Source organism: Saccharicrinis sp. GN24d3 (assembly GCF_052400645.1).
In the GTDB taxonomy this organism is placed as follows: Bacteria; Bacteroidota; Bacteroidia; order Bacteroidales; family Marinilabiliaceae; genus Saccharicrinis.
This window is the reverse complement of the sequence record NZ_JBQTGI010000012.1, coordinates 33,567-91,237: the sequence shown is the minus strand read 5'-3', so window position 1 is coordinate 91,237 and position 57,671 is coordinate 33,567. Positions and strand designations below refer to the sequence as shown.

Annotated in this window: 46 protein-coding genes and 1 tRNA gene (1 of these 47 only partly in view); 16 read left to right on the top strand and 31 right to left on the bottom strand. The window is 40.3% G+C overall.

Annotation, left to right across the window (positions count from 1 at the left end):
- From ACT29I_RS15275 to ACT29I_RS15260, 4 genes are all read right to left on the bottom strand, one after another.
- On the bottom strand, positions 1 to 741 hold the 5' portion of the coding sequence (locus tag ACT29I_RS15275; RefSeq protein ID WP_444793875.1) for an SDR family NAD(P)-dependent oxidoreductase. The gene continues 57 nt to the left of window position 1, outside the view; 741 of the gene's 798 nt are visible here — the first part of the coding sequence; it begins with the start codon at positions 739 to 741; the stop codon falls past the left edge of the window.
- A gap of 41 nt (positions 742 to 782) precedes the next feature.
- Positions 783 to 1,073, bottom strand: a complete 291-nt coding sequence (locus tag ACT29I_RS15270; RefSeq protein ID WP_444793874.1) for a putative quinol monooxygenase — start codon at positions 1,071 to 1,073, stop codon at positions 783 to 785.
- Between the two features lie 420 nt (positions 1,074 to 1,493).
- Complete coding sequence (locus tag ACT29I_RS15265; RefSeq protein WP_444793873.1) at positions 1,494 to 2,375, bottom strand: DUF4437 domain-containing protein; 882 nt, start codon at positions 2,373 to 2,375, stop codon at positions 1,494 to 1,496.
- A gap of 319 nt (positions 2,376 to 2,694) precedes the next feature.
- Positions 2,695 to 2,841 (bottom strand): hypothetical protein, encoded by a 147-nt coding sequence (locus ACT29I_RS15260; protein WP_444793872.1) that lies wholly within the window; start codon positions 2,839 to 2,841, stop codon positions 2,695 to 2,697.
- Positions 2,842 to 3,193: 352 nt separating this feature from the next.
- Here ACT29I_RS15260 and ACT29I_RS15255 point away from each other — a divergent pair, with 352 nt between their 5' ends.
- Entirely contained in the window at positions 3,194 to 4,048 is an 855-nt protein-coding gene (locus tag ACT29I_RS15255; RefSeq protein WP_444793871.1) for an AraC family transcriptional regulator, read from the top strand.
- Positions 4,049 to 4,131: 83 nt separating this feature from the next.
- Here the strand turns inward: ACT29I_RS15255 and ACT29I_RS15250 are convergent, their stop codons facing one another.
- Positions 4,132 to 5,763 carry an ATP-binding protein gene (locus tag ACT29I_RS15250; protein WP_444793870.1) on the bottom strand — a complete coding sequence of 544 codons (1,632 nt, stop codon included), beginning with the start codon at positions 5,761 to 5,763 and terminating at the stop codon, positions 4,132 to 4,134.
- A gap of 243 nt (positions 5,764 to 6,006) precedes the next feature.
- Between ACT29I_RS15250 and ACT29I_RS15245 the strand changes: the two genes are divergently transcribed.
- The 4 genes from ACT29I_RS15245 (at position 6,007) to folE (ending at position 8,995) form a co-directional block, all read left to right on the top strand.
- Entirely contained in the window at positions 6,007 to 6,582 is a 576-nt protein-coding gene (locus tag ACT29I_RS15245; protein WP_430933775.1) for a superoxide dismutase, read from the top strand.
- 260 nt (positions 6,583 to 6,842) lie between these two features.
- Positions 6,843 to 7,409 (top strand): nitroreductase family protein, encoded by a 567-nt coding sequence (locus ACT29I_RS15240; protein WP_444793869.1) that lies wholly within the window; start codon positions 6,843 to 6,845, stop codon positions 7,407 to 7,409.
- A gap of 182 nt (positions 7,410 to 7,591) precedes the next feature.
- A complete protein-coding gene (locus ACT29I_RS15235; RefSeq protein WP_430933773.1) occupies positions 7,592 to 8,299 on the top strand; it encodes a hypothetical protein in 708 nt (235 codons plus the stop codon).
- 72 nt (positions 8,300 to 8,371) lie between these two features.
- Positions 8,372 to 8,995, top strand: coding sequence for a GTP cyclohydrolase I FolE (gene folE, locus ACT29I_RS15230; protein WP_430933772.1), 624 nt, complete (start codon positions 8,372 to 8,374; stop codon positions 8,993 to 8,995).
- A gap of 302 nt (positions 8,996 to 9,297) precedes the next feature.
- On the opposite strand, the gene ACT29I_RS15225 is transcribed toward folE, so the two are convergent.
- The 11 genes from ACT29I_RS15225 to ACT29I_RS15175 form a co-directional block, all read right to left on the bottom strand.
- Entirely contained in the window at positions 9,298 to 10,515 is a 1,218-nt protein-coding gene (locus ACT29I_RS15225) for a T9SS type A sorting domain-containing protein (RefSeq protein WP_444793868.1), read from the bottom strand.
- A gap of 427 nt (positions 10,516 to 10,942) precedes the next feature.
- Positions 10,943 to 13,474 (bottom strand): glycoside hydrolase family 2 TIM barrel-domain containing protein, encoded by a 2,532-nt coding sequence (locus ACT29I_RS15220; RefSeq protein WP_444793867.1) that lies wholly within the window; start codon positions 13,472 to 13,474, stop codon positions 10,943 to 10,945.
- Between the two features lie 452 nt (positions 13,475 to 13,926).
- Entirely contained in the window at positions 13,927 to 14,820 is an 894-nt protein-coding gene (locus ACT29I_RS15215; RefSeq protein ID WP_430933769.1) for a DUF4249 family protein, read from the bottom strand.
- Between the two features lie 3 nt (positions 14,821 to 14,823).
- Entirely contained in the window at positions 14,824 to 17,178 is a 2,355-nt protein-coding gene (locus ACT29I_RS15210) for a TonB-dependent receptor (RefSeq protein WP_444793866.1), read from the bottom strand.
- A 114-nt stretch (positions 17,179 to 17,292) separates the two neighbouring features.
- Positions 17,293 to 17,886, bottom strand: a complete 594-nt coding sequence (locus tag ACT29I_RS15205; RefSeq protein ID WP_444793865.1) for a hypothetical protein — start codon at positions 17,884 to 17,886, stop codon at positions 17,293 to 17,295.
- Positions 17,887 to 18,036: 150 nt separating this feature from the next.
- Complete coding sequence (locus ACT29I_RS15200) at positions 18,037 to 18,480, bottom strand: hypothetical protein (protein ID WP_430933766.1); 444 nt, start codon at positions 18,478 to 18,480, stop codon at positions 18,037 to 18,039.
- Between the two features lie 192 nt (positions 18,481 to 18,672).
- Positions 18,673 to 20,607, bottom strand: coding sequence for a YfbK domain-containing protein (locus ACT29I_RS15195; RefSeq protein WP_444793864.1), 1,935 nt, complete (start codon positions 20,605 to 20,607; stop codon positions 18,673 to 18,675).
- Between the two features lie 119 nt (positions 20,608 to 20,726).
- The gene (gene lpxA / locus ACT29I_RS15190; protein ID WP_430933826.1) at positions 20,727 to 21,518 is read right to left on the bottom strand and encodes an acyl-ACP--UDP-N-acetylglucosamine O-acyltransferase; all 792 of its coding nucleotides are present in this window, start codon (positions 21,516 to 21,518) and stop codon (positions 20,727 to 20,729) included.
- A 271-nt stretch (positions 21,519 to 21,789) separates the two neighbouring features.
- Positions 21,790 to 23,190 (bottom strand): bifunctional UDP-3-O-[3-hydroxymyristoyl] N-acetylglucosamine deacetylase/3-hydroxyacyl-ACP dehydratase, encoded by a 1,401-nt coding sequence (locus tag ACT29I_RS15185; RefSeq protein ID WP_430933764.1) that lies wholly within the window; start codon positions 23,188 to 23,190, stop codon positions 21,790 to 21,792.
- A 43-nt stretch (positions 23,191 to 23,233) separates the two neighbouring features.
- Positions 23,234 to 24,274: a UDP-3-O-(3-hydroxymyristoyl)glucosamine N-acyltransferase gene (lpxD, locus tag ACT29I_RS15180; RefSeq protein ID WP_430933763.1), complete on the bottom strand. Its 1,041-nt coding sequence runs from the start codon at positions 24,272 to 24,274 to the stop codon at positions 23,234 to 23,236.
- A 120-nt stretch (positions 24,275 to 24,394) separates the two neighbouring features.
- On the bottom strand, positions 24,395 to 25,657 hold the full coding sequence (locus ACT29I_RS15175; protein ID WP_444793863.1) for an HD domain-containing protein: 1,263 nt from the start codon (positions 25,655 to 25,657) through the stop codon (positions 24,395 to 24,397).
- A gap of 236 nt (positions 25,658 to 25,893) precedes the next feature.
- On the opposite strand from ACT29I_RS15175, the gene rimP reads away from it, so the two are divergent.
- The 4 genes from rimP to ACT29I_RS15155 all read left to right on the top strand — a co-directional run bounded on the left by rimP (position 25,894) and on the right by ACT29I_RS15155 (position 31,264).
- Entirely contained in the window at positions 25,894 to 26,358 is a 465-nt protein-coding gene (gene rimP / locus ACT29I_RS15170) for a ribosome assembly cofactor RimP (protein ID WP_444793862.1), read from the top strand.
- A gap of 21 nt (positions 26,359 to 26,379) precedes the next feature.
- A complete protein-coding gene (nusA, locus tag ACT29I_RS15165) occupies positions 26,380 to 27,615 on the top strand; it encodes a transcription termination factor NusA (protein WP_430933760.1) in 1,236 nt (411 codons plus the stop codon).
- Positions 27,616 to 27,680: 65 nt separating this feature from the next.
- On the top strand, positions 27,681 to 30,800 hold the full coding sequence (gene infB / locus ACT29I_RS15160) for a translation initiation factor IF-2 (RefSeq protein ID WP_430933758.1): 3,120 nt from the start codon (positions 27,681 to 27,683) through the stop codon (positions 30,798 to 30,800).
- 275 nt (positions 30,801 to 31,075) lie between these two features.
- The gene (locus tag ACT29I_RS15155; RefSeq protein WP_430933757.1) at positions 31,076 to 31,264 is read left to right on the top strand and encodes a T9SS type A sorting domain-containing protein; all 189 of its coding nucleotides are present in this window, start codon (positions 31,076 to 31,078) and stop codon (positions 31,262 to 31,264) included.
- A gap of 218 nt (positions 31,265 to 31,482) precedes the next feature.
- Here the strand turns inward: ACT29I_RS15155 and gcvH are convergent, their stop codons facing one another.
- The 4 genes from gcvH to rnr form a co-directional block, all read right to left on the bottom strand.
- Positions 31,483 to 31,860, bottom strand: a complete 378-nt coding sequence (gene gcvH, locus ACT29I_RS15150; RefSeq protein WP_430933756.1) for a glycine cleavage system protein GcvH — start codon at positions 31,858 to 31,860, stop codon at positions 31,483 to 31,485.
- 235 nt (positions 31,861 to 32,095) lie between these two features.
- Positions 32,096 to 33,013 carry a homoserine O-acetyltransferase MetA gene (gene metA, locus ACT29I_RS15145; RefSeq protein WP_430933755.1) on the bottom strand — a complete coding sequence of 306 codons (918 nt, stop codon included), beginning with the start codon at positions 33,011 to 33,013 and terminating at the stop codon, positions 32,096 to 32,098.
- A gap of 66 nt (positions 33,014 to 33,079) precedes the next feature.
- Positions 33,080 to 33,679 (bottom strand): TetR/AcrR family transcriptional regulator, encoded by a 600-nt coding sequence (locus tag ACT29I_RS15140; protein ID WP_430933754.1) that lies wholly within the window; start codon positions 33,677 to 33,679, stop codon positions 33,080 to 33,082.
- A 321-nt stretch (positions 33,680 to 34,000) separates the two neighbouring features.
- Positions 34,001 to 36,163, bottom strand: a complete 2,163-nt coding sequence (rnr, locus tag ACT29I_RS15135) for a ribonuclease R (RefSeq protein WP_444793861.1) — start codon at positions 36,161 to 36,163, stop codon at positions 34,001 to 34,003.
- Between the two features lie 345 nt (positions 36,164 to 36,508).
- On the opposite strand from rnr, the gene ACT29I_RS15130 reads away from it, so the two are divergent.
- Positions 36,509 to 37,222: a toxin-antitoxin system YwqK family antitoxin gene (locus tag ACT29I_RS15130; RefSeq protein ID WP_444793860.1), complete on the top strand. Its 714-nt coding sequence runs from the start codon at positions 36,509 to 36,511 to the stop codon at positions 37,220 to 37,222.
- 35 nt (positions 37,223 to 37,257) lie between these two features.
- Here ACT29I_RS15130 and ACT29I_RS15125 read toward each other — a convergent pair whose 3' ends face one another.
- From ACT29I_RS15125 to ACT29I_RS15100, 6 genes are all read right to left on the bottom strand, one after another.
- A complete protein-coding gene (locus ACT29I_RS15125; RefSeq protein ID WP_444793859.1) occupies positions 37,258 to 37,689 on the bottom strand; it encodes a universal stress protein in 432 nt (143 codons plus the stop codon).
- A 131-nt stretch (positions 37,690 to 37,820) separates the two neighbouring features.
- Positions 37,821 to 38,030, bottom strand: coding sequence for a Sec-independent protein translocase subunit TatA/TatB (locus ACT29I_RS15120; RefSeq protein ID WP_430933749.1), 210 nt, complete (start codon positions 38,028 to 38,030; stop codon positions 37,821 to 37,823).
- A gap of 40 nt (positions 38,031 to 38,070) precedes the next feature.
- Positions 38,071 to 39,390 (bottom strand): RIP metalloprotease RseP, encoded by a 1,320-nt coding sequence (gene rseP, locus ACT29I_RS15115; protein ID WP_430933748.1) that lies wholly within the window; start codon positions 39,388 to 39,390, stop codon positions 38,071 to 38,073.
- A 144-nt stretch (positions 39,391 to 39,534) separates the two neighbouring features.
- Positions 39,535 to 40,689 (bottom strand): 1-deoxy-D-xylulose-5-phosphate reductoisomerase, encoded by a 1,155-nt coding sequence (locus ACT29I_RS15110; protein WP_430933747.1) that lies wholly within the window; start codon positions 40,687 to 40,689, stop codon positions 39,535 to 39,537.
- A 16-nt stretch (positions 40,690 to 40,705) separates the two neighbouring features.
- Positions 40,706 to 41,581 (bottom strand): M23 family metallopeptidase, encoded by an 876-nt coding sequence (locus ACT29I_RS15105; protein ID WP_430933746.1) that lies wholly within the window; start codon positions 41,579 to 41,581, stop codon positions 40,706 to 40,708.
- A 78-nt stretch (positions 41,582 to 41,659) separates the two neighbouring features.
- A tRNA-Met gene (locus tag ACT29I_RS15100) sits at positions 41,660 to 41,732 on the bottom strand.
- Positions 41,733 to 42,262: 530 nt separating this feature from the next.
- On the opposite strand from ACT29I_RS15100, the gene ACT29I_RS15095 reads away from it, so the two are divergent.
- Positions 42,263 to 43,579 carry a DEAD/DEAH box helicase gene (locus ACT29I_RS15095; RefSeq protein WP_444793858.1) on the top strand — a complete coding sequence of 439 codons (1,317 nt, stop codon included), beginning with the start codon at positions 42,263 to 42,265 and terminating at the stop codon, positions 43,577 to 43,579.
- A 232-nt stretch (positions 43,580 to 43,811) separates the two neighbouring features.
- Here ACT29I_RS15095 and ACT29I_RS15090 read toward each other — a convergent pair whose 3' ends face one another.
- A complete protein-coding gene (locus ACT29I_RS15090) occupies positions 43,812 to 44,123 on the bottom strand; it encodes a hypothetical protein (RefSeq protein WP_444793857.1) in 312 nt (103 codons plus the stop codon).
- Positions 44,124 to 44,545: 422 nt separating this feature from the next.
- Here ACT29I_RS15090 and ACT29I_RS15085 point away from each other — a divergent pair, with 422 nt between their 5' ends.
- The 5 genes from ACT29I_RS15085 to ACT29I_RS15065 all read left to right on the top strand — a co-directional run bounded on the left by ACT29I_RS15085 (position 44,546) and on the right by ACT29I_RS15065 (position 52,148).
- Positions 44,546 to 45,877, top strand: coding sequence for a 4Fe-4S dicluster domain-containing protein (locus ACT29I_RS15085; RefSeq protein WP_444793856.1), 1,332 nt, complete (start codon positions 44,546 to 44,548; stop codon positions 45,875 to 45,877).
- Positions 45,878 to 46,882: 1,005 nt separating this feature from the next.
- Positions 46,883 to 47,800 (top strand): cysteine synthase A, encoded by a 918-nt coding sequence (cysK, locus tag ACT29I_RS15080; RefSeq protein WP_430933742.1) that lies wholly within the window; start codon positions 46,883 to 46,885, stop codon positions 47,798 to 47,800.
- 322 nt (positions 47,801 to 48,122) lie between these two features.
- Positions 48,123 to 49,922: an assimilatory sulfite reductase (NADPH) flavoprotein subunit gene (locus tag ACT29I_RS15075; protein WP_444793855.1), complete on the top strand. Its 1,800-nt coding sequence runs from the start codon at positions 48,123 to 48,125 to the stop codon at positions 49,920 to 49,922.
- Between the two features lie 30 nt (positions 49,923 to 49,952).
- Entirely contained in the window at positions 49,953 to 51,668 is a 1,716-nt protein-coding gene (locus ACT29I_RS15070) for an NADPH-dependent assimilatory sulfite reductase hemoprotein subunit (RefSeq protein WP_430933740.1), read from the top strand.
- Between the two features lie 249 nt (positions 51,669 to 51,917).
- Positions 51,918 to 52,148: a DUF2061 domain-containing protein gene (locus ACT29I_RS15065; protein ID WP_430933739.1), complete on the top strand. Its 231-nt coding sequence runs from the start codon at positions 51,918 to 51,920 to the stop codon at positions 52,146 to 52,148.
- A 94-nt stretch (positions 52,149 to 52,242) separates the two neighbouring features.
- Here ACT29I_RS15065 and ACT29I_RS15060 read toward each other — a convergent pair whose 3' ends face one another.
- The 4 genes from ACT29I_RS15060 to ACT29I_RS15045 form a co-directional block, all read right to left on the bottom strand.
- Positions 52,243 to 52,929 (bottom strand): T9SS type A sorting domain-containing protein, encoded by a 687-nt coding sequence (locus tag ACT29I_RS15060; protein WP_444793854.1) that lies wholly within the window; start codon positions 52,927 to 52,929, stop codon positions 52,243 to 52,245.
- A gap of 170 nt (positions 52,930 to 53,099) precedes the next feature.
- Positions 53,100 to 55,292, bottom strand: coding sequence for an OmpA family protein (locus tag ACT29I_RS15055; RefSeq protein ID WP_444793853.1), 2,193 nt, complete (start codon positions 55,290 to 55,292; stop codon positions 53,100 to 53,102).
- Positions 55,293 to 55,435: 143 nt separating this feature from the next.
- Positions 55,436 to 56,386, bottom strand: a complete 951-nt coding sequence (locus ACT29I_RS15050; protein ID WP_444793852.1) for a PorP/SprF family type IX secretion system membrane protein — start codon at positions 56,384 to 56,386, stop codon at positions 55,436 to 55,438.
- 75 nt (positions 56,387 to 56,461) lie between these two features.
- Positions 56,462 to 57,671 (bottom strand): tandem-95 repeat protein (locus ACT29I_RS15045; RefSeq protein ID WP_444793851.1); only part of this gene is annotated, 1,210 nt, incomplete at its 5' end.

Here is a 57,671-nt window from a genome sequence, read left to right as displayed (position 1 = left end):
GTAGGCATCTTGGTGTGCATTGGCATACCCTCCCCTGTCATTATCAAAATATTTCCCTGTTACACCCTTATGGGCCTCATCAACTGCCAAGTCGTATTGAATATCTGCACCTTTTTCGGCAGGCGACCAATGTTGACCGTAAGCTTCGTTAGCCATTTTTGTATTCAGTAACGAACCGGGGTTCACTGCAATTACCGCGACCTTTTCCAATTCTTTGGCCAAACGAAAACTCCACATGGTCAGTGCCAGTTTGCTCATGGCATACGAAGCGTTTAACGAGACACGCTGCTTACCAATCATAGCGGCATAGGAAATATCCGACTGTGCTGCAGAACTTAAGTTAATGATACGTGCATCAGTTCCTTTTTCGAGCAACGGCAGTAATTCTTTGGTTAGCATATAAGGAGCAACATAGTTAACCACAAACCTCAGATCCAATCCGTCTTTACTTAATATTTCAGCAGTTTTGAAAATACCTGCATTGTTAATTAAAATATCAATATGTGATAATTTTGCATTCACTTCTTCCGCCATCCTTTTCACGGCATCTAATTCAGACAGGTCAGCCACAAAACCATCTACATTTTCGTTTTTAGTCGAAAATTTTATTTCTGCAACTGTTTTTTCGACTTTGCCTTCGTTTCTGCCATGCACATAAACCGAATGACCTTCACTTGCCAGTTTAATGGCAACCAGCTTACCAATACCGTCGGTACTTCCTGTGATTAATATATTTTTCATTGGATTATTTTGTTAATGTATACCATAAAATGCGGACATAATTAAGCAATATGCGTCATCTCGTTTACAATAAATTCTTCAATTGCACCTTTTGTTGCTTCCTGAAAGGCAACAAAGTGTGTATTACTGGCATGTTTTTCCAAAGAATCACGGTTTTCCCAGTTTTCGAAAAACAGGAATAAATTTTCATTTTCATTGTCCCGATGCAAGTCGTAATTGATACATCCCTCTTCGGCCCTGGTGATATCGATAAGTTTTAGCAGTTCTTGTTTTACTAATTCTTGTTTTTCCGGTTTGGCTAAAATTCTTGCTACAATAGTTAATTTACTCATAACAGTATTTTTATTTTTTTCAAGTTCTCGCAAATTAACACCGATGAATTCGCTGAGTTCCGCTGGTTAATTTACCATACAAATTTACTTTGCTTACCACTATCAACCGTTGTATGCGAAAGGGTTATAATTGTACATTTATTGGATAAACAACAAATACCTTTTTAACTGCTTACCCAGGCTGAATTAGCACCTGCATTAAAACCGTCAACAAACCGTGCCTCTATCAAAAAGAAAGAAAAAGCACCAGGATCTCCTGATGCTTTTTAGCTCTGTACTTTTTTTCTTAATCCCATACTTTCAATTTCCAGTAGGATGTTTTCTGTTAACACAAGGACTCCAAGCCTGTAAAAACCAAAAAACTAAATGATACTTTGCGCGCTCAGTGACTTCGTGGTTCAATTTTAAAAATTAAACTGACTACTTTGCAGGAATAATTTCGTACGCTCCATTCGCACGTACATAAAATACACATTCACTTGTAGCGCTTGAAGTAATTTGGTGAACCCCTCCTCCCGTAGATGCAAAATAACTACCTAGTTCAAGTATCTTAACGTCGTTTTTTCCGCCAACCTGATATTGCGGCTCACCTTTAATCAATACTGAGCGAAAACTCGAACCATGGCTTACTATCTTACCGCTAAATCCGGCAGGTAATTTTATAAGCGTTCCATTCAACTCATCGACTTGCGGCTTACCCCATAGAAAAGCAACTTTTGGCCCATTAGACATGGCAGCTGTTTCTGGTTGGTCGATCCATTTAACATCCGATGCATCTAACCAAACCATGTTTGACCTGTCCACGTTAACCGGTCTCTCCCCACTATCGAAATGTTCATCGGCAGGAAGTACCAAATAAGGTCCTTCCTCAATCTCGATATAGGCCAATGAAGTAGTCCCTTTTGCAGAAGTAATATGTACCTCGCCCTTAGGCTGTGTCCAGAAAGAACCAGCAGGCATCCACATATTTGCAGCTCCCGGATCGTCGTTATGAATTAAGCCTTCAATTACAATTCCCCGGTAAGAAATATTGTGAATATGTGGCGGTGACGAAAAACCATCTGTTGGTTTCAATAGAAAGCCGGTTGGCTCATTCCCTTTTCTATCTCCCCAAAGTGTGCCTGCTTTTGGAGCTAAATCACCTCGTTTAGGGTTCAGGTGGTCCCACTTTACTTCCGATGCCAGTACAAGTTCATAGCTTGCTTTTGTATTTTGTTGAGCGGTTTTCTTTCCCGTTGCTACTTTTGAGTTTGTGCATGAGGCCATAAGGCTAACACATGCAAGTAATAATAATGTTCTCATATTTTTATGTTTTTTTTGTTTTTTGTAACTATCAGTTATGAAATTGAATTGGATGTATTAGATGCATGTAAATCAGCTCTAAATTCTATCACATAACAATCTAACGATCTATTTGTTACCACTTTCCCCAATGGATGTTATTGGCATCGAACTTATCCTTTGGCTGTTCAATTCCTGTTGGGGTTCCCATACACGCCTTTAAAATCGTAGTTCAATCCTCCTTGGAAACTGCTTATCGGTATAACTCCCTACGCTTTTACGACTGTGAATTACCGAGAGTATAGCTTCTTTTTTTGTAGTTGTTGATAAAGAAATATCCTTAACCTTCTGTTTGGTTTCCCTCCGTTTTATCGGCAAAAAATTCAATCCCAAAAACCTTTTCGTTTTGCATTGCCAAAACACCCACTAATAACACAATAACCAAGGTGGCATAAACCTTTTGAATTATTCCTTTGCTTGTCCTCATCTTCTTTATTTTGTCAGTAATAAAATGATGACAACTGCCGCCAGAATAATATTAATTACATCACTTACAGTTAACTTCTTCATATTCCCCCTTTTTGATATTAGTTCCTAAATTGTCTTTATATCTTATCTGCGTCAGCAAAATTACATGAAGATGATACTTCAGTATTGTACTTTACATGGAAAAAATTGTATCTATAGCTGTTTTATGTTTAAATAACAATGTTGTATTTAACTTTCAGGCCATTGTATTAATATTGGTATAAATCAGGATTAAGCTTCCTTAACATCACAATAACATCATATTTGTCATCTATTACCTATATTCGCACAATAAAACCAATTATAGTACCATGTTTACAGAATTCTCCAAAAAATTATTTGAAATTCATATCGAAGAACTATCCTCATGGGAGAAAAGACCTCATAAGCATAATTTCTTTGAAATAGTATATGTTGATAAAGGTTCAGGTTTTCAATGCATCAATCAGCATGAGTTTGAATATAAAGAAGGAAATATCTTTTTACTTCCTCCCTTAGATTGCCACTCGTTTAAAATCAATGAGCCTTCAAGATTTTACTTTGTACGTTTTACCGATAATTTCTTTTTAAAAGATGATGGGTTGACGAATTACAATGAGTGGTTCGATAAAATTGCATACATCACAGCAAACTACAATAAGGTACCCGGAGATATTATCCCTACCGAAAGGGAACGGAATTTCATTATTGACAATATAAAATCCATTTATCAGGAATATCTGGCTTCCGATAATTATTCGGATTCGATAATTGCCGGCTCCGTAGCATCCATCCTTAATATACTGGCGCGTAGTATAGAAAAAAGATATGTGGACCAGGCTAACGAAACAGATAACCGTTTTGGTGAAATTTTGAGGTTCATCAACACCAACATCTTTAACAGCGACAAACTTAGGGTACCCTTTTTGGCTGACAAATTTGGTATCTCAAAATCGTATTTCTCGCAGTACTTTAAAAAACAGGCCGGTGTGAGCTTAGCAGATTACATCATAAAGTCGAAGCTAAGGATTGTTGAGACCAAGGTTTTACATACGGACCTTTCTTTGAAAGAAATAGCATTCCAACTCAATTTTACCGATAGCAGTCACTTGTCCAAATCGTTTAAGAAGGTTTATGGCATGACAGTGAAACAGTTTAAAAACAGCGGTCAGGTAAGTTGTGCCTAGTGTCATGTCTCAGCAACGCAATGTGGCGACAAACACGACGCAAGGGCAGAACAGCGTGTATCGCGCAGTAATATTTGAGTACCTTACAACTTATGATTGGGAATACGAACGTAAAAAGTTGTTCCTTTTTTAGGTTCGGATTCTATGGTTATTTCACCACCCAACAAGTTGACGTATCCTTTAGTAATAGACAACCCCAAGCCTGAACCTTCAAAATTTCTGGAATAGGAAGTGTCCGCTTGCACAAACTGATCAAAAATATCGGCTTGTTGGCTTAACGCTATTCCTATACCGGTATCTTCCACCCAAAATTCGGCACATTCCTGATTTACCGAATATGTGACTGCAACGTATCCTTGTCTGGTAAACTTAATACCATTTTTTATTAGATTGGTGAGTATTGAATTAAGTTTATATTCATCGGTAACAAAGCCTTTGGTTGAAATCACCCCCTTTTCTGCTACGTTTAGCTTTATTCCCTTGACTTTTGTTTCCTGTGTAAAAAAAGACTGAAGCTGCATTAATATCCCTTTGATATTAACCGCATTGTAACTCGGTTCTTCAACACCTGATTCTAGTTTTGAAACGTCGATGATATTATTGATCGTCCCCAGCATCCGGTTGCCACTTTGCTCTATCACATTAATAAAATGCAATTGTTCCTCTGACAAATATTCCTCTGTTTTTAAAAGCTCGGTAAATCCGAGAATACCGTTCATTGGTGTTCTTATTTCGTGACTCATATTCGCCAGGAATGCCGTCTTCATTTTTTCACTTTCCTCAGCTCTGATCTTTTGCCGCTTTAACTCTTTCATTATTTGAGAATTCAGATCCAGTTGATACTGCAGGTCCTTGGTCCTGCTTCGGACCCTTGCTTTTAAAATCCGGTTTACAATTAGCAAAAGCAGAAAAAGGATTAAAATGATGGTACTGGCAATCACGGTGTATTTATAATATTTCTGCCATTCGTTATGGCTTTGATCATATTCCGTGATCCACTTGTCATAAATCTTTTGATATTCCCCGTTTGCCAATATAACCTCTAATCCATTATTCAAAAGCGCAGCTAATTCAGGAGCTGTCTTTAAAACTTTAAATCCCATGCCACGTTCCAAAATGTGATGATCCAAGGCACTTACGTAATCTTTAGCCTGTATTTTGGCCTGGTAAATACCCGCTACCCTTTGTGCAAAGGCACAAGTAACATCGGCTCTATCGAGGGCGGCACTCAATTGTTCATAATCCGTTACAAATAAAAATTTAACCGATGGATTGATGGATCGTACGTAATGAATCAACACGTCATGTTCCCACAAAGCCACAAGCGGTTCTTTCAATGATCTGAATCGTTCAAGTGAGAATCTGCTATGAAATTGAGTATTATATAAAAAACTGTGAGAAGTATTTATCGTAGACCTCGTATATATGTAGTCATTATCCGGACTCCCAGGGTAGTTAACACCACCAACGGCCTGCGTCCCGCTATTTTCAAGTGCCTGATTGATAGCCTCCCATGCTCCTCCGGAAATATGAATATCTGACTTATAAAGATCTTTAATGGCGTTTAAAATATCGATATTAAACCCAACCAACTCTCCTTCTTCATTCATAAATTGATAGGGAGGGTAACTATTGCTAAATGCGACTTCGTACTGAGCATTGGCACTAATGAAAGTAAGCACCACGAATGCGATGACGGCAAAGGTTTTATGCATAGTGAGGATTCATTTCGGAACAAATGTAAAAATTTTATGATTTGTATAGAAACATACTCGTAAATTATTCCAACGTTCATTTTTTTACTATTAGAAAGAGGCAAAGCTTTAATTCTTCAATTTCCTACAATATCCTTAGGATTTCATATTGGTTTTTATAAATTTGTTAATGGTGTTTTGCTAAACCTTTTTTCGGGTTAAAACACATTTTTACTAAAGACAAATTACATAAAACAAACGGTCATGAAATTTGAATTACCTACACTACCTTACAGCGCAGACGCTCTTGAGCCAACCATTAGCAGAAAAACCATTGAATTCCATTATGGAAAACACCACCAGGCCTACGTAAACAACCTTAACAATCTAATTGGCGGTACTGCTTTTGAAAACGCCGACCTGGAAACTATCATCAAAAAAGCTGATGGCGGGATTTTCAACAATGCCGCTCAGGTATGGAACCACACATTTTATTTTACTTCATTTTCGCCCAACGGAGGAGGAGTACCTTCCGGCCCCCTGTCAACAGCTATCATCAAAACATTCGGAAGTTTCGATGCTTTTAAAGTTGCCTTCGGAAAGGCTGCTGCCACCTTATTTGGTTCGGGATGGGCATGGCTGGTAAAAGATGCGAACGGAGAACTAAAAATAGTTCAAACAAGTAACGCAGGCAACCCTATGACTGAAGGTTTAACACCAATATTAACCTGCGATGTCTGGGAACATGCCTATTATCTAGACTACCAGAACAAACGTCCGGATTACATTGCCAATTTTTGGGAATTAATTGACTGGGACGTTGTTGGAGCAAGACTCTAGTGTCAAGTCATGTATAGAACTTCGGGTTAGTTACATTTATTATTGCATTTTTCAAAAGGAGAAAAAGTAAGTATAGCCGTCCTTTCAGACATGACGCAACACTAACATAAAGTTAGATTCTATATATCTTAAAGAACGGTTCTGGATAACATGATGTTTATTCAGAACCGTTCTGCGTTTTTTTTAAAATAAATTATTACATTAGGCTAAACTCTATACTGAAAAATAAATCTGGATTAATTCACAAAAATATCCTTAATATGTTAAAAGATCTAATACTAAAAAACCGAAGCTACCGACGATTTTATCAGGACAAAAGTATAAGTGAAGAAATACTTAGCGAACTTGTTGATTTAGCTCGCCTATCGCCTTCGGCCAGAAATGCCCAACCGCTTAAATACGTTTTGTCCAATACCCATGAAAAAAACAGCATTATTTTCAAGCATTTGTCGTGGGCCGGGTATTTAACGGAATGGCATGGACCTGAAGAAGGAGAGCGCCCGTCGGCGTACATTATCATGGTGAACGACACCGCTATATCATCCAACTTCTTTAGCGACAATGGTATTGCATCCCAAAGTATTTTACTGGGAGCTGTTGAAAAAGGATATGGCGGGTGCATCATCGGATCTGTTGAGCGCCTTCAATTGCAACGAGAACTGGAGATACCTGCCCACTTAAAGATTGTACAGGTTATTGCATTAGGGGTTCCTAAGGAAGAAGTCGTAATCGAGGAGTTTAACAAGGATCATAAGTATTGGCGCGATATGAAAGAAGTGCATCACGTACCTAAACGCAGCCTCCAAGATATTATAGTAAAACTATAATTATGATTCCTTTTAAATAGGTAAAGTATATTATACGTGTCGTCAGTTTTTTTAGCATTACCAAACGATCAATTTAAAGGAACCTATTGACTTTTATACCTATTCTTGAGTAAAACATTTTCCCGTTTATTTGTTTTACAAGATAGATGTACTGATTTTAAGAACAACAAAATTTGTCCGCCATGAGTCCTAAAAGAAAATTGACCTTTATTTTTTTGGTATTTACTATGTTGGCCGGAGCACAAGTCAACCTTGATTCGTTGTTGTTTAGGGGTGTTATAATGGAAGGTGACAGTTTGTTCTCGCTTCCCTATGCCAAATACACCGTGAACAAAAAAATCAGATATACGGCCAATGAATCCGGTCAATTCTCTTTTTGGGCCAAAGCGGGGGACATTGTCCATTTTTCGTATGTAGGATTTAAACCGCTTAACGTTCAGGTAAATGACTCTCTGGCAAACGAGAATTACTTAATGGGGATTTTCTTGAGTCGCGATACCATTAAATTATCGGAGGTAGTGATTATTCCCCAAATCATCAACCCTAATGCGGCGGCACGCAATATGCCTTTGTTAAGTACGGCAGACGATGTGGCGGCGCAAAACAATGTGGCCATGTCAACCTATCAGGCCAAAACACAACCTGTTACCAAATGGGACGCAGAAATGAACCAGAAGAACTTTATACAGGCCCGATCAAACGATATCGCCTACCAAACACAGGTGCAACCCGGTCATATGGCAGGAGTGAGCAACACGGCTCTATCTAAGCAAATTGACCGCTCCAAACTCAAAAACCTGCAAAAACCAAGGCGGCCTTACATCACCCAGGCAGAATGGGAATATCTGATATCCAGCTATAACGAAAAGATGAAAAAGAAATTTGAATAAACCAGATGTATTCCTGATTTTTTTTATGAATTTTGCCTTCTGGTTAAATTAGCGCATAACAAAGTACTACACATGGAATTTACTTTAAATGGAGAGGGTGGATATAGCAAGGTTGAAAGCTACGACGATGGCACTACAGAAAGCTTATCTTCTCATTATAGCGAGATTTTAAAATTATTGGGTGAAGATGTAAACCGCGAAGGTCTGGAAAAAACCCCCTTAAGAGTAGCCAAGGCCATGCAATTTTTGACTCAGGGCTACCAAATGGATCCTGAAGAAATTATTAAGTCGGCCATGTTCAAGGAGGATTACCAGCAGATGGTTGTGGTAAAAGATATAGAGATATACTCCATGTGCGAACACCATATGCTACCTTTTTTTGGAAAAGCGCACATAGCCTATATACCCCGCCACCACATTACCGGATTGAGTAAGATAGCCCGGGTGGCCGAAGCCTTTGCCCGCCGGTTGCAGGTTCAGGAAAGGTTGACCACCCAAATCAAGGATGCCATCCAAAACACCCTAAAACCGTTAGGGGTAGCTGTTGTTATTGAGGCGCAACATATGTGTATGCAGATGAGAGGGGTGCAAAAGCAACATTCGGTTACGACAACATCGGATTTTACCGGTGCATTCCTAAAAAATATTGCTACACGGGAGGAGTTCTTTAATATTATCTCGGGTAAGTTGCATTAACCGTGTGACGACAGAATTAACTGCTATATAATCATCATACCCCCATCCCGACATCGGCGAAACAGTGCTTCCCCTGTCTTATAACCAGTTAAAGCAACAGAGTGGGTTAAACCCGCAATATGCATTAGAAATTCTATTACACATTGAAATTACTTTAAAACAAGGCACTTCGTTGCATCACTTCAACTGACCAGAACGATGTTATGCCTCGTTTCAGTAATGCCTTGTTTTATTGTACTTGCAATGCTCATGACGAACCTCCAATACATAATCCGGGTTAAATAGCATTGATAAATTTGTGTTTATCTGCTTACCACTAGCTTAATCACTTTTCTGTTGCCATTCACCTCAATATTACAAAAATAAATACCCGAAGGCAGTTTTTCCGTATTCATCTGTGCCAGGTGCACACCTGCAGGTTGCCTTTTGTTGATCAACACTGTAACTTCTTTGCCTGAAATGTTGTATACCGACACTTTTACATCGGAAGGATTAACGAGAGTATATTCTATTATTGCATTTGACGTTACAGGATTAGGGTAACATCGTGCCTTAATTCTGATTGTTGTGTTTAATTCTTCGACAGACACTGTTCCTTCCGGGTTTGCGACTAAACCCGCCAGCGTAAAGATGCCCGTTGTAATCACATCAACATTACTGCTACCATCCAGGTTAGCTTGCACTATTTTGCTGCTTCCTGCGGTAATGTTCTCTGTCCAATAAATTTTTGATTCCTCGGTATCGACAGCGATATCCCGGGCAGTAACTCCTGTGGCAATTTGTACCGGACTGGTTTTGTCGATATTTATTCGGTAAATAACATCTGATCCCGAGTCTGTCCAGTATACATATCCGCTGCCTACAGCCATGTCGTAGGGATTTGACATGCTGATACCCGGAGTCATTGTCCAAACAAAAATGTTGTGATCAGTACCGTCGGTATTGCAATAGTAAATATTGTCGAAATTAATATTATTACTTCTTATATAATACAGTTTGTTTCCATAATAAGTGATTGAACGTAAATCCTCATTGGTGGATTCAAAACTAACATATTGTTTTATCATCACGATGGATTGGTTCGTTCCATCCATATCTGCCTCATATATCCGATCATCCTTGCCACTGTTAATCGTAAAATAAACCTTACGGTTCGCAGCATCAATGGTTAAACTGGTTGTAACGAAAAGATCTGGAATGCTTGTGAGTCCTGCAATATCCGTAATCACATCCTGAATGTTACCTCCATCTAAATTGGCCGACCTGATGCGGTTAGCGCCGTTTTCGATATAATATATTCTTTGGGGATTTACCGAATAGTCCACGGCTATATCCGTTAGATGGTCAACCCCATTAAAGCAAACCTCTTGATTTGTTCCATCACTCAAACAAGAATAAATCGTTCCACTATTAGGTAGGTAATCATACCCATTCATATAAAATAATTTCACCTGGCCCAATAAGCTAACATTTAGCAACATGGCACCAAACATTAAAAGAAATGATGTAAACAATTTCATGGCATAATTTTTTCAGCTGAATAACGTTTATCCTATTAAAGTTAAAGCTTTTTCAAACGTAATTCAAGCTAAAATCGCTCCGCTTCGCACCTCATTTATTTCCACGTCTTCCTTAGCCATTGCAGCATCTTCTTCATGTACCACTCACTACCTATTTAAAAAACAACATATTTGACGCATTGATGTAAACATTCTTGTCTTTTTATGTCGTTCAGATTAATCACGGGGAGGAGTTTTTCTTAATGCCTGGGGCAGGTTGCATTTGCAGGAAATTTAAAAAGTTATAAACCATAAATTTTATTAGTGAATTAATCATTGAAATACACTATAAACTACGACAAGTAAGTATCGAGATAATAATTAAAAAGCCAGATGAACAATAAGATCCATCTGGCTTTTCTTTGTCGCTTATGCCGTATAATAAAGTTTACCGAATATTTATCACTACTGCCCGTGTTTCAAAGCCATTTGCTTTAGCCTTTACTGTTACATTACCTTTTGTTTTATTCGATTGAACAATCGCCAAACACCTACCTTTATTGGTTACAATAGTGTTCGATTGAAAATCCTGAATATTATCGTCGGCTCCGGTATCCACACCTAATAAACGCACATCTCCCTCAATTTCAAAATCTACCTTTACATTTTCTGTTTTTATTGCACGTCCTTCTGCATCCACCAACTGAACAACTAAATGCGCTACGTCGTAGGCATCGGCCTGCAAGTTAGTTTTGTCGGCAGTTAATGTTATGCCAACAGGCTCAGAAGTCGTATGAAGTTCTGCAATAATCTCTTCTCCGTCAAAACCGGCTTTTGCCGTTAGTGTACCTTCTTCAAACGGAACGGTCCAACGATATATGCGGTCAGGGCACTCGGACATACTCTTGCGCCCCAAGGTGCGACCATTTATTAATAGCTCAACAATAGAATGGTTAGAACAAACTTCCACCATTACCTTTTCCCCCTTTTTGTAATTCCAATGCATTCTTGAATCCCTCCAACGGTACGATCCATTGTTATTAGGAAGCTGTTGTGCCGAGAACCCCGAAATTTTAAATCCCGACTCCTTTAATGGCAGGGTGCCAATAGAAATATGTGGCTTATTGATCCATATACTCTTAAAATAGTTCCATCCCTGAACTTTAAAACCTGCGATATCCAACAGATCGGACCATCCACTTTTCGAAGGCCAGTCGCCATGACGCTCTCCGATATAACCAATACCCGTCCACATAAAATTACTGAATACCCCCGGGTTTTCCAGCACTTGTTTCCAATCGTCCCAGGTACCCGGATTTTCGTTAATAGTAACCTGCTTATTCGGAAAGTGCTTTTGAGCCCAGGCGATATCCTTGTTCCTGTAGCTAAAACCTACTACGTCCACAGCATCGGCATATCCGCTGACCATACTGGTTTGCGGCACCACTAAATTAGCCGTGGTTGTCCGACTTGGATCCAGCTCTTTTACCCACTTATTGAGTCTCTCGGCTGTTTCGGTCAAAATATATTCTCCCTTTTCCGATTCATCGTAACGTTTCTTCATTTCTTCCGGGGAAAACATTGGTTCGCTTCCCCAGTATGCACCTGAGTTCTGCGGATCGTTTGGATCTTTCCAAAAACCGGTAACATAGCGATAGTGTAAATAAGTCCACTCAATCTCGTTGCCTATGCTCCACATAAATACACTGGGGTGATTACGGTCGCGAAGTACCTGACGCGTCAAATCGCTCTTGGCCCATTTCTGAAAATGCTCCACATAACCTCGGGTTATATAGTCGTCGTGACGATCGTGGTAGTTCTGACGTTTATCTTTGGCATAATCAAATTCATCGAAGATTTCATTTTGCACCAAAAAACCCATTTCATCACATAAATCCAAAAACTCCTTAGAATATGGATTATGCGCGGTACGGATGGCATTAACGCCACACGCTTTGAGTTCTTTCAGCCGGCGAACCCACACTCCCCGGGGAACGGCTGCCCCAACCAATCCTCCATCGTGGTGAAGACAAACCCCTTTCACATCTGTAAATTTTCCATTTAGGAAGAAACCTTTCTTCGCTTCGAAACGAACACTTCTGATTCCGAATGGGGTGTCATATTCATCTACAACAGCACCATCTTTTATCACTTTGGTAATGGCTTTATACATGTAAGGTGTTTCCGGTGACCACAGGGCAGGATTTTTTACCACGAAATTTTGAATGAAAGCATTTTTGTTGCTTCCTTTTAGGCTGCAATCCGTATTGGCACTGGCAACAGCGGCACCACTTGCATCCACCAACGAGGTGGAAAGAATAAATGCGCTTTCTTTATCCAAATCGTTTTCAACGGTCACCTCCAGCCTTACCGTTGCTTTATCGGCTGCCACTTCCGGCGTAGTTAAGTAAGTACCCCAAACAGGAATGTGCAGTTTATCCAGGGCCAATAACTTTACATGACGATAGATGCCGCTTCCTGTGTACCAACGGCTATCGGCATAACGTGAATGATCAACATGTACTGTAAGTACATTATCTTTTCCATCGGTAGTTAGGTGGTCGGTTAAATCGAAATATACCGGGGAGTAACCGTAAGGATTTTCTCCAAGACGCTTTCCATTCAACCAAAAAGTGGCGTTGTTATACACACCATCAAATAAAACAAAGGTGCTTTTCTCATCCTTATGGCCGGGAGTGGCAAAATGTTTTTGATAAACCCCCACCCCTCCGGGCAGATAACCGGTACAGCCTTCAAGTGTTGAATCAAAGGAGGCTTCCACACTCCAATCGTGCGGCAAACGCACCTCTCTCCAATCCGCATCGGCCATTGGAATCTGGGAAGGTATAGCAGTATCGTTTTGTAAGGCGAACTTCCACCCAAAATTAAAGTCTGTTTCTCTCTCGAATTTGTTGTGTTGATTCTGGCAAGCCATAAAAGCAACTGTTAGAACCAAAAACAAGTAGTGTAGTTTTTTCATTCTGTCTTGATTTAAAAATATTCAATGTTGTTATGAATACAAGTATAGGCAAATCAAGGATTTCAATTAACCTGAGCTGTTGAATAAAAACACGACAGGCCTATTTTTGCACCCAACATAAACTAGACATAAACCACAAAAAAATAAACTATATTGATTTTTAGACCTAAGGGTAGGCGTTTTGAAAGATTTCCTTATCAAACACCCCTCGCATTTAATAAAGCCGTGCAATTGTGATTAATCCCGCAATATGCATTAGAAATTCTATTACGAACACAATTTACTGTGATAAAAGATAAATGCTGAATTTATAGTTCTCGAAATAGATCACTATTACTGCGAACTAAAAATTTACGCTTCATTTTTTCTCTATGCATTTTGCGTTCCCATCACGAAAACTTAGAAATTAATCTGGTTAAACTAATTTAACAGCCAAAGTAGTTTTCTTATTATCATTTTCTTCTGGCCAATATGTCCTCGGTAACCCGAATAGAGTCCTGTACCAACGAATACACCCTAAAAAAACCTCTGCCATCGTTGCTCACATTGGTAGGGACATTTGCTGGCGGCCCACTAAACAATGGCACCTGTATCCCTGTTTCTTCATCCACAGCCAGTAAAAAATCGTAGTAATCCTTGTTGATGCTCTGCATCTCCAGTTTTACCCAATCACCTTCCTTCAGGAAATTACCGGTTAGGTCGCCGTCATTATCTTCCTCTACAACGCTCTGTACCCATACGCCATTCACATCATTCCCGTTAAAAAACTTATCGTCGGCATACTCTATTTCCGATAATTGAGGTGTGATCAGTTCATTATTCAAATAAGCCGTAAAAGCATAGTACTCTTTTGTTTCTTCAGGTTCCTGAGTAAACAAGAGTATTTGCCATTGCTTTTGCCCTTGCGTGGTGGTCCAATCCAGAAATATAGAATCAATTGGGGCAATGGGGTTCATCGCGTTACTGGCCTCATATTCTTCTGTAACACCATCATTGTTCACATCCACATTTGAAATATTCAGGGTGTAAGTTTTGCCATAAACCCCAATGTAATATCTGGGAATTACATAAGTCCCCTGCACCCCTGAAAGCTCGCTTAAGGTAATTTCGTTTTGCCCATCCGTTAAAGTAACCACAGCCCCTGATACCGGCGGGCTCGGCTTATCGCGTTGAAACTCGGAAGTAATCGACAGTTTAACAAAGTGCTCCTGCGCCTGATCGGTAAAAAAACCATCTACCACCAACTGCGGCCTATCCGTTTTAAAATCCATCTCAATTTCTTCGGTACAGGACCCAAGCATGGATATTACCAGGAATATAACTGTAAGATAAAGTATCTTGCTCATGACTTAAAATTTGAAGTTATAGGTAACAGATGGAACATATTGAAAAAGATAGGTTTTCTGCGCCTTGATTTCATAAAGATTGTCATCATCCTGCTCATAGTAAATAGACCAGGCGTTTTTACGCCCATATACGTTGTACAGAGAAAAATTCCATTCCCCCTGCCATTTTCTGTTCTTTTTGTTTTTGGCTTTAAGCGTATACGAAATATCCATCCGGTGATAATCGGGCATATTTTCTTCGTTTCGTGACGAATAAATGGGGATAATATCGCCCCCCACAAACATTCTACCTGTTGGTGCTGTCATTGGAGAACCGCTGGTATATATCCAGTTCATCCCCAGATGACCCCGTTTACCTACCTTTCGGTTAAGCACAACCGAGATATCATGGTTTCGGCTATATGGTGAAAGATATTTGTTGCCTTCGTTTATTTCCGGAATCTCCCTCCACGACCTACTCCAGGTATAGCCAATCCAACCATTATACTTTTCCTTTTTTACCTTTACCAACAGCTCGGCTCCATAAGCCCATGACTTACCAATCCTTAATTCTCCTTCCATTTTTTCGTTCAGGAGCAAGTCCGGATGATCCTTAAAATCGATGGTATTTTGCATGTCCTTATAAAAGAGCTCAACCGATGTTTCAATAGTATTGCCCGACAGGTTTTTAAAATACCCTACCGAGAACTGATCACTTATCTGCGGCTCAATGTTTGGTGACGACATAAACCAAACGTCCAGCGGGGTTCCGGAAGTGGAATTACTGGCCAGGTGCAGGTATTGACGGGTGCGGGCATAGCTTCCTTTTAACGAAGTAACGTGATTGAGCATATACGACAATCCAAACCGCGGCTCCAATCCCCAGTAACTGTTATAAACATCGCCTGATTCGTATTCTTTTTTGTCGATCTCCTCGTAGTTTTCGTCAAATGCATAGACGGTACCACGACCAATATTCTGCAAGCCTGAAAATCGCAATCCGTATCTTAAGCCCCATCGCCCTATACTCTGCGAATTGCCGATGTACAAAGCATGTTCCAGCGCATTGGCATCCGGAACTTCAATTCTGTTCATCAAGGCATTATCTCCTGTTCCCATGGCCGTTGCCGGTTCCATCCCATGATAAATGCTCTGCCCCCCGAAACTAAGGGTATTGTTGGGATTCAGATAATAGTTAAAATCAATCTTCAAACTATAATCGGTCAGTTTACTGTCCCACCTAAAACCGGAAGTCTCGTCATTGGCTTCCAGGTGATAATCGTAGTTGCTGTTTACCAGCGTTATATTCGAAAACAACTTAGGGTTGTAAACGTGGTTCCACCTAAGTGTAAAAGTTTGGTTACCGTAATCGATACTGGAGCGTGTTTCTTTGAATACATCGCGCCCGGTGTAAAAGCTCAGATACACCCGATTATTGTTGTTGATCACATGTTTTATCTTGGCATTGATATCGTAAAAAAATATTTTGTTGTCCCTATTGTCCTCGTTTCCGAACAATGGCAAAAACATATCGGCATAGGTACGTCGTGCGCTTAAAATAACCGATGTTTTATCTTTAACAACAGGCCCTTGAAGCGTTAACCTGGATGAAATGACACCAATACCTCCGTTGCCTTCCCAATATTTATTATTGCCATCGTTCATCCGCACATCCACCAACGAAGACAAACGTCCGCCATACCGTGCAGGAATATCTCCTTTGTAAAGTTGCACATCCTTGATGGCATCGTTATTAAAAACCGAGAAAAACCCTAACATATGACCTGCATTGTAAACAATAGCTTCATCCAGCAATATCAGGTTTTGATCGGGATTACCTCCCCGCACACTAAAACCGCTCGAGCCTTCACTGGTTGCCTGAACCCCGGGCATCAACTGCAGCACTTTTATTACATCTACCTCGCCCATCAAGGCAGGTACCGCCCTTATATCTTTGTTTTGCAATTTCTGAACACTCATTTGCGGATCGCGCACATGGGCATCGGCCTTTTTTGAGGTCACCACCACTTCTTCAATGGTCTCCGTATCTGCAAAAAGCTCGATATCTAAGGTGGTATTACCGGTTATTTCTATGGTCTTGGCAACCGCTTTATATCCCAGATATATAAATTCAACTTCATATGTTCCGGCAGATACGCTAAACGAGTAAAAACCGTAAAGATTAGATACGGTACCCGTTTTCAGGTTTTTGAAATATACGGTGGCCGCAATCAGCAACTCACCAGTGGCTCCATCTTTTATATGTCCGCTCAACACAACCAAGTCTTTGTCGGTAGGCGATTCGTTATCACCCCTTGCTTTATTCTCAAAAAGAAATGTGATACCTATTAAGAGGATAAGTATTTTTATAGTGTCCATCTTTTCTCTGGTTCAAAAGATTAAATTCAATTATCAGTTTTATTACGGTTCAATGACAACTAAAAATAAAGATGGTTGCAAATTAGTTTAAATTAATTGGGATTGCTTTTATTTTCAAAAAACTACCCCAAATCTAAATCCCGACTCATTAATTCTTTTTCGGTTATTATCCAGACCAAATCCCAACAAGGCATGGAATTTTGTATAAGGATTGACAAAAACTCCTAACCCATTATTAAAATCATATTTTGCTCCCAATCCAAATAAAGCACCAATACCACCTTGCGAATCAATTGGACTATTATCGCTTATATCCATTCCTAATAGCATACCTCCATTTACATAAAAGTACTTTAAAAAAATGGCTCTTAGGGCAACAGGAACATGAATTAAATACATTTCTCTTCGAGAGTTATATACTTTCCCGGGCATTGGAGCATTACTAACAGAAATCTTGTGTTCAGAATAATCTATTCCAGTTTCTAAATCCAACCAATTGCTTAAAGGCTTAAGGTAGCTAATTCCTATAGTAAAAAACCCATCCCCATCGTAGCTAGGTCCACCTATTAATGCGTCACCCGAAACAACATTGTCTCCTAACGAAGAGTAGATGAAACCGATCTGGGACTTTCTTGATTTTGTTATAGCCTCTTGAGCTTGCAACGCAAAGCCTACAAATAATAGCGCTAGAAGAATGATTGTCTTCATGATTATGGAAAATTTGATGATTTGTTATGTCGTAGACGCAGAATAATTATAAAGGTTGCTTGATTCTTACAACTTAAACTATACATGCCATTCTTACAACTCTCCTCCTCTTAAAAAACGTTGTGTAATGTAGCTATTTACGGTTCTTTATTAGTAAAAACAATACCTCACCCCTATCATACTTCTTAAGTTTGTTTCACCATCAGTATAAAATAAAGGTGCGGCTTCTATTAAAAATGATACTTTCTTAAATCCCTGAAACGGAAAAACCTCGACAGAACCAGGAAAGACAAATCCAAAATCGGAATCGTATTTGGTGAATGGCTCTATCAAAAAACCCATGCCTACTGAAAATCGGTGATATTCTTTTTCTTCGAACCTTAAAAAGCAATCCAACTCTGCGGTAATATCTTCAAACTCCCTGTTGGTTCCGATCTTTATTTCCCCCGTTAAATCGTTGGTTTTAATCTTCGTAAGATAGGTGTGAAATGATAAGTTGTGAAAGGAGTAATAAGTGATTCCGTACTGACCATAGATGCTGGTTCCAAATAGCAATATAACAGCAGTTATAAACACTTTAGTTGATGAGTTCATGGTTTTAAAAGTTTGGTTCGATTAAAAATTTTGGTTCAAGTTAATTATCAACAATTTACTTAAGCTCGAAATTTAAGGCTATTTTTTTAATTAGTCAATTGCTTACATAACCTTTACCAAAGTTTAAAACTTTGGTAAAGGTTATTAATATACATCAAATTTTAAGTCATCTACCCATATAATAGCGGTAATCTATCGTAAACTTACGGCGTCAGCGAGTACCTGCGCCGATTCCATTAACCTGATCATTTCGGCCCGATATCCTTCTTTATCCTCCGAACGGGAAGCTTTGGCCCACTTTATTATATCATCATAATTTACGTTTTCAATGTAGTCGGAATTGCGGAGTTTCATTCCCCAGGCAGCAACCGAAGCCGTAAATTTAAAATCGGAACTAGATTTTTGGTACGAAAGCACTTTGTTTTTAACGGTTTCAACCAACAGCGTACTTTTTGGGGCATCGGGTTGCTTATAGCGCAACTTTAAGGTGAGCAATTCATCGGAATATGTATTATTTCCCTGGATTTCCTTTTTCTTATAGGCCTGATACTTCAAGGCATCCACACCGGGCACATAATCCTTGATATCCTCCGCTCCTAAAGGAATAATTTCGTATAACGCAGTCACTGTGTGGCCTGCTCCGATTTCGCCAGCATCTTTCTTGTCGTCGTTAAAGTCCTCTTTGTTTAACAAGCGGTTTTCGTAACCAATTAAACGATAGCCTGCCACATGCCTTGGGTTGAATTCAAGTTGAAATTTCACATCCTTGGCAATCGTATACAAAGTACCGCCAAACTCTTCTACCAATGCTTTACGGGCTTCCTGAATATTATCGATATAAAAATAATTTCCGTTTCCTTTATCGGCAATAATCTCCATTTTACTGTCTTTATAATTGCCCATTCCAAATCCGGCAACCGTTATAAATATTCCATTATCACGCTCACCTTCAATCAGTTTTTCCATTTCGGAGTTACTGCTCACGCCTACGTTAAAATCACCATCGGTCGCCAGAATTATTCTGTTGTTGCTCTCTTCCAATAAATTTTTGTGCGCCATTTTGTAAGCCAGTTTAAGTCCGGCTCCACCTGCCGTTGAGCCACCTGCATTTAATTTATCCAGTGCTTCAATAATCTTTCTTTTTTCGTTACCGGATGTTGGCTCCAAAACTACGCCTGCAGCTCCGGCATAAACCACTATCGACACCTTATCTTCGTCTCTGAGTTCGTTGACCAACATTTTGAGGGCGGATTTTAACAATGGCAATTTATTGGCCGCCCGCATGGAGCCGGACACATCCAATAAAAATACCAGGTTCGAAGGTGGTAGGTTTTCTTTCTCCATGCGCTTGCCCTGAAGTGCCACTTTCATTAGGTAGTGCTGCTCGTTCCAAGGACACGCAGCAACTTCTTGATGAATGGCAAATGGGTGATTATCTTTAGGGCCGGCATAGTTGTAGTTAAAGTAGTTGATCATCTCCTCAATACGCACCGCATCGACTGGCGGCAACGAACCTTGATTAATAAACCTGCGTACATTTGAATATGATGCCCGGTCCACATCTACCGAGAAAGTAGAAAGCGGTTCTGCCTTGGGATCCAAAAATTTATTTTCGTTAAACGAGGCATAATCCTCGGTTGAAACCGGATATGGTTGCGGAGGGAGACAATAAGCTGTTTTGCTCTTCGATACAGAAGAATATCCTCTTATCCTAATCGCTTGTCCGCTTTCTCTTGATTCATTCACACTAACACCAGCAACCCTGCCGCTTAAGGCACCTGTTATATCTTTTTTGCTCTGTTTACCAAATCCAACCACTGCCACTTCATCCATTGAAACTATATCAGCTTTTAAAACAACCTCAAGTTTATCTTTTCCTTTAACGGCTATTTCCTGTGTTTGACACCCAATAAACATAAAACGTACAATCGCATTCTCGCTTCTTACCGATAAAGTAAACTCACCATCCATATTAGTGGTGGTTCCATTTGTTGTGCCCTTTTCAACAATTGAAACGCCAGGTAAGTGAGTTTTAGTTTCATCGTACACAATACCTGAAATCACTTTTGCTGCGTGCGCCCCTATAAACAGGCCCAAAAAACCGAATAATAATAACGTTGTCTTCATAACTTAATATTTTAAAAGTTTGTTCTGTATGAAGGATGCCCACGTTCATATTATTCCATAAAAAAAACCGATCTAATTTTCATCAGACCGGTTTTTAATATCTTTAACTAAGGTTTATTCTATCTTTCAGAAACTGACGCATACCCTTTGATAATTCCTCTTTGCGAGTTTTTCACGAACAAAACAATTTCGTCGCGCTCTTTGGAGGCTGGTAATTCAGCCTCAATTTTATCTATGGCATCCGAGTTGTTCAATCCGCTTTGGTACAGAACCCGATAAATATTCTGGATTCCTGTAATTTGTTCATTGGTGTAGCTCCTTCTTCGCAAACCGATAGAGTTGATACCACCATATGACATTTTGGTGTTACCCACTTTTACGTAAGGAGGCACATCCTTGCTTAACAAGGCACCACCCTGTATCATTACGTGCGCCCCAATATGAACAAACTGATGCACGGCTGAAGAACCGCCCACAATGGCATAATCATCTATTCGAACTTCCCCTGCCACCTGGGTGGCATTGGCTATTATCACATTATTTCCAACTATAACATCGTGGGCAATGTGTACATACGCCATTAACAAACAATTACTTCCTACCACGGTCTTTCCCCTTGAAGCGGTTCCCCGGTTAACGGTAACACATTCTCTAATGGTAGTATTGTCGCCAATAATAGCTACAGAATCTTCACCGGCAAATTTCAAGTCCTGAGGAATTGCTGAAATAACCGCTCCCGGAAATATATTACAGTTTTTACCAATTCTTGCCCCCTCTAAAATAGTAACGTTGGAACCAATTCTGGTTCCTTCCTCAATGACCACGTTTTTGTCGATGGTAACAAAGGGTTCAATTACCACGTTAGGCGCTATTTTTGCCTCAGGGTGGATGTATGCCAATGGTTGTTTCATGTGTTTCGTTTTACTTTTCTCCAACTGTTCGCGCTCCAACTGAGCTGTTGGTTTCTCTCCTAATTCAATAATGTCGTTCATATTTAGGTTTTAGTACCTAAGTTTTATACGCTTTCCCAATTTTTCCAGCTGCGAAAATAATCGAAGAATCCTAATAAAAAAAATAATAAGCTATTAATTGCCCGTAATGCTTAACGAATTGATATATACTTGATTTAAATACGGAAATAACGGGAATCGACTTTTCTATCATTCCAGTACCTTAGCTCTTTCAAACTTTGTTGCGTGCTACATTGGCCATAAATTCACCTTCCGCAACCACCGAATCACCGACAAACGCGGTACCTTTCATATTAGCCACACCCCGTCTCATCGGTGTTAGCAATACCAGTTTAAAAATAACCGTATCGCCCGGCACCACTTTCTTACGAAACTTAATGTTATCCAGCTTCATGAAATAGGTGGAATAATTTTCAGGATCCTCTACTTGGTTTAACACAAATATTCCTCCGCACTGCGCCATAGCTTCTACCAACAATACACCCGGCATAACGGGTTCTGTTGGAAAATGCCCTTGAAAAAATGGTTCGTTCAACGTCACATTTTTAACTCCCACCACAAAATCTTCCTGTATGTCGATGATCTTATCCACTAGCAAGAATGGATAGCGATGTGGTAACATACTGGTTATTTTATTGATATCGCAAATAGGTTCTTTGTTGGGATCGTAATGGGGCACTTCCGGTTTGTTGGCTTGCTTCCTGATTTCGGTGCGAATTAGTTTGGCAAATTCCACATTGGACTGATGTCCCGGACGGGTGGCTATGATCTTACCCTTGATGGGTAAGCCCGCCAAACACAAATCCCCGATCACATCCAGCAGTTTGTGGCGGGCAGGTTCGTTATGATGTTCCAGCTCCAGGTTATTTAAGATCCCTATGGGTTTAACCTCCACTCTGGGTTGATGAAATAAGTCAGCCAACCGATCCAGTTCCTCTTGTGTTACATCTCTATCTATAATTACAATTGCATTTTTAAGATCACCTCCTTTAATCAGGTTATGTTGCATTAGCATTTCAACCTCGTGCAGAAAAACAAAAGTACGGCAGGCACTAACCTCTTCCTCAAAATCTTTTAACGAAGATAGCGACGCGAACTGGCTTCCCAGAAACACTGAGTTATCAAATGAAATCATGGTGTCGATATTAAAAGAATCATCAGGCATGGCAACCAGCTTGATGCCCTTTTCTTTATCTTCGAAAACCATTTTTTCTTTCACCACAAAATATTTTCTTTCCGCTTGTTGGGGTTGAATTCCTACCTCTTTGATAGCTGCCACAAAATGTTTTGCGCTACCATCCAATATAGGAATCTCAGGTCCGTCGACCTCTATCAAACAGTTATCTACCCCTAAACCGCGCAATGCCGCTAAACAATGCTCAATCGTACTTACCGAGGCATCTTTCTTTTGCAGTACCGTCCCTCTTTGTGTATAAGTAACGTTCTCGGCATATGCATCTATGATGGGTTTATCTTCAAGATCGGTTCTTTTAAACTTAAACCCGTGATTTTCAGGCGCAGGGTTAAGCACCATAGTTACCATTGCTCCTGTATGCAACCCCGTACCTTTAAGGGTAGCTTTATTTGCCAGTGTATTCTGATTTTCTACCATATTAAAAATTTCATCGCCAAACAACTACTCGTATTTGAATAGTTTATTCTTCGCCTTTTAATTTTTTTATTTCTTGTTTTAGCTCGCGTACCTCCTTCACCAGATCCGGAAGGCCTTTTAAGGCTACCCAGGACCGCGCAAAAGCTTTGGCCTCAAAAGCCGGCGTACCTCTGAGTACCGCACCTTCTTCTTTTACGTTACCGGCAATACCGGTATAAGCACCCATCTTAACTCCATCAGCCACTTTCAAATGTCCCACAACGCCCGAGTGTCCGCCAAACATACAGTTTTTTCCAATTACCGTTGAACCCGCCACCCCCGACATTGCGGCAATTACCGTATTCTCGCCCACTTCTACATTATGTGCAATTTGAACAAAGTTATCCAACTTAACACCTTTCTTCAAAACGGTTGAGCCTATCGTAGCCCTATCTAAAGCTGTATTTGCTCCAATTTCACAATCATCCTCCAGCACCACATTTCCAAGCTGAGGAATCTTGGTGAATTCACCATCCGCTTGAGGTGCAAAACCAAATCCATCTGAACCCACAACCGATCCTGCATGCAAAATACAGTTATTACCAACTACACATTCGTGATATATTTTAGCTCCAGGATATAAAATACAATTATCACCTACTGTAACATTGTCGCCTATATACACATTGGGATAAATACTCACATTGTTACCAATTTTTGCATTATCTCCTATATAAGCAAAAGCACCTACGTATGGGAAATCTCCCAAGGTAGCGGATTCTGAAATAAACGATGGTTCTTCGATACCCGTATTACGCGGCTTCATTTCAGCATACATCTGCATTAACCTGGCAACAGAAGTATATGCATCCTCCACTTTAATCATGGTGGCTTGCACCTCCCTTTCCGGTATAAAAGAGTTGTTTACCAAAACCACGGAGGCTTTGGTATCATATATGTACTTTGTATATTTTGGGTTGGCTAAGAAGGAAATGGTTCCGGGTTTACCATCTTCGATCTTCGAAACGTTACAAATCGTAACTTCCGGGTTTCCAACAACTTTCCCGTTAATTAATTCTGCAATTTGCTTAGCTGAGAATTCCATTTTAAAAAATTTGCTGCAAATCTAATAATATTATCTTCATTAAACCCCATTGCACGGGCTATTTTTCAAACCCGGCTAAAAACCTAAGCTTAATTAAAACCATTCGACCATACCGTTTAATTATAATTTGCTGGCCCAATTCCGAACCGATTTGGGATAAATCAGGACGTTTTTTCTTACATTCTTACTTAACACCGATAAATTTAAAATATCCGATGCAGTGGAAACATCTTTTAAAGAACCCCCTGAAAATAAAATGTTAATTTTTTCATCGGTCAAGCTATAGGCATGGTTTTCTATAACATCCGTAGTCACAAAATACCCAACTTCATCCTTACTTAAATTAAACTCTTCTCCTATTTTTTCCTTAATGCGTTTTATTCTTTGTTTATTGAAGGGTTTATTTTGTAACTCAATATGCAATAAATCGCGATTTACAATTGCTTTAGACAAAGATGACAATACAAAGTCTTCATGTTGCGTCCATATTTTAATGGCCGACATAATATCGCCATCATCCAGCAAAGAGAATTTTTCCAATACTGTTTCGTCTTTCATAAAGATGTCAAATGTTACATCGGATGCCATAAAATATTGCAGATGGGGCGTCGCAAACATGCCAATACCGTTGTGCATGAGATATTTGGCACGTCTCAAAACATTCACCAACATACTTTCGGCTACCACGGCAGTTTTATGCAGGTAAACCTGCCAGTACATCAACCTTCTGGCAATTAAAAATTTTTCTATGGAATAAATCCCCTTCGATTCCACAACCAGCTGGTCGTTATGCACATGTAGCATTTTAATTATTCTATCCGAACCGATTACCCCTTCTGTAACCCCTGTAAAAAAACTATCCCGCCTTAAATAGTCCAGCCTGTCCATATCCAATTGGCTACTCACCAATTGGTGCAAGAATTTTTTAACGTAATTATCCTTAAATATTTCGATAGCCAGGCCTAATTGGTTCTCAAACTCCTTATTCAACCGTTCCATAAACATCAGGGAAATCTCTTCGTGGGTAATTCCTTCCACCAGGGAGTGTTCCAAAACATGAGAAAAAGGTCCGTGCCCTATGTCATGTAGTAAAATGGCCATATGAACTGCCTGAGATTCTTCCTCTGTTATTTTAATGCCTTTTGACTGTAGCACACCCACTGCCTGAGTCATCAAATGCATGGCCCCAACCGCATGCTGAAACCTATTGTGCATGGCTCCCGGGTACACCATAGAGGTAAGCCCCAATTGCTTAATTCCCCTTAGCCGCTGGAAATATCTATGTTGCAAAAGGTCATAAATAAAATCAAAAGGAATCTTTACAAAACCATAAACCGGATCGTTTATGATTTTCAGTTTATTAAATGGATAATCTCTTTCCACAAAGAACAATGATTAATGATATGTCCGCAATATAGAATTTTATGGGGAAAAACAGGAATTAAATCAACCTCATAACCAACAAAAGAAATAGTACAAGTCATATTTTAACCCTTGATATCGCATTAGCTTTTATCACATGTTGCATATTAACTGCATAATAACTATCTTTGCAGCGGTTTTAACTAAATATCTTAAGGATAGGGGGCGGATGTCCCCTATTTTATTACCAATAGGCGATGATTACAAAGGAACAGATTCTTGAAATTATAACGGAAAAGATCGAGGCGGATGATTGTTTTATTGTTGAAGTAAAAGTTTCTGCCACGAACAAGATAATGGTGTTGATTGACAGTATGGATGGGATTAATATTGACTACTGCATTCAGATAAGCCGTTTGATTGAATCGTCGTTCGACCGGGAAGAAGAAGATTTTGAACTGGAAGTTTCGACACCAGGATTGGGACAACCGCTAAAGGTCTTAAACCAGTACAAAAAAAACATTGGACGGGAAGTGGAAGTCACACCTTTTGAAAGCGCTCCTTTCAAAGGGAAACTTACCCAGGTGTACGAAGATCATTTTTCGGTTGAAGAACAGAAAAAGGTTAAAATTGAAGGGAAAAAGAAAAAAGAATTGAAGTTATTTAATCACAACTATAAGTTCGACGAGGTTAAATCGGTAAAAATAATTGTTTCGTTTTAACAAGCCGGCAAATAAAAAGTCATGGAAAACATTAATTTAATTGATACTTTTTCGGAGTTTAAAGAACTGAAGAGCATTGACCGAGCAACTATGATCAGAGTGCTCGAAGACTCTTTTAGAAGCGTTTTGATTAAGCGTTTTGGGACTGACGAAAATTTCGATGTTATTATCAACACGGACAAGGGAGACTTTGAGATATGGCGTAACCGTGAAATTGTTGCTGATGATGAGTTAGAGGACGACAACCTGCAGATTTCATTAACGGACGCCAAAAAGATCGACGAAGATTACGAAGTGGGAGAAGAAGTTACCGACGAGGTTCGTTTTATTGATTTTGGGCGAAGGGCAATTTTAAGTCTTCGTCAGAATTTATCTGCCCGTATTTTAGAACTTGAAAAAGATAATATCTATCATAAATACAAAGATAGGATTGGTGATATTATTACCGGAGAGGTATACCAAATTTGGAAGAGAGAGATTCTTATTCAGGATGACGAAGGTAACGAATTGATCTTGCCAAAAGCAGAGCAAATCCCTTCTGATTTTTTTCGCAAGGGGGATAACCTAAGGGCTGTAGTGGTTAAAGTAGAGATCAGGAACAACAACCCGTTAATTATCGTTTCGCGTACTTCCCCTGTATTCCTTGAAAGATTATTCGAATTAGAAGTACCTGAAATTTTTGACGGATTAATCACCATAAAAAAGATTGTTCGTGTTCCAGGCGAAAGAGCCAAGGTTGCGGTAGAATCGTATGATGAACGAATAGACCCGGTAGGAGCATGTGTTGGAATGAAGGGGTCGAGGATACACGGTATTGTTCGAGAGTTGCGTAACGAGAACATTGACGTTATTAATTACACAACCAATGTTCAGCTGTTTATACAACGTTCGCTGAACCCCGCTAAAATTAACAACATCAAACTTTTTGAAGAAGACAAAAGAGCACAAGTATATTTACGTCCCGACGAAGTAAGCCTTGCCATTGGTAAGGGAGGTTTAAACATTAAATTAGCGAGCCAATTAACAGGCTACGAAATTGATGTTTACCGCGAAATGGAAGTGGACGACGAAGATGTAAGCTTGGACGAGTTTACGGATGAGATAGAAGGATGGATTCTTGACGAAATCAAAGCCATCGGTTGCGATACCGCCAAATCGGTATTAGACCTTAGCATTGAAGATTTGGTTAAAAGAACAGATCTTGAGGAAGAAACCATTAAAGATGTAATAAAGATATTGAGCGCAGAATTTGAATAAATCTATTATTTTTGCAAGTTCAATAGTTTAGGTAAAGAATTTAGAGTAAATCATTAATTCCCAATATGGCAGTTGGCAAATCAAATAGACTAAGTAAAGTAGCCCGAGAATTTAACGTAGGGATTCACACCATTGTTGAATTCCTTCATAAAAAAGGGTTCGACGTTGAAACGAACCCTAACACGAAGGTGTCGGATGAAATGTACAATCATATTCAAAACGAATATAACACCGACCTTAATGTTCGTAAAAGATCGGAAGAGCTTAGCAAACAAAAGTCTCACAAAGAGACCATCTCCATTGAAGATGTAAGAAAGGACTTAGCCCCAACTCCGGAACCGGAACAGGAAAGAGCTAAGAAAGAACCGAAAGTTGAAAAGGTTGAGACTCCTAAAACGGAGGAGCCTAAGGTATTGGGCAAAATTGACCTGGACCAGTTCAGCAAGAAAAAAACGGTGGCCAAAACTACAGCGGAGGAGCCGAAGAAGGAAGAACCGAAAACGGAAACTCCTGTTGATACGCCTGTCGTTCCTGCTACTCCCGATGAAAAAACCGAGGAGAAGCCTGTGGAGGCAAAAAAACCGGAAGTAAAGAAAGAAGATAAGAAGCCAGTGGAAACGCCTCATATATCAACTGCCAAACAAAATATTGAGGAGCCTAAAGTGGTCGGGAAAATCGATATAGATTCTTTAAGTAAAAAGAAAAAAGCTACGCCAACACAGGAAAAACCGGAAACCACAAAACCTGAAACTTCAAAAGAAGAAGCAAAGGCGAAGGATTCTGTTGTGGAAGAAAAACCGAAAACTGAGCCAAAGGCTGAGGTAGATAAACCAACGGATATTACACCAACAGAAGAAAAACCGGCCAAAAAAGAAGCGGGTAGTAAAGAAGAAACTACAGAGGGTGCTTCCGTATTTAAACCTACCCTTGTCAAAAAACTTTCCGGACCAACGGTGGTTGGGAAAATTAAATTACCGACTGTCCCTACTAAATCAGATAACAACGCCGATAAAAAGAAGAAAAAGCGTAAACGAATCCGCAAGGACAAAGAACGCGTAAATATAAACGAAAAGTCCAACCAGCAAGGTGGTCAAAGGCCACAGGGACAAAGAAAACCAGGACAAGGCGCACAGCAAGGCTCTGGTGGACCAGGCGGCAGCAAGCCAAACCGAGGACAAGGCAGCCAGGGAGGACAACGCCACCAAGATAATCGCAATCAGAATAACAAAGGACCGCGCAGGGGCAAACCGGCACATCGTCGTCCTGTTAAAGCTGAGATTAGCGAGGAAGATGTACAAAAGCAAATTAAAGATACATTGGCCAGGTTAACGGCCAACAAAGGTAAATCAAAAGCTTCCCGTCACCGTAGAGACAAACGCGATGCCGTCAGCCAGAAGCAAATGGCAGAGGAAGAATTGGCACACCAGGAAAAAAATGTGATCCAGGTCACAGAATTTGTTACGGTGGCCGAGTTGGCTTCGATGATGGATGTGCAAGTGAACCAGATTATTGCATCATGTATGAGTCTGGGATTATTTGTATCTATCAACCAGCGTTTGGATGCCGAGACTATTTCGCTTGTAGCAGAAGAATTTGACTATACCGTTGAGTTTATTAGCGTTGAGGTAGCCGCAGCTATTGAAGAGGAAGAAGAGGTAGATGAAAGCCTGTTGGAAGAACGTTCTCCTATCGTAACTGTGATGGGACACGTTGACCACGGTAAAACTTCGTTACTTGACCACATCCGTAAAGCTAATGTGATTCAAGGTGAAGCCGGGGGTATTACGCAGCACATCGGCGCATATTCCGTATCTCTGGATTCAGGCAGAAAAATCACCTTCCTGGATACTCCGGGTCACGAGGCCTTTACGGCAATGCGTGCTCGAGGTGCTCAGGTAACTGATATTGCCATCATTATTGTTGCTGCGGACGATAACGTGATGCCTCAGACCATAGAGGCCATCAACCACGCCTCTGCGGCTGGTGTACCCATCGTATTTGCCATCAACAAAATTGATAAGCCGGGAGCCAATCCTGATAAGATTAAAGAAGAGCTTGCTAATATGAACTATCTGGTGGAAGACTGGGGCGGTAAATACCAGTGCCAGGAAATTTCTGCTAAGAACGGTGTTAACATCGACGAACTTTTGGAAAAAGTGTTGTTGGAAGCGGACTTATTAGAGCTTAAAGCAGTTAAAGAGAAAAGAGCTGTTGGTTCGGTAATTGAATCATCACTGGATAAAGGTCGTGGTTACGTAACCACGTTACTTGTGCAATCAGGCAGCTTGAGGGTAGGAGATATTATTTTAGCTGGCAGTTATATGGGACACGTTAAAGCGATGTTCAATGAACGTAACCAAAGAGTTGAGGTTGCCCGTCCTTCGGAACCGGTGCTAATGCTCGGGTTGAACGGTGCAGCACAAGCCGGCGAAAAGTTTAACGTGATGGAAAGCGAGCGCGAAGCCAAGGAAATCACTAACAAACGTACGCAGTTGCAGCGTGAGCAGGGAATGAGGACCAAGAAGCATATTACGCTTGACGAGATCGGCCGTCGTATCGCTATCGGTAACTTCCAAGAATTGAACGTTATTGTTAAGGGTGACGTGGATGGATCTATCGAAGCACTTTCAGATTCGTTGATCAAGCTTTCGACCGATGAAATTCAAGTGAACGTGATTCACAAGGCCGTGGGTCAGATATCGGAATCGGATATCATGCTGGCCACAGCTTCCAACGCCATTGTCATCGGTTTCCAGGTTCGTCCGTCATTGGCCGCCAGAAAGATTGCCGAGAAGGAAGAAATAGACATCCGTCTGTATTCTATCATCTACGACGCTATCGAGGAGCTTAAATCGGCCATGGAAGGTATGCTTTCTCCGGAAATCAAGGAGCAGGTTGTTTCTACACTTGAAGTGCGCGAGACATTTAAAATCACCAAAGTAGGTACCATTGCAGGTTGTATGGTTAAGGAAGGCAAAATAAGGCGGAATGCCAAAGTCCGCTTGATTCGTGAAGGAATCGTTATCTATACCGGTGACTTGGCAGCACTGAAACGCTTTAAAGACGATGTGAAAGAAGTTGCCTCGGGTTACGAGTGTGGTGTGAGCATTGCTAACTACAACGATATTAAAGTTGGTGACTTTATTGAAGCCTTTGAAGAAGTTGAGGTTTCAAGAACATTGTAAGACTTATAGATTTAGAGTGAAGCGACATCCTGCCACCTAAAATTTATTTTTGGCGGGAATAGACTTAAAATATTCAATCCCTGTTCATTTATTTGAGCAGGGATTTTTTTGTGCTATTGATTTAATGCTGTCAGGTCCAAGGCGCTGTCAGGTTATCAAAAACTACCAGTTCTGTACCACTTTGAAAATATATAACAAACAACACCAAAACCACAAAACTGATAAACCTCATAAAACTAATTCATTAATATGTTTGGTATTTAACTATAAATATTATGGCTAATAATGTAATTGAAGAAAGAGTTACTATTAACTTTTTTAACAATTCAATGAGCAAGGTAAAAGTTTATCAATCTAAAGAACTTACCAATACCATAAATATTTCTGATTTAAGAACTGGTATCTATTTTATCCAAGTTATATATGCCGGTCAGGAATTTACCGAAAAAATAGTAGTGGAATAACTTACCTCTCATAATTAAATAATATCCCTGTTCGTTGGTTTGAGCAGGGATTTTTTTTAGGTTATCAGCATTAGAGAATGTAATTGACGTTTGGCTACGAGCCCCAAAACATATCCCCAAGGTCATGCAACAACAATTCGTGTTAATTCGTAAAATTCGCAGACAAAAAAGCCCGAAGAAAAATCTCCGGGCGCAAATATCTTTGTTAATTGGAGTTTCTACCCAATCAGTTCTTTATATTGATCTGCCGTTAAAAGCGCATCAAAATCGGCTGCATCCTCAGCTTGCACTTTTACCATCCAACCACCTTCGTATGGTGCTTTATTTACTAGGTCTGGTTGATCTTCCAATTCAGGGTTCACTTCGAGCACGGTACCTTTGACCGGCATATAAAGGTCCGAAACAGTTTTAACGGCCTCAATGGTACCAAAAACCTCTTCTTTATCTAATTCCTCTCCTTCGGTTTCAATTTCAACAAAAACGATATCACCCAGCTCGCCTTGCGCAAAATCAGTGATTCCAACAGTTGCCTTATCGCCTTCAATTAAAATCCACTCGTGATCTTTTGTATACTTTAAATTTTCAGGAACATTCATTTGTCTGCTTTTTTAAATTATGAGTATCAAAATTAAAACAAAATACTATTGCAATTTATGGCAAATGTCATACTTTGATCATTGGTCACCAGCTTTTGGTCGTTCGTAAACCAAACCATAAACATAAAAATATCCGTTAGTTACCATAACTATATCCTTGTCTCTTGTTTAAAAGTCCACACTTAACATTCAGTGCACTTTGACCGCTAACCATCGACTATTCACCTCTGATTAATCAGTGAATTTCATCCAGTTTATAAGGGGTTTCCTGGTATACGTAATAGTTTAACCAATTGGTAAACATCAGGCTGGCATGGCTTCTCCATCGAACAATGGGATCATTGGACGTATCGTCGTTAGGGAAATAGTTTTTAGGAATAGAAATATTATCCCCTTTTTCCAGATCCCTGAAATACTCTTCGCGCAAAGTAAACGGATCGTACTCTGCATGGCCTGTAACGAAAATCAATCGCTTATCCGGCGAAACAACAATATGAACTCCTGCCTCATCCGATTCCGCCAGGATTTTAATACCCGGAATTTTATCGATATCTTTTGCGCGAACACCGGTAAAACGGGAATGTGGCGCATAAAATACATCATCGAAACCTCTCATAAGTGGCTCCTTCCTATCCTTCACCTTATGTTCGAACACCCCAAAGAGTTTTTCGTTGAGCTGGTATTTTGGAACCCCGTAATGATAGTACAAGCCCGCCTGAGCTCCCCAGCAAATATGCAAGGTGCTGGTCACATTTCGCCTGCTCCATTCCATAATTTCCTTTAGCTCCTCCCAGTATGTCACCTCATCAAACTCCAAATGTTCAACAGGCGCCCCGGTAATAATCATACCATCATACTTATCCCCCTTTACCTCCTCGAAGGTCTTGTAAAAGTTGACCAGATGTTCTTTGGGTGTCGATTTGGGAGCGTGCGTGCTGGTCATTAAGAGATCTACTTCCACCTGCAATGGTGTATTTGAAAGTACGCGCATAATCTGAGCCTCGGTAGTGATTTTTAAAGGCATCAGGTTAAAAACAACTATTTTTAGAGGACGAATATCCTGATGGCTTGCACGCGATTCGTCCATCACGAAAACATTTTCGCTTTCCAGGACATTACGTGCCGGTAACTTATCCGGGATTTTTATAGGCATACTTTAATTTTTTTAAACAACAAAGGCCGTAAAATACGGCCTTATTTCTTTATTAACAATGACATTTTACCTTTTTATCAATCCAAAGAATAAAATGTTGAGTGTATTTTGCACCTGCTCCACCATATCTTCATATTTATTGGTGGCCTTAAACATAGGTATTTCAATACCCTTAAGGGCAAGAGCAATGGCCATGGCGCCCATGTGCACGTTCTTCATCTGAAACGATCCATCAGCCACCCCCTCGTTAATGATAGTCTCTATCATTTCAACTTCGGCTTTTTCGGTACTTTCTTTTACGGCCTTAACAAACTCAATCCCCCCAAATCTTTCATCCGTGAGCGCTTTAAAATAGTTATCTTGCTCACTGATGGTCTTCATTCGTGTCAGGACATAATCGTTCAACTTCTCTTGGGGATTCTTATCGGACTCCACCACGACCCTTAGGTTAGAGATTAATTCTCCTTGTTCCTTATCAATAACCGCTTGAAAGATTTCTTCTTTGTTTTTGAAGTAATAATACAAAGAACTCTTCCCCTTATGTAGCTCAAGGGCAATATCTTCCATTGTTGTTTTCTTGTAGCCAAACTTAGCAAACAAGCCCTGTGCAGCTTCTAATATCGAAACTCTTACAGATTCGTTGTAATTAAGGTTTTCAGTTGTCATACGGCGTATTGGGATTTTAACATTTCTATACAAATGTACGAATTTTCAGCTGTACTTAAAAGACATTCACCTCTTAATATACTTCGGTAGTGTAATTTTTTTGCTCTCGGTCGAAACAAAACTCAATGCCAGAACCAAACAAAAGGCCAGCGACACAATAAGTCGATAGTTCAGAAGTTAATACGTGCATACGGATCTGCATTCCTTCACAAATAAAATCCGCAAAATATATTGGATGGATAACCTCAAATGTATGGTTAGGATACGCCTGATCAATCATTAAATCGGTGTTTTGCGATTGCAATCGCAAAACACCGCCTTTTATAGCGATACCAGTTCGAAATCCAACTGCTTTTTAATCAGATTGGCTTTGGCCACCAGAACCGTAACGGGGTCGCCCAATTGATATTTCTTTCTGAACTTTCGGCCAACGATGCAGTAGTTTTCCTCATCGAAGCGATAAAAATCATCATCCAGGTTTCTGATGGAAACCATACCTTCACATTTGTTCTCGTCAAGTTCAACATAAAACCCCCATTCGGTAACTCCTGAAATAACACCGGAAAACTCATTGCCCACGTGCTCCTTCATAAATTCTACCTGCTTAAACTTTATGGAGGCTCGTTCAGCCTCGGCTGCCGTCATTTCCATCATAGAACAATGTTTACATTGATCCTCTGTTTTTTCTACATTGGCCGATCTACCTCCTTCCATATATGATTCCAACAAGCGATGAACCATCATGTCGGGATATCGGCGTATTGGCGATGTAAAGTGAGAATAATGCCTGAAAGCTAGCCCGTAATGCCCTACGTTATGCGTTGAATAAGATGCTTTGGCCATGGTACGAATAGCCAAAGTTTCAATAATATTCTGTTCTTTCTTTCCTTCTACCTGCTTTAGCAAGCGATTGATAGAACTACTGATACGCTCCTCCCCCATAGGCATGGCCTCATATCCGAATTTACGCACAAATCGGGCAAAGTTCTCGAATTTATCGGGATCTGGATTGTCGTGCACCCTATAAACAAAAGTCTTGGGCTTTACCCCCTTTCCTTTGGAAATTTCTTTCTTCCCGATAAATTCAGCCACCCTTTTGTTGGCCAGCAGCATAAACTCTTCAATCAATTTATTGGCATCCTTTGATTCTTTAAAAAACACACTCAAAGGTTTTCCATCCTTATCGATGTCAAATTTAACTTCTATTCGTTCAAAGGAAATAGCTCCATTGGCAAAACGCTGTTCCCTAAGTCCTTTGGCCAGTTTATCCAGAATTAAAACCTCCTCTTTAAAATCGCCCTCTCCTGTTTCTATAATTTCCTGTGCTTCTTCGTAGGTAAACCGCCTATCGCTAAAAATTATGGTTTTCCCATACCAGGTATCAATCAAGTTAGACTGATCATCCAATTCAAACACCACCGAGAAACACAGCTTTTCCTCATTGGGCCTCAACGAGCATATACCATTACTTAAGCTTTCCGGCAACATAGGCACCACCCTGTCCACCAGGTAAACCGACGTGCCACGTTCATAGCCCTCTTTGTCAATAATTGTTTTGGGCTTTACGTAATGGGTAACATCTGCAATATGCACGCCTACCTCCCAGTTACCGTTGGGCAGTTTCTGCAACGACAAGGCATCGTCAAAGTCCTTGGCATCCTTAGGGTCAATTGTAAAAGTGGTTACTTTTCTGAAGTCGCGACGCAGTTTTATTTCTTCGTTGCTTATATTCTCGTCGATTTTTTCGGCTGCTTCAATGACCTTTTGAGGATATTCATATGGCAAGTTGAATTCAGCCAATATTGCGTGTATCTCCGCATTATTTTCTCCCGCATCACCCAGGACATCCACTATTTCGCCAAATGGGTTCTTGGTATAATCATCCCAGTCGGTAATTCTACCCACGGCCAGTTGACCATGTTTCGCTCCCTTTAGTTTACCCATTGGAATAAACAAATCCTTGAACATGACCTTTTTATCGGTCACCAAAAAGGCAAAGTTCTTTGATATTTCCACTGTCCCGACGAAGGTATTACGCTTACGCTCTATCACCTCAACCACTTCACCCTCCAATGACTTTCTTCGTCGCTTAGCGAAAGTATGCACTTTCACCAAATCACCGTTTATAGCATTCCGCAGGTTTTGTTGGCTCACAAAAACATCATCTCCAATGCCGTCTTGCGGAACAATGTATGCCGCTCCAGAACTGGTAGCATCTACTGTACCTACCACAAAGGCGCCGCGCGACAATAACTTAAATTTACCTTTGGCAACCTCGGTTAAAAATCCACTTTCCAACAATTCGTACAAAACCTCCACAATTGTTTGCCTCAAAGTCATCTTTTTTAAGCCTAACAGTTCCGATATCTGCTTGTAGTTGTACGTATGTTTTGGGTTATTTGTAAATATACCTTGAACAAGGCCTACTATTTGATTTTTTTTTAATCCTCTACTTCTCTTTTTAGTCTTCTTCTTACCACCCATGGGCATCTTTTTTTTATTAATCGCAAAGTAGCGATTTTTGAATTGTTATTTGCTGATTTATTTCAAAATAATACTTAATTCACCATACACGTATACAAACTACAGGAATTACAGGCTAAAGTATACTTAAGGTGCATTACACCTTTATCATTAAAAAAAATATTGATAAAATATTACCGTTTACCTATAACCTTATTTAGCAAAAAGAGTATAAAAGTTATTATTTCGAACGTACTCCTTTGCAACAGGAGCTGCTGCAATTACACTATGCTAAATATACTAAAAAACATATTCTGTTGTTTGGTATTCTCATTTCACATGGGAAACTGTGCTTCTATTAACTTAATGGGACAGACCTCCAAAAATAATTTAAATCAGGTAGATGCGGCCGGTTTGAAACAAGGTCGCTGGGTTATTACCGAAAATGAATTGGTTGTTGAAGAAGGGGTATATGTTGATGATCTGAAACAAGGTATTTGGAAAGCATATTACCAAAACCGAAATTTAAAACATGAAATAAATTTTATAAATGGAGAAGCAAAAGGTACGGCACGTTTTTATTACAAAAATGGAACACTTCGCGAATCAGGCAATTGGCAGCTAGATCACTGGGAAGGAAGTTATCAATACTACTTCGAATCGGGGGAATTATCATACGACTGGTATTACAATGAAAACGGTAAGCGCGAAGGCGAACAAGTCTACTACCATGCCAATGGTAAAAAAATGTACCAGGGCAAATGGGAAAACGGAAAGACCGATGGTACGCTAAAAGTATACAACGATTCCGGGCAACTTGTTCTGGAAAAAACATACAACAACGGGCAAATTGCAAAAATTGAAGAACCGGTACAAAACGAGCAAAACAACAGTAGCGTCCGGTTTACCCAGACTGGTTTTCATACGGTTGTACACCTCAATGGTAAGATCGACAAGAAAGGCTTCTTTGTTAAAGGAAACTTATTCAACGGTGAAAAACACCATTACGATGAGCAAGGTAACTTAGTGTCTGTTACCCAATATAAAAACGGCAAAGTAGTTGCCACAAAAGAACAATAATATGCGTGACTTATGAAATAAGGATACAAATTTCATCAAGTCGGAATAACCAACACAGGCACCTTACTGTTGTCTAATAAAGAAACATCTGTCCTTCCAAAGAAAGCATTGTGCAGAAAACCATGCTTATGATGCCCAATCACTACCAAATCGATATGTAATTTATCTATCTCTGCAGCCAGCATTTCCACTGTACCCCCATTAATCAATAAACTCTCTGCTTCTACCCCTTTAAAATTAACATTATCGGACAACCGTTTTAACTCATGGTGCTCCTTCTTTAATTCCGTAGCTCTCATATCCCGAATATACTGCGGGCCGGCTTCGTACCCCACAAATTCGGGTTCCGGTGCGCTAATGTGAACGATCCATAATCTAGCCTTAAAATTTTGGGCCTGTTCAAATGCATTATCCAGAATTTTATCTGTTCCTTCTTTTAGATCCACTGCAACCAAAATATTTTTCATAACAAAAAGCTTTAAGTTCAACAGAACCTATAAGTTAGTGAATTTCCTGCTTAAAATCAAACAAAAAAAACCGCTTCCCATAAAGGAAACGGCCTTGTTTATTTACAATAGTGGAAAGAGTGTTACTATCCCTATTTTTTATCTTCAGTTTTTTTATCTTCAGTTTTTTCATCCGCTTGGTTTTCGTTACGGGCATTTTTAAATTCCTTCATACCCTGTCCTAACCCTTTCATCAGCTCAGGAATCTTACGACCACCAAACAAAAGCACAATGGCTAAAATGATTAAAATCCACTCATAGCCTCCCATGAAGCCGCAGATATATATTGCATTAAGTTCCATAACAAATTCTTTTTTTTCAAAAATAACAATTAATCAGGACTTATTTAAAAAATGCCCTAAATATATCGTTCCCGTTGGCGAATATAAGCAAACTGAACAAAATAACCATACCGACGATCGTTGCATATTCCAGGAATTTATCGCTAGGTTTACGACCCGATACCATTTCGTACAACAAGAACAACACATGGCCACCGTCCAAGGCCGGAATTGGTAAGATATTCATAAAAGCCAGAATGACCGATAGAAAACCCGTCAATTCCCAAAACGCGGACCAGTTCCATGTTGCCGGAAACAATCCGCCAATAGCCCCGAAACCGCCTATTTGTTTAACGCCTTCTTTCGAGAATACCAGCTTTAGTTGTTTCACATAACCAATCAACGTATTAATACCTTTTGAAACGCCTGCCGGCAGTGCTTCCCAAAATCCATAGGTTAATTTGGTAACATTGAAAAATGTGCTTGGCAGTTTAGCATACACGCCAATGGTCCCTTTTTTAGAAACCAAGCACCTAATACTTTCGGTCTGGCCGTCTCTAACAATTCCCAAAGTAACTCTCTGTTCTTTATTTTCGCCTAATAACTTGGTGATCTGCCTATAATACTCGGCTTCTTGCCCATTGACAGAAATCACCTTATCTCCGGTCTTGATTCCGGCCTCAAATGCGTTACTTCCCATAAGCACAGAATCCACCAAGAAAGGCATTCGGATAGCCGCCAGGCTTTTTACTTCCTGATCAAGGACCGTTTTCCCAAAATCGGAAGGAATGGGTAGTACAAAGATTGAATCTTCCCTTTTTACTGTTAGTTCCTTAGCTTCTTCCAATAAAATAAACGACAAAATATCAGAAGCTGATTTTACCGTGAAAGTATCCACAGATGTAACCACATCACCATCCTGCAACCCTATATCATGAGCCAGTTCATGATATGTTAGGCCAAATTTGGCATCCTCGACATGAATATAGGATTCTCCCCACTTGAAAAGAACCATCCAAAAAATAAAAAACGCCAATAAAAAGTTAACCAATACCCCGCCAATCATAATCAACAAACGCTGATACGTTGGTTTTGAGCGAAACTCGTATGGTTTTGGCTCTTCCTTCATGGCCTCCTTATCCATTGACTCATCAATCATTCCGGATATTTTTACATATCCCCCTAATGGAAGCCAACCGATACCGTACTCCGTTTCACCTTTTTTTACCTTAAACAACGAAAACCAAGGATCGAAGAAAAGGTAAAATTTCTCGACTCTGGTTTTAAAAAGTTTGGCAAAGAAAAAATGTCCAAACTCGTGCAGTATAACTAATATCGAAAGGCTTAATAACAATTGCCCTGCTTTTATAACAATATCCATCTAAATTATTTTCATTTTTTTGAGCTACAAATATATTCCTTTTTTGCTATTATTTTGTATTAAGTATCCAAACACAAGATTCAAGTTTAATTATGAAAATGCAATCTCCTAACAACCTTTATCTTACATTTTTATTTGACCATATCAACAACTGATTAATGATTGTGCTATTTTTCTGGCCTCGGCATCCGTTTCGAAATAATCATCCACAGTTGGTTTTTGAATAAAGCTAGCCCTTGCCATCGTTTTTTCGATGACATCCGACATTTCTAAAAAACCGATCTTCTTTTCCAGGAAGCCATCTACCACAATTTCGTTGGCCGCATTTATTATGCATGGCATGTTACCGCCTTTGCGCAATGCCTCATAGGCAATCGCCAAATTCCTAAACGATTCCAGGTCCGGTTTTTCGAAACTTAAATTTGGATAGTCCATAAAATTAAACCTCGGAAAATCCACCTCGAATCTTTCGGGATAGGTTAATGCATACTGAATGGGCAGTCGCATGTCGGGCAATCCCATTTGCGATTTCATGGAACCATCGGTAAACTGCACCATACTGTGCACAATACTTTGTGGATGCACAATAACATCAATCTGCTCTGCCTCCAAGCCAAACAGCCATCGAGCTTCAATCACTTCCAGTCCCTTATTCATCATACTGGCCGAATCGATGGTAATTTTGTTTCCCATCTCCCAATTGGGATGATTTAAAGCCTGCTCGGGTGTTACTTTGCTTAAATAATGGCGATCTTTTCCCCTAAATGGCCCACCGGAAGCAGTCAGGTAAACTTTTTCGATCGGATTTTGAAACTCCCCTACCAAGCATTGGAAAATAGCAGAATGTTCAGAGTCGACAGGAAGAATTGGCACTTTGTTTTTCGCGGCCATTTCGGTGATGATATCCCCGGCCACCACCAAGGTTTCTTTATTGGCCAAAGCTATGGGTTTTCTGTTTTTAATGGCGTTCATGGTAGGTTGTAGCCCAGAGAAACCAACCATGGCAGTTAACACTACATCAACCGTCCCCATTTCCACGACTTGAGCTATAGCATCGCCTCCCGCATATACTTTAATGGGCAGATCCTCGAGCGCTTCCTGCAACTGCTTATATTTAGCCTTATTGCCAATTACAACCGTATTGGGCATAAAAGCACGACACTGCTCCACCAATTTGCCGATGCGGTTATTGGCCGTTAATACTTCGACTTCGAATTTATCTGGATGTTTTGAAATTACATCTAAGGTTTGTGTTCCGATGGATCCGGTAGAACCCAGCACCGCTATCCTCTTCTTCATATGTTACCGGCTATATTTATTCAAAAATTATGTATTCTGTAGGATCCACGGCATTGCCTTGATACCATAGTTCAAAATGAAGGTGTGGCCCCGTGGTTAACTCCCCCGAATTGCCCACATTGGCAATGGCCTCACCAGCTGCTATTTTATCGCCTGATTTTTTCAGCAACTTTGAGTTATGCTTGTATACAGATAACAAATCGCTACTATGCTGAACCATCATGGTATATCCCGTTTCAACCGTCCATCCGGAAAAAATAATCGTTCCGTCCATAATTGACAGTACCGTTTCGCCAGGTTTGGAAACGATGTCGATTCCGTAATGACTTTCACTTTCCCTAAATTTCTTGACCACAATACCTTTTAATGGGGAATAAAAATAAATCTGGTTCAGTTCCGGGATCTTTTTTTCATCGGGCAAAACCGATAGATTAAATTTTTCTTCGGCCTCCACCTGCTGCCTGAAAGCTTCATCCTCTTTGCTTTTTTCAAAGCTCACTTTTTGCGGTTTCCCACCCCCGGTATCATCCAAGGTTTCTTCTTCCGAATAGGGCACTTCTCCTTGCACAACAGACTTGATGGATTGAAAAAACCGGTCTCGTTTTTCAATCTCCGAAATTAACGAGTCTACCCTGTTAACGTTGCGCACCATCATCCTGCGCTGGTTTCCATCAGGGTAACCCGGAATATACTCCCTAAGGCCGGTATATGCAATTAAAAGAATAATTAACAACACTAATATTATCGCGGAAGAACCCACCACGGTAAACACATTTAATCTTGACAATCGCATTTGCCATACCTCTTCGTAAGTCTGCTCGTTGAATATGGCCAAACGATACTTGTTGCGTAATTTCCGGAAAAAGTTCTTTTTGACTTCTGGTTTGCTCATCGAATTGTAATCATCGTGAATAAGATGATGGCAAAGTTAAAAAAAAGCCGAAAGAAACAAATCTTTCGGCTTTAATAGTAGCGGGAGCCAGACTCGAACTGACGACCTTTGGGTTATGAGCCCAACGAGCTACCAACTGCTCCATCCCGCAATATATTTTCAACTTAGATAGTTTCCTTTTTTGCGGTTGCAAAGATAGAGTGTTTTATTGAAGAAACCAAACAAAATTAGCAAAAACATAACACCAAACATACATTTAATATAAAAAAACATCCCAAAAACCTAAATTACAATCAGTTTTACCAATATAAATAATGACTCTGACAGTTTTTACTTATCAAACATTACCTCGTGCAGGTGTTTTCATTGCGAGTTAAGACTATCATTGACTACCAAACACCATGCTTCCCCCTGGAATTCCGCTTGATAGTTGACATTCACAGGAGCATACTTTGCTATGTCATTTCTAGCAAGCGTGATTTAACCCCTTCCAGCTTTTCACTTAAATTCCCGGTTACTACAAATTCTTTGTCAAACGCCAACCTAGTGGTATTAATTTTAATTCAAGCTGCTGAAATGTCATTTTAATTTCCTAATTCCATTTAAATGCAGAACATAGGGGTAGGGACAAATATGCCTGAGGGGTATTTCTATCTCGTTTCTTGAACGTATCTTTGCGACATGCGAAAAAACAGAACGGAATATTTAAAAAAGCTAGGTATTACATCCCTCAACCCGATGCAAGTGAAGTCTATTGAACTGATCGACAACAATACCGATCTGGTACTGCTGTCCCCAACAGGCTCGGGGAAGACACTGGCATTTTTACTTCCATTAATTGACAAAATACAGCACAACACCGAAAGAACCCAATTGCTCATCCTGGCACCCGCCCGCGAATTGGCGCTTCAGATTGAGCAAGTTGTAAAAAGCTTGGGTGCCGGGTGTAAGGTTTTATGCTGCTATGGTGGGCATATGATTCAAACCGAAAGAAACAGTTTAAAGCATCCGCCAGAAATTATCGTTGGAACGCCCGGTAGAATTGCAGACCACGTAAGACGTGGCCATATTTCAACGCAACACATCAAACATTTGGTTTTAGACGAGTTCGACAAAGCACTGGAACTTGGTTTTCAGAGCGAGATGCAAGAAATAATTGGAGAACTTAAAGCTGTTAGGCAACGAATACTAACCTCGGCAACCAACATGAAAGAGATCCCATGGTTTGTGCGATTAAAAAAACATGACACACTGGACTTCCTTCCTAAAGAACAAATTCAAGAAAACCTGACCTTAAAAGCTATACGTTCCGATGGCAAAGACAAACTGGAAGCTTTTTACAAGTTGGCCTGTATGTTAGGCAACGAACCGATGGTTGCATTTGTAAACCACCGGGATGCCGCTGACCGAATTAGCGATCATTTAACTGACATGGGACTGGCGCATGACGTTTTTCATGGCGGACTAAAACAAGAAGATCGGGAGCGCGCCCTTATCAAATTCAGAAATGGGAGTCATCACTTGCTACTTACTACAGATCTAGCTTCCCGCGGCCTGGACATTCCAGATATTAAATTTGTGATTCACTATCACCTGCCAAAGGAAAAAGAAGCTTTTATACACCGTAACGGACGCACTGCACGAATGAAAGCTTCCGGAATAGCCTACCTAATTCTGGCAGAACAAGAGCAGATTCCTGAATTTATTGAAGGAGAATTGCAGTTTGACGTACTCAGTTCAAATGCCACTCTCCCTTCACCTCCCGATTGGCAAACCATTTACGTGGATCATGGGAAGAAAGACAAAATCAACAAAATTGATATCGTTGGTTTATTCTTAAAAAAAGGAAAACTGAAAAAAGACGAACTGGGGTTAATTGACGTTTTGGATCACTCTGCCTTTGTAGCTGTGCAAAGGAATAAAGTAAAACAGCTCATGGATTTACTGAGAAACGAAAAAATAAAAGGAAAAAAATTGAGAGTAAGGGTTTCGAGATAGAAACCGGAGACAGGAAAAGGGAGACGGATGTTTAATGTCTCGAAGCCTTTTTCTCATCTTCCGGAAAGGAATTTGCTTCGCCAATCTTCTCTTTCTCAATCCGCGAATTTTGATGTTCTTGGTTTTCCGCAGAAAAACAAACGACCGTTAAATGGGAGAACATAAAAAAGTGCATCATAACGATGCACATTCTCTTCTCATTTTCTGGCAGGTTGTTCCTAATGCGTTTGTACTACATTTTTGAACCATCTTCCTGATAGAAGAAATCTTGTACGGCACCTTCCGCATCTTTTACACTGATTTTATAAACAACAGTGCCATCCTCCTTTTCAGCTAAATAAGCCTTGTAAATAGCTGCACCTTCGTTTTCTTTTGCAAATGCGTCAGAAACCTCCTGAGGGATCTTATCTAGTGTTATCTCAGTAAATGTTAATTCATCAACAGTAACACTAGATTGAGCTTGCTCTAACTGAGGGTTAGGAGTGGCCCATAAAGCCGTTGCACCAATGCATGCCACAAAGGCCATCATTACAATACTTTTCATTTTCTTTTTTTTAAATGGTTAATAAAAATTTGGATACTCGTAACTACCGTATTGCCTAATTATATATAAAAGCAGTGCCAACCTTAAAGCCGCAACCGCAATCACCCACCCAACCAGCTAATACTGTGCATATTGAGCTATACTTAGCAACTTGCCAAATTTTAATTCGCCAACAATAAATGTAGACCTGCCACCCCACCGTGTTGAAATTATTGGGGTTTACATTCAACACTTCAGACATGGTGAACCTTTACCAATCTGCCCCGAATATATCCCATTGAATATCGAACCGGTTAGGGAATGTTTTTCCATCGTGTCCGAATCGACATTTCAAATCGATTGGATTGATTGCTTCAAAAGTCACATCAATGAAGCAGTATTGGAAATATTAGTTAAGTTTAAGCACCAATTAGCGTAAGATTATGATTCAAATTATTTATTTCATTTTAGCCGCTTTAAACTCCAGCTTCTTTATTTGGTACGCAATGGTTAGCTATAGCGAGAAGGAACCCCTGGCCACCATGCGAAGTTTGTTATTGGCCATCACTTCGCCTATTCCCTTTATAGCTGCCGGCTATTTGCCCCAAGAAACTGGATTAACTATTTTGATAATCCTCCTTACCCTGACCATTGTGGCCGCTGTACTTTTTTATATTCCTTTCAAAAGACTTGCGGTCGAAAATGAATCATCGGGATATAGAATTGATGAGCGAAACACCATGTTCTCGCGGCTGGAAATAACCCAATCGCCAGAAAAAACAAAGACATATTATGCCGAAAATCCTGAACACCTGGCATTAGACAAAAAATGGCAAATTAAGCATGGACTTATGAGCTCCTCCTCATCCATGTATGAGGTCAAGGCTTTTGCTGCGGCCGAGGCCAGTTTTAATGTGATTGCGTCATTGCGAAACTCTGTGTCCCCTGCCCCATTAGCCATAAAAAAGATCCTGAATACAAAAGATGCCACTGTTTTTATAAAAAACTGGGCTAAAAAACTGGGCGCTATCGATGCAGGCGTCTGCGAATTAAAACCCTATCATTTCTATTCTCATCGAGGACGCGGAAAGGTTTACGGAGATAAAGTCGAAATCCATCATCAATATGGAATTGCCATAACCGTTGAAATGGACAAAGACTATCTTGCAGCCGGACCGGCAGCACCAACTTTAATGGAATCGGCACAGCAATACTTAAACTCCGGAAGCATCGCCCTGCAATTGGCTCACTTTTGTGCCAATATGGGATATTCGGCCCGTGCACATATCGATGGCAATTACGAGGTGGTCTGTCCGCTAGTCGCCCGCGATGCCGGACTGGGCGAAATTGGGCGCATGGGATTGTTGATGACCCACTCCTTAGGCCCAAGGGTAAGGATTGCCGTAATAACAACCGACATGCCTTTACTGGCGGATGACAGAAAGCATGACGCCACAGTCCTTGATTTTTGCGACATATGTAAAAAATGCGCCGAGGTATGCCCGGGGCAAGCCATTCCAACCGATGACAAAAAGGAAATCCATGGCATCAGACGATGGCAAATCAATCAGGAAGAATGTTTTAGTTATTGGTGCACCACAGGAACGGACTGCGGCAGATGCATGAGCGTATGCCCATATTCCCATCCTAACAACAGGTTACACAACCTGGTCAGATGGGGCATTAAAAAATCATGGCTATTCCGAAGGATGGCGCTATGGATGGATGACTTTTTTTATGGGAGAAAACCGAAACCTATTAAACTCAAGTTTTAAAACACTCTTTGCGAAGCAAACACATTCCATCACCTACCGACAAGGACTACAAAATCTAATCCTTAAGTTTTTCAGGTTCTTTCATAGAACAACCAGCCCCTATCTATCCAAGTCAATTTTATGGGTAAAGAACCGGATTATTCGAAAATTTAACGATGCAGATTACGCTATACATTTGGCTTTTTTGCATATGTCAGGGCATGCTCCAGATACGTTTACCATTCCGATTCTTCCCGCATGCATCTCATGGTTTATCGTTATATCATCGACAACCTTGTTCAAAAACACCTTTATTAATTCTTTGTGCTAAATTACTAAGGTTTGTATTTTTCTTTTTTTTTGCGGGCATGCAAACCGGCTCTTTGTACGCATTAAAAGAAACGCAATTTCCTATTCTTTACACTAATAACATCATTGCATCCTGAGAAAACGGCGCCGCAGGAATGCCGATGGCCCTGCACTTTAATCTCTAATGCGAATCAGAGTTGAACCCTTTCAGGGTACCCGGACTACATGATTATGTATCCACGGGTTTCACCCGCGGTTATTCATATTAAACCCCATTCGGGGTTTTTTATGAGGCTTGATTATATCTTTGTTGATATAAGAATTCATATAAATCAACCACGGAGTGGTTAAACTTTGAATAACCCTGGGTGAAACCCAGGGAAAAAAGGCAATGGAATCACAACCCTGAATGGGTTGAACTTTTATTCTAACACTTGATTCGAATGACTAATGATTACCCGGATATGAGAGCATCATGACGGCCACACTCCTACTTATTTAGTAGGCATAATCGTCGAAGCAACCAACAACATAAGATACCGCACGTAACCCGCTGAATACATACACGTTCGAATACATCCTCATATTTTCTTGTTCTTTTTGCCTACTTTTTTAATATGCTTTAAGCAGCTAAATCACTTTTTTTTAAAATAATCATCTCCTATTTTTGCACCTGACAATAAACAAATACTAGAATTATAAACAAAAACAACAATTATGAGTGGGATTGCAAATAGTACTACTGATTTAATAGGAAATACTCCTTTGGTACACATAAACAAACTAAATGAAGGTAAAGCCGAGGTAGTGGCCAAATTGGAATTTTTTAATCCGGCCAGCTCTGTCAAGGACAGAATTGCACTTGCCATGATCGAAGACGCCGAAAAAAGCGGCCAACTCAACAAAGACACAGTCATTATTGAACCAACCAGCGGAAACACAGGCGTTGGTCTTGCTTTGGTTTCTGCGGTAAAAGGTTACAAGCTGATTTTAACCATGCCCGAAAGCATGAGTATTGAGCGTAGAAAGTTACTTAAGAAATTTGGTGCCGAGTTGGTATTAACGCCTGCTGCAAAAGGCATGAAAGGGGCCATTGAAAAAGCAGAGGAATTGGCTAACGAGCATAAAAAATCCTTTATCCCACAGCAATTTAACAACCCTGCGAATCCTTCAATCCACAGAAATACCACTGCTGAAGAAATATGGAAAGATACGGATGGAAACATTGATGTATTTGTTTCTGGCGTTGGTACCGGAGGAACCATTACGGGCGTTGGTGAAGTGCTTAAAGAGAAAAACCCGGAGCTGAAAGTAATTGCAGTTGAACCGGTAGATTCTCCGGTTATCTCCGGGGGACAACCAGGGCCGCATAAAATACAAGGAATTGGGGCCGGTTTTATACCTACCAACTTAAATACAGATGTGATTGACGAAGTGGTAAAGGTTAGCAACGAAGACGCCATTCAAACAAGCCATCATGCCGCTATTAACGAAGGACTGTTATGCGGCTACTCTTCGGGAGCAGCATTATGGGCAGCGCTTAGTGTAGCAGAAAGGGAAGAATTTAAAGGAAAGAGAATTGTAGTATTATTGCCCGATACCGGCGAAAGGTACTTAAGCAATTTCGAGATTTAAACGAGACCAGTCATTAGAAACTGGAAAGATTCCTTAATGTCAGCAGGCATCATCGGTCCCGATTGCTATTGGGACCGAGAATCTTACATTGCTGTTAAAGTAATATTTAGATTTTGTTAATCGAACTGGCATTTAGATGAAGCGTAATGACAATTTTGGGTTGAATCTTATCATTACTTTTTTTTCCGCACACCCTAACCTATGAAGATAATTTAAAATTGTTTTCACTCTTCCGACCACTCCTTTATAATAGAATTTTTAACCTTGCACTGTTCAGAACAAATTGAACAGCCATTGGTTTGTCATTTATTTAGACAAGATTATGATTGACGCTATAAGTAAAATATTTTCGCAAGAGCAAATAACTCAAGCAAAACAACTTTATGAGGGCTTGACGGACGAGCAACGGTTTTGGTTATCGGGTTATCTGGCCGGACTTAACCAGACCGGAGGCTTTTTAAACGGGGCATTGCAAAAGAACGGTTCCGCGGCCCATGGCACCAACGGAACTCCAAATGTTGCCGTGGCCAACAAACTAAGTATAATTTACGGCACCCATACCGGAAACTCCAAATTGATAGCCGAAAAATTCTCTGCTTTGGCAGAGGCAAAAGGGATTGAGGTTTCGTTGTGCAGTATGCCCGAATACAAGAACCGCAAACTTAAAGAGGAAAAAAACCTCCTTGTCATCGTCTCAACACATGGCGAAGGTGACCCTCCAGCTTCGGCGGAAGATTTTTATAGTTATATTTTTGGCAAAAAAGCACCCAAAGTAAACGATCTAAATTTTGCCGTCATCGCCTTGGGAGATAGTAGTTATATCAACTACTGCCAGACCGGACGTGATATTTTCAATCAACTGAAAACCCTAGGGTCGACCGATGTACACGAATTAATTGAGCTGGACATAGATTTTAAGGAGCAGCTTGGTCAGATCTTGCCAAACTTAGCCAATAAGTTTGCCTCCATAAACGGTTCAGCCGTAAACATAGCTACAACCGCTGCAAATCTTGATTTTGATAACGACAAATGGGTTGAAGTAGAAGTTCTTGACAAAACACTTTTAAACGGCAAGGGATCTAACAAAAAAACCTACCATATAGAATTGGATATTGAAGATACCGGCATCAGCTACTTACCTGGAGACGCCTTGGAAATTCAAGCCGACAATGATGACAAACTGGTTTTGGCCATATTGTTAAAGTTGAACATTAAGGAAAGCGAGGTGATTAATATCGATGGCAATCAGATTAATGTGAAGGAGGCCTTAAAAACCAAGTATGAAATCACAACAATAACAGCCCCGGTTCTTAAAAAATATGCCGAATTCGCCAAAAACGACAAACTTTCGGCCATTCTCGAGGATACAAGCAAGCTTGCTGATTTTCTTTATGGACTGGATTTCTTAGACCTATTGACAGATTTCCCTGCGCCATTAAAAGCTACCGATCTGCCAACCCTATTGCGAAAATTACCGGCACGAGTATACTCTATATCTTCCAGTTACGATTATAACCCCGACGAGGTTCACGTTACTGTTAGTGCAGTTAAGTACCATTTAAACAATAGGGAACACCTTGGCGTATGTTCCAGCTTTTTAGCGGACAGAATTAACATTGGTGATCACGTTTCGGTGCGGGTAAAGAAAAATGAGGGTTTCCGGTTACCGGCTAATGATGCCAAATTAATAATGGTAGGCCCCGGTACCGGGATAGCGCCTTTCAGGTCATTCCTGCAACAGCGCGAAAATGACGAAGCTAGCGGCGACAACTGGCTTTTCTTTGGCGACCAGCATTTCGAGACAGACTTCTTGTATCAGACCGAAATGCTTCATCTCAGAAAGAAAGGATTGCTGTCGGATATTGATGTCGCTTTCTCAAGGGACCAGGAAGATAAAATATATGTGCAGCACCGCCTACAAGAAAAAGGGGAGAAGGTGTACAAATGGCTGGAGGAAGGCGCCTATTTTTATTTATGCGGCGACATGAGGAACATGGCCAAAGATGTAAAAGCCGAACTACTCAACATCATTGAACAACACGGGAGCAAAACGAAGGAAGAAGCAAATGCTTACTTGAAAAACTTGACCGCTGAAAAACGATTTCAGGAAGACGTTTATTAGTGATATGACTAAAAATTAAAAAAAAGACTCATGGCCGAAATTATAGAAAACGAAATACTACCGTCCTGGAATCCCTCTGACGTAGAAAGGATTAAAACCCAAAGTAACTTTTTAAGAGGAACCCTTGAAAAGAGTTTAAACGACATAGTCACCGGAGCTATTGCCGAGGATGACACGCAACTTATCAAGTTTCATGGCAGTTATCAGCAAACCGATAGGGACCTGGATGTGGAACGTAAAAAACAGAAACTTGAGCCTCTGTACAGTTTTATGATCCGGGTGCGCATACCCGGAGGTTTGGCATCAGCCGAGCAATGGATAGCTTTCGATGAGCTTTCAAAAACGCACGCCAACAACACGCTTAAACTAACCACACGGCAAGCCTTTCAATTTCATGGGGTAATAAAACGGAAGCTGAAAGAAACCATGCAGCATATTAACGAATCCTTACTGGATTCTATTGCGGCTTGTGGAGATGTAAACAGAAACGTGATGTGCACCACCAATGAGGCTATGTCGCCATTGGTTCCGGCAGCCTATCAAATGGCCAAGGACATCAGCGCTCATCTGCTGCCCAGAACCACTGCCTACCATGAAATATGGTTAGACAAAAAATTGCTGGTAGACGGAAAACAAGATGAAGAGCCTATTTATGGCAAGACCTATCTTCCCCGCAAATTTAAGATTGCCATTGGTATTCCTCCTTATAACGACACGGATATCTTTTCCAACGATATTGGACTCATTGCCATAGGGAAAGGAGATCGTCTACAGGGATTTAATTTGGCGATTGGCGGAGGATTGGGTATGACTTTTACGGAACAAGGCACCTATCCAAGACTTGGGGATATAGTAGGCTATGTACCTTACGACAAAACCCTTGAAGTAATAGAGGAAATTGTAAAACTGCAACGCGACTATGGTAACCGGGAAAACAGAAGGCAAGCACGCTTAAAATATACAGTTGACCGTATAGGCCCCACCAACTTTAAAGGTTTGTTGGAAAAAAGATTAGGTTACAAACTCGAAAAATCAAAACCATACAACTTCAAAACCAATGGTGATTTATTTGGCTGGAAAAAGGCAAAAAGCGGCAAATGGTTCCTGGGCTTATATGTGGAACATGGAAGAGTAAAGGATTCCGATGGTCAGTTACTAAAAACAGGGCTCAGAAAAATTGCGGAACTAAAGAAATGCGATTTCAGGCTGACCGGTAACCAAGGCCTGGTATTGGGCGCCATAAACGATGAGGACAAGAAGCAAATAGAATTGCTGCTGAAAGAATATAAAATTTGGCCCATCGGCAATTTAAGTGGTGCCCGCAAGCATGCAATAGCCTGTGTTGCATTAAACACATGTACCATGGCCTTTTCCGAAGCTGAACGCTACCTACCCTCACTAATGGATAAAATAGAGGTTATTCTTGCGGATAACGACCTTACCAAAGAGGATATCTTAATACGTATGACCGGATGCCCTAATGGTTGTGGCAGGCCTTTCCTTGGGGAAATTGGTTTTGTAGGCCGATCTTTAGGAAGGTACAACATGTATTTGGGGGCAGGATTTACGGGAGACAGACTAAATACCTTGTATAAAGAAACGCTGTCTGAGGACGAAATACTAGATGAGCTTAAGGTATTACTGGGCCGATATGCCTCAGAAAGGGAAAAAGGCGAGCGTTTTGGCGATTTTGTTGGAAGAGTGGGTATCATTCAACACCAAAGTCAGATTAAAGAGTTAGAATAAATAACCGTTATGCCCGGTTTATCGTATTAGAATTACGTAATGAGCATTTAAAATACCATAAAACAAGGCGTTGCTGAAACGAGGCAAAACAATACTCCGGAGTGTTGAAGCAACGTAGTGAAACGCCTTATTTTGAAGTCGTTTAATTGCGTCATAGGATTTCTAATTCATATGGCGGGGTTTAATAAGTTCAATTCCGATTATTGAAAGCTTACCAGCATATGCTGATAATGAAATGGGTATAATCTTATGAAGGAAAAAAGATATAGAACATTAATTAAAACCATCTCGTGGCGGGTCACGGGCACTATTGACACTTTTTTGGTTGCATACCTGATAACAGGTAAAGTTGGTGTTGCAGCGTCCATAGGAGGGGTGGAGGTTTTTACAAAACTACTCTTGTACTATTGGCACGAAAGAGCCTGGAACAGGATAAACTACGGAAAAACAAAACCGAAAGAACCGGAATATTTTATTTGATAACAAACTAACTTTTTTACCTTTTCCTGTTACCGGCTTTTGGCCTTTTCGTATTGGGCGATAATATCATGGGGCGTTGCCCCATGCATTGTTATTAAAAGCTTGCAACCCGGCTTAAACAACACAAACCTAAACTATTATTTTTTATCACCCTTATTTTAAATCGACCCACCACCAAAACATAAACTCCATTCGTCAGATTAGACAAATCGATTTTGTCTGATTCCAGCTGTCCGTCCATTACCATATTGCCGGTTACACTAAACACTTTGAATTTACTTCCAGATTCAATCCCGGAAATATTGACAAAATCCCTGGTTGGATTTGGCCAAGCAGAAAACTTCGTTTTTTCACCATACCTGATATCGGTGGCTGTTTGTGCCGATGTTGTAAACGACAGCACCTCTCCATATTCATAACCAAGCAAATTATATGCATAAGCCCTGAAATAATAGGTAGTATTGGGCAACAACCCTTCTACCGTTTTGCTAAAATGCGTATCCACTGTCGTGTTCACATCAACTACCACATTTTCTCCCCCAAATTCAGGTCCGGTTTCTGTATTTGAGTATAAAACGCCTCGTGCAGAAATTGCAGAACCTCCATCATCAGTTATTTGACCTCCCAACATAGCTGAGGTAGCCATTACCGAGGAAGCTTCACTCGTTGTTAATACAGGATACGAGATAATAATTTGCGCTCGCAGACTTGTTGCTAAAAAAATAAATGCAGATAAAAAGGCAGCTTTCGTTAGCGCCAAAGAAGTAAAGCGTTTCTTCATATTGTCCCTTTAAAAAAATTAGAATACGTAACCAATGGTATAAAAAAGCCCCCGATAACCTTACACAAAATCAATGCCGAATAAAGGGAAGCTTACCCCTCCCCTTTATCTCTCTGGTCACCCACAACCTATTCTATCTCTTTATTGCCCAGGCGACAAAGTGTTATACTTTACATTGCAACTATAGTTACCTCGCTTCTTCTGTTTGCCTGATGCTCTTCTTCTGAACACTGCACCCCATCGGCACACTTATTTTTTAATTGGTTTTCACCATATCCTTTGGCGACCATACGGTTTCTGGCAATTCCTCTTTCCTCCATAAAGTCTACTGCCGACTGGGCTCTTTTTTGCGACAAAACCTGGTTGCTTATGGCAGAGCCTCTTGCATCGGTATGGGATCCCAATTCAATTTTAATTTCAGGATTATCTTTTAAGAATTGTATCATATCTTCTAATTCAATCGCTGCATCTTCCCTGATGTTCCACTTGCCCAAATCGTAAAGGATTTGTATTTCTATACTCTTACCAACTTCGGCTTTTTCAAGCTCCAGTTCCATAAATTCATTTATATTTACACAACCCGTATCCCTTCCAGCGGTAGAGTATTGGACACGTTTGGTAAAGAATCCTTTTTTGGTAAATACAAAATCGTAATCGGTTTCGGGCTGAAGCCGGGTTTTAAACCTGCCATCCCATCCGCTCACAATACTTGTTTCAGTTCCTGATTTTGGTTGCATTTTTAAGGTTACTTCCGGGATCGGTTTCATATCCGGCAGCAAAAACACATTACCAAAAATCCCCCAATACGGCCGAGGTTTTAAAGCCATTTCAAACTCCGCCGTTTCCTCCAACAAGCTAATGGTTTCGTTATACGGGAAGTAACCTTGAGCGGTCACATCTGCCGTAATACTTGAAATATCATCCACTTCGGTACTTAACATACCATTTTCATCCGTCATCACCTCACCTACCAACTTGCCACTTGAATCAGTTAGCACAACGGGAGTGTTGGCAATTACCTGTCGGGTATTTTTATCTATCAATTTACCCTTCAATGCTTTTTTAAAGGTTATTTCTTTCAACACCTTAAAGCGATATATATCATCATCACCCTTACCCCCTTCACGGTTCGATGAAAAATACCCATTTATTCCATCATCGGCCAAAAACATTCCGAAATCGTCCTTTTTGCTGTTGAGCGGATATCCCATATTTTTAACTTGATAAGCGCCTGCTCTTAATTCGGCAACATAAATGTCAAGTCCCCCCACACCCACTCTTCCATTGGAAGCAAAATATATTTTTCCGCTTTTATGAACAAATGGAAACATCTCATTACCCTCCGTATTTAAATCGCTAAGGTTAACCGGCTCTCCCCAAGAATCACCTTCTCTGGCAACATAATAGATATCGCTACCACCTTTTCCCTTGGGCATATCCGAACTAAAATAAAGTTTAGTTCCGTTGGGTGACAAACAGGCGTGACCGCAAGAATAATCCTTGTTGTTAAACGGAAGCTCCTCCGGTTTCATCCATGTTCCATCGGTAACCTTCGACGATTTTAATATCCGAAGGTTATTGTACCCTCCCTTAGCTCTTCCTTTGGTATTGATGAATGAATGAAATGTATTTCGCGTAATAAAAAGTTCGTTTCCATCCGGGCTGATAAAAACAGGTCCATCGTGATACATACTTCTTAACTCAGATGCGCATAATTTAGGATTGGAAAAACCACCATCCCTGACCTTTGTTTTTAACACATTCAGGTAAGGGGTTTCTTTCCAAGCATATTCGCGCTTAATAATATAATCTAAATCACGGGCAGATGCGAAATACACCTCATCGTCAAATACGAAAGGTGCAAAGTCGGATTGAGGAGAATTAAAGCTTACTTCTTCAATCAGGTATCTCTCTTCTGCTAGTATCTTTTCAATTTTAGGTAAGGCGTTCAACAACTCAACAGCTCTTGAATCCATAGGACTGCGCTCTTTGTATTTAGCCATCATCCTATCTGCTTCGCCATATTTACCATTGTACTTGAGTGCTTGCGCATACAAGAACAAGGCATCATCGCTCAAACTATCTGTTAAGATGGAAGAAAAAGCGGCCTCACTCTTCATGGTTTCGCTTACATTTAAATAAGCTGTAGCCAGCAAACTCTTAACAGAATCGGGCAGCTCGTTGTTAATGCTTATTTTTTCGTATTTAGCAATGGCTTTTGTATAGGCCATATTATCGAATGCCTTGGTTGCTCTTATTGTTCTATAGGTTGTCCACAGACTGTCGAGCTTGTTTTTGTACGTCTGACCATTTACATTTAAAGTAACAATCAATGATAATATAAATAGAAGTTTTGCTTTCATATTTTCTTTTTAATATGCCTGGGTGGATATTCCAAATAACAACTGCCTCTCGCAATAATCAGAATTACCCTAACCATCAATGCAACAAATACACCTTAAAGGAAACTATTAGTTCGCCTTTCGTCTATAAAAAATTAGGTTTGTTAAAAATATCTTGGCGAAATAACTTTTTTCTTTAAGAATCCGTCAAAATCGTAGCTCACAATAATTTCGTGCGAACCATTGTTATAACTGTTCATATTAGAGGTTGTAAAGTCATAGGAATACCCTACCATCAGTTGCTTATTCAATTGAATATTGGCCAAAAATGCCAATGCATCACCAAAACGATAGGTGGCGCCCAACCAATACTTATCGAGATACAAAACCTGGGCAGTAACATCGGTTGATGGAGGTGCGCCTTCTACCACTTTGTTAATAAAGGATGGTTTAAACTTAAAATCGTGATTAATATCGAACACATACCCTGCCATTAAAAAATAATGACGCTTTAAAGACGAAAGGTTGCCGGCCGTTGTCGTGTTTCCGTTTAAATCGGTTTGAATTAGTTTGGGGATCGAAAACCCTGCATACCATCTGTCAGTATACAAATACAAGCCAGCTCCGGCATTGGGCTTCCATCTTTGTTCTATTTTCCCACTAAAGGAGGCATCGTATCCCTCCCCTACGTTTAATTCGTTTAGGCCTACCGTATAATTATAAATACCTCCTTTAATCCCCATTGAGAGAATCATTTTTTCGGTAACATTCACCCGGTATGCATAATTAAAGTTGAAGTAAAAATTATCGACAGGGCCAATTTTATCGGAAACAATTGAAAACCCCAGTCCCATTTTATAATTGTTCAACGGTGTATGCATGGTTACAGTATGGGTTATTGGTGCTCCTTGCAGGCCAGCCCACTGAATACGCGATAAAGCCAGAATGTTCATGGCATTCCTAGTTCCTGCATAGGCCGGGTTAACAGAAACGGTATTGAACATGTATTGTGTGTACTGCGGCTCTTGCTGGGCTTTTGCCTCAAACCTGTTCAGGCTTAACAGCACAACCAGCAATGTTGTTACTAGCCTTAATATTGATGTTGATTCTTGCATGCTTTCTACATTGTTTAATTTTGAGATAATAGATAAGAGGTCCTTTTCCGCCTCTTATCTATTTAGAAATACCTATTAACGATTCAAATAAATATATCCGTTCAATTTCTTGTCGATATCGTGAATGTGGATAATATAGAAGTACGTTCCAACGGGAAGGTTCTTACCTATAGTGTAACCTACATTTGATTCCCCGTTCCAATTGTTTTCGTACTTGCTTTGCCTGTATACAACATTGCCCCAACGGTTAAATATTTCAACACTCACTTTTTTATACTGAGTTAACCAAGGAATTTGGTAGGTATCGTTATCTCCATCGTTATTCGGCGAGAATCCTTCGTACAAAGTAAGATCATCCTCGGAATAACACTTATCCGTATCGATATAATCCACTATTCCATCGTTGTCGCAATCACCCTGACTTTCTTTATTATCCAAAATGCCATCGTCATCCGAATCCTCATCCAAATAGTTTGGTATAAGATCTCCATCCGTATCTATATCTCTTTCATCTTCATCTGAGATACCATCATCGTCGGAATCTAAATCACGATAGTTTCCGTCGCCATCGCCATCTATATCATCACCCCCCTCATCCTCATCTTTGATCGTATCGTTATCAGAATCTTCATCTTTATAGTCAGGAGTTCCATCACCATCTGTATCAACATTTCCTTCTTCTTCATCGCTTAATCCATCGTCATCAGAATCTATATCGTCTTTATCAGGAATACCATCGCCATCCGTATCACCATCTCCTTCTTCTTCGTTCGAGATGCCATCATCATCATTATCAGTGTCAATAACGTTGATAAATACAGTGGCTATGGCACACGCCTGTGGCGTACCATTGTCGCACACTTCGTATTCGAAGGAATCTTCACCCGCAAATCCTTCGTCAGGAGTATAAGTATAAGTTCCATCGGAATTAATAATTAATATTCCATCAGTTGGTTCCGACACTGGCGTTGTATTAATGGTCAGATCATCTCCATCCACATCTAAATCATTTGCCAGTAGTGAAGTACCTGCCAACACCTCTCCTTCATCAACCGTAGCCTCATCATCAATGGCAACGGGTGCTGTATTGGTTGGGTTTACCGTGATAGTTACGTTAGCAGAGCTACACTCCTTCGGTGTTCCGTTGTCACAAACCTCATACGTGAAACCGTCCTCGCCTGAGAAGTTTTCATCAGGTGTGTATATATAGGTCCCGTCCGCATTGATTACCAAGGTCCCGTGTGAAGGATCAGAAACAGGCGTGGTATTAATCGTCAACCCATCC

Bases quoted from the DNA above. Each gene is read 5' to 3' on its own strand.
- ACT29I_RS15270 (WP_444793874.1), bottom strand. From the start codon at position 1,073: ATGAGTAAATTAACTATTGTAGCAAGAATTTTAGCCAAACCGGAAAAA.
- ACT29I_RS15265 (WP_444793873.1), bottom strand. From the start codon at position 2,375: ATGAGAACATTATTATTACTTGCATGTGTTAGCCTTATGGCCTCATGC.
- ACT29I_RS15260 (WP_444793872.1), bottom strand. From the start codon at position 2,841: ATGAGGACAAGCAAAGGAATAATTCAAAAGGTTTATGCCACCTTGGTT.
- ACT29I_RS15255 (WP_444793871.1), top strand. From the start codon at position 3,194: ATGTTTACAGAATTCTCCAAAAAATTATTTGAAATTCATATCGAAGAA.
- ACT29I_RS15250 (WP_444793870.1), bottom strand. From the start codon at position 5,763: ATGCATAAAACCTTTGCCGTCATCGCATTCGTGGTGCTTACTTTCATT.
- ACT29I_RS15245 (WP_430933775.1), top strand. From the start codon at position 6,007: ATGAAATTTGAATTACCTACACTACCTTACAGCGCAGACGCTCTTGAG.
- ACT29I_RS15240 (WP_444793869.1), top strand. From the start codon at position 6,843: ATGTTAAAAGATCTAATACTAAAAAACCGAAGCTACCGACGATTTTAT.
- ACT29I_RS15235 (WP_430933773.1), top strand. From the start codon at position 7,592: ATGAGTCCTAAAAGAAAATTGACCTTTATTTTTTTGGTATTTACTATG.
- folE (WP_430933772.1), top strand. From the start codon at position 8,372: ATGGAATTTACTTTAAATGGAGAGGGTGGATATAGCAAGGTTGAAAGC.
- ACT29I_RS15225 (WP_444793868.1), bottom strand. From the start codon at position 10,515: ATGAAATTGTTTACATCATTTCTTTTAATGTTTGGTGCCATGTTGCTA.
- ACT29I_RS15220 (WP_444793867.1), bottom strand. From the start codon at position 13,474: ATGAAAAAACTACACTACTTGTTTTTGGTTCTAACAGTTGCTTTTATG.
- ACT29I_RS15215 (WP_430933769.1), bottom strand. From the start codon at position 14,820: ATGAGCAAGATACTTTATCTTACAGTTATATTCCTGGTAATATCCATG.
- ACT29I_RS15210 (WP_444793866.1), bottom strand. From the start codon at position 17,178: ATGGACACTATAAAAATACTTATCCTCTTAATAGGTATCACATTTCTT.
- ACT29I_RS15205 (WP_444793865.1), bottom strand. From the start codon at position 17,886: ATGAAGACAATCATTCTTCTAGCGCTATTATTTGTAGGCTTTGCGTTG.
- ACT29I_RS15200 (WP_430933766.1), bottom strand. From the start codon at position 18,480: ATGAACTCATCAACTAAAGTGTTTATAACTGCTGTTATATTGCTATTT.
- ACT29I_RS15195 (WP_444793864.1), bottom strand. From the start codon at position 20,607: ATGAAGACAACGTTATTATTATTCGGTTTTTTGGGCCTGTTTATAGGG.
- lpxA (WP_430933826.1), bottom strand. From the start codon at position 21,518: ATGAAACAACCATTGGCATACATCCACCCTGAGGCAAAAATAGCGCCT.
- ACT29I_RS15185 (WP_430933764.1), bottom strand. From the start codon at position 23,190: ATGGTAGAAAATCAGAATACACTGGCAAATAAAGCTACCCTTAAAGGT.
- lpxD (WP_430933763.1), bottom strand. From the start codon at position 24,274: ATGGAATTCTCAGCTAAGCAAATTGCAGAATTAATTAACGGGAAAGTT.
- rimP (WP_444793862.1), top strand. From the start codon at position 25,894: ATGATTACAAAGGAACAGATTCTTGAAATTATAACGGAAAAGATCGAG.
- nusA (WP_430933760.1), top strand. From the start codon at position 26,380: ATGGAAAACATTAATTTAATTGATACTTTTTCGGAGTTTAAAGAACTG.
- infB (WP_430933758.1), top strand. From the start codon at position 27,681: ATGGCAGTTGGCAAATCAAATAGACTAAGTAAAGTAGCCCGAGAATTT.
- ACT29I_RS15155 (WP_430933757.1), top strand. From the start codon at position 31,076: ATGGCTAATAATGTAATTGAAGAAAGAGTTACTATTAACTTTTTTAAC.
- gcvH (WP_430933756.1), bottom strand. From the start codon at position 31,860: ATGAATGTTCCTGAAAATTTAAAGTATACAAAAGATCACGAGTGGATT.
- metA (WP_430933755.1), bottom strand. From the start codon at position 33,013: ATGCCTATAAAAATCCCGGATAAGTTACCGGCACGTAATGTCCTGGAA.
- ACT29I_RS15140 (WP_430933754.1), bottom strand. From the start codon at position 33,679: ATGACAACTGAAAACCTTAATTACAACGAATCTGTAAGAGTTTCGATA.
- rnr (WP_444793861.1), bottom strand. From the start codon at position 36,163: ATGGGTGGTAAGAAGAAGACTAAAAAGAGAAGTAGAGGATTAAAAAAA.
- ACT29I_RS15130 (WP_444793860.1), top strand. From the start codon at position 36,509: ATGGGACAGACCTCCAAAAATAATTTAAATCAGGTAGATGCGGCCGGT.
- ACT29I_RS15125 (WP_444793859.1), bottom strand. From the start codon at position 37,689: ATGAAAAATATTTTGGTTGCAGTGGATCTAAAAGAAGGAACAGATAAA.
- ACT29I_RS15120 (WP_430933749.1), bottom strand. From the start codon at position 38,030: ATGGAACTTAATGCAATATATATCTGCGGCTTCATGGGAGGCTATGAG.
- rseP (WP_430933748.1), bottom strand. From the start codon at position 39,390: ATGGATATTGTTATAAAAGCAGGGCAATTGTTATTAAGCCTTTCGATA.
- ACT29I_RS15110 (WP_430933747.1), bottom strand. From the start codon at position 40,689: ATGAAGAAGAGGATAGCGGTGCTGGGTTCTACCGGATCCATCGGAACA.
- ACT29I_RS15105 (WP_430933746.1), bottom strand. From the start codon at position 41,581: ATGAGCAAACCAGAAGTCAAAAAGAACTTTTTCCGGAAATTACGCAAC.
- ACT29I_RS15095 (WP_444793858.1), top strand. From the start codon at position 42,263: ATGCGAAAAAACAGAACGGAATATTTAAAAAAGCTAGGTATTACATCC.
- ACT29I_RS15090 (WP_444793857.1), bottom strand. From the start codon at position 44,123: ATGAAAAGTATTGTAATGATGGCCTTTGTGGCATGCATTGGTGCAACG.
- ACT29I_RS15085 (WP_444793856.1), top strand. From the start codon at position 44,546: ATGATTCAAATTATTTATTTCATTTTAGCCGCTTTAAACTCCAGCTTC.
- cysK (WP_430933742.1), top strand. From the start codon at position 46,883: ATGAGTGGGATTGCAAATAGTACTACTGATTTAATAGGAAATACTCCT.
- ACT29I_RS15075 (WP_444793855.1), top strand. From the start codon at position 48,123: ATGATTGACGCTATAAGTAAAATATTTTCGCAAGAGCAAATAACTCAA.
- ACT29I_RS15070 (WP_430933740.1), top strand. From the start codon at position 49,953: ATGGCCGAAATTATAGAAAACGAAATACTACCGTCCTGGAATCCCTCT.
- ACT29I_RS15065 (WP_430933739.1), top strand. From the start codon at position 51,918: ATGAAGGAAAAAAGATATAGAACATTAATTAAAACCATCTCGTGGCGG.
- ACT29I_RS15060 (WP_444793854.1), bottom strand. From the start codon at position 52,929: ATGAAGAAACGCTTTACTTCTTTGGCGCTAACGAAAGCTGCCTTTTTA.
- ACT29I_RS15055 (WP_444793853.1), bottom strand. From the start codon at position 55,292: ATGAAAGCAAAACTTCTATTTATATTATCATTGATTGTTACTTTAAAT.
- ACT29I_RS15050 (WP_444793852.1), bottom strand. From the start codon at position 56,386: ATGCAAGAATCAACATCAATATTAAGGCTAGTAACAACATTGCTGGTT.